This window comes from Tenacibaculum sp. TB-53, assembly GCF_059716285.2.
Genome location: NZ_CM202790.1, coordinates 288,358 through 346,028, shown reverse-complemented (window position 1 = coordinate 346,028; position 57,671 = coordinate 288,358). Strand labels below are relative to the sequence as shown.

53 protein-coding genes, 2 tRNA genes, 3 rRNA genes and 1 pseudogene (2 of these 59 only partly in view) are annotated in these 57,671 nt (G+C 33.3%); 22 read left to right on the top strand and 37 right to left on the bottom strand.

The window, feature by feature from the left end; translation table 11 throughout:
• From AC3VJB_RS01590 to AC3VJB_RS01570, 5 genes are all read right to left on the bottom strand, one after another.
• Nucleotides 1-68, bottom strand: partial view of a hypothetical protein gene (locus AC3VJB_RS01590; RefSeq protein WP_437824132.1) — the 5' end (the start) only. It extends 475 nt beyond the left edge of the window; 68 of the gene's 543 nt are visible here — the first part of the coding sequence; it begins with the start codon at nt 66-68; its stop codon lies off the left edge, out of view.
• A 165-nt stretch (nt 69-233) separates the two neighbouring features.
• Nucleotides 234-653: a hypothetical protein gene (locus AC3VJB_RS01585; RefSeq protein ID WP_047790461.1), complete on the bottom strand. Its 420-nt coding sequence runs from the start codon at nt 651-653 to the stop codon at nt 234-236.
• A gap of 37 nt (nt 654-690) precedes the next feature.
• On the bottom strand, nt 691-1,032 hold the full coding sequence (locus AC3VJB_RS01580) for a zinc-ribbon domain-containing protein (RefSeq protein WP_047790462.1): 342 nt from the start codon (nt 1,030-1,032) through the stop codon (nt 691-693).
• 108 nt (nt 1,033-1,140) lie between these two features.
• Nucleotides 1,141-1,785: a response regulator gene (locus AC3VJB_RS01575; protein WP_047790463.1), complete on the bottom strand. Its 645-nt coding sequence runs from the start codon at nt 1,783-1,785 to the stop codon at nt 1,141-1,143.
• Nucleotides 1,786-1,788: 3 nt separating this feature from the next.
• Nucleotides 1,789-3,669, bottom strand: coding sequence for an ATP-binding protein (locus tag AC3VJB_RS01570; RefSeq protein ID WP_159494577.1), 1,881 nt, complete (start codon nt 3,667-3,669; stop codon nt 1,789-1,791).
• A gap of 201 nt (nt 3,670-3,870) precedes the next feature.
• Here AC3VJB_RS01570 and AC3VJB_RS01565 point away from each other — a divergent pair, with 201 nt between their 5' ends.
• The 5 genes from AC3VJB_RS01565 (at nt 3,871) to AC3VJB_RS01545 (ending at nt 6,579) form a co-directional block, all read left to right on the top strand.
• A complete protein-coding gene (locus tag AC3VJB_RS01565; protein ID WP_167714128.1) occupies nt 3,871-4,104 on the top strand; it encodes a thioredoxin family protein in 234 nt (77 codons plus the stop codon).
• 68 nt (nt 4,105-4,172) lie between these two features.
• Nucleotides 4,173-4,436: a DUF2024 family protein gene (locus tag AC3VJB_RS01560; RefSeq protein WP_047790466.1), complete on the top strand. Its 264-nt coding sequence runs from the start codon at nt 4,173-4,175 to the stop codon at nt 4,434-4,436.
• A complete protein-coding gene (locus tag AC3VJB_RS01555; RefSeq protein WP_047790467.1) occupies nt 4,436-5,038 on the top strand; it encodes a MarR family winged helix-turn-helix transcriptional regulator in 603 nt (200 codons plus the stop codon). The genes AC3VJB_RS01560 and AC3VJB_RS01555 overlap by 1 nt, the downstream gene beginning before the upstream one ends.
• 88 nt (nt 5,039-5,126) lie before the next feature.
• Nucleotides 5,127-5,852, top strand: coding sequence for an AAA family ATPase (locus AC3VJB_RS01550; RefSeq protein WP_437824125.1), 726 nt, complete (start codon nt 5,127-5,129; stop codon nt 5,850-5,852).
• On the top strand, nt 5,845-6,579 hold the full coding sequence (locus tag AC3VJB_RS01545; protein WP_437824123.1) for a YggS family pyridoxal phosphate-dependent enzyme: 735 nt from the start codon (nt 5,845-5,847) through the stop codon (nt 6,577-6,579). The genes AC3VJB_RS01550 and AC3VJB_RS01545 overlap by 8 nt, the downstream gene beginning before the upstream one ends.
• Here the strand turns inward: AC3VJB_RS01545 and AC3VJB_RS01540 are convergent.
• The 4 genes from AC3VJB_RS01540 to AC3VJB_RS01525 are packed head-to-tail and all read right to left on the bottom strand — an operon-like array spanning nt 6,576 to nt 9,496.
• Nucleotides 6,576-8,207, bottom strand: coding sequence for an ABC transporter substrate-binding protein (locus tag AC3VJB_RS01540; protein WP_497666662.1), 1,632 nt, complete (start codon nt 8,205-8,207; stop codon nt 6,576-6,578). The genes AC3VJB_RS01545 and AC3VJB_RS01540 overlap by 4 nt on opposite strands.
• Nucleotides 8,164-8,676, bottom strand: coding sequence for a DUF4442 domain-containing protein (locus AC3VJB_RS01535; RefSeq protein ID WP_047790469.1), 513 nt, complete (start codon nt 8,674-8,676; stop codon nt 8,164-8,166). The genes AC3VJB_RS01540 and AC3VJB_RS01535 overlap by 44 nt, the downstream gene beginning before the upstream one ends.
• 2 nt (nt 8,677-8,678) lie before the next feature.
• Nucleotides 8,679-8,999 (bottom strand): antibiotic biosynthesis monooxygenase family protein, encoded by a 321-nt coding sequence (locus AC3VJB_RS01530; RefSeq protein ID WP_497651934.1) that lies wholly within the window; start codon nt 8,997-8,999, stop codon nt 8,679-8,681.
• Nucleotides 8,996-9,496, bottom strand: a complete 501-nt coding sequence (locus tag AC3VJB_RS01525; protein ID WP_497666661.1) for a GNAT family N-acetyltransferase — start codon at nt 9,494-9,496, stop codon at nt 8,996-8,998. The genes AC3VJB_RS01530 and AC3VJB_RS01525 overlap by 4 nt, the downstream gene beginning before the upstream one ends.
• A 127-nt stretch (nt 9,497-9,623) precedes the next feature.
• Between AC3VJB_RS01525 and mtaB the strand changes: the two genes are divergently transcribed.
• The 5 genes from mtaB to AC3VJB_RS01500 all read left to right on the top strand — a co-directional run bounded on the left by mtaB (nt 9,624) and on the right by AC3VJB_RS01500 (nt 14,133).
• Nucleotides 9,624-10,958 carry a tRNA (N(6)-L-threonylcarbamoyladenosine(37)-C(2))-methylthiotransferase MtaB gene (gene mtaB / locus AC3VJB_RS01520; protein WP_253680620.1) on the top strand — a complete coding sequence of 445 codons (1,335 nt, stop codon included), beginning with the start codon at nt 9,624-9,626 and terminating at the stop codon, nt 10,956-10,958.
• 165 nt (nt 10,959-11,123) lie between these two features.
• The gene (locus AC3VJB_RS01515) at nt 11,124-11,741 is read left to right on the top strand and encodes a DUF6438 domain-containing protein (RefSeq protein ID WP_497666660.1); all 618 of its coding nucleotides are present in this window, start codon (nt 11,124-11,126) and stop codon (nt 11,739-11,741) included.
• Nucleotides 11,741-12,406 (top strand): alpha/beta hydrolase, encoded by a 666-nt coding sequence (locus AC3VJB_RS01510; RefSeq protein ID WP_437824111.1) that lies wholly within the window; start codon nt 11,741-11,743, stop codon nt 12,404-12,406. Before AC3VJB_RS01515 ends, AC3VJB_RS01510 begins: the two co-directional genes overlap by 1 nt.
• Nucleotides 12,407-12,442: 36 nt before the next feature.
• On the top strand, nt 12,443-13,345 hold the full coding sequence (locus AC3VJB_RS01505; protein ID WP_253680626.1) for a lytic transglycosylase domain-containing protein: 903 nt from the start codon (nt 12,443-12,445) through the stop codon (nt 13,343-13,345).
• A 212-nt stretch (nt 13,346-13,557) separates the two neighbouring features.
• Nucleotides 13,558-14,133 (top strand): helix-turn-helix domain-containing protein, encoded by a 576-nt coding sequence (locus tag AC3VJB_RS01500; protein WP_047790475.1) that lies wholly within the window; start codon nt 13,558-13,560, stop codon nt 14,131-14,133.
• 35 nt (nt 14,134-14,168) lie between these two features.
• Here the strand turns inward: AC3VJB_RS01500 and AC3VJB_RS01495 are convergent, their stop codons facing one another.
• The 11 genes from AC3VJB_RS01495 to nadC all read right to left on the bottom strand — a co-directional run bounded on the left by AC3VJB_RS01495 (nt 14,169) and on the right by nadC (nt 29,376).
• Nucleotides 14,169-15,983 carry a hemopexin repeat-containing protein gene (locus AC3VJB_RS01495; RefSeq protein WP_437824109.1) on the bottom strand — a complete coding sequence of 605 codons (1,815 nt, stop codon included), beginning with the start codon at nt 15,981-15,983 and terminating at the stop codon, nt 14,169-14,171.
• A gap of 142 nt (nt 15,984-16,125) precedes the next feature.
• Complete coding sequence (locus AC3VJB_RS01490) at nt 16,126-16,791, bottom strand: phosphonatase-like hydrolase (protein WP_281980677.1); 666 nt, start codon at nt 16,789-16,791, stop codon at nt 16,126-16,128.
• 8 nt (nt 16,792-16,799) lie between these two features.
• Nucleotides 16,800-17,951, bottom strand: coding sequence for a TIGR03364 family FAD-dependent oxidoreductase (locus tag AC3VJB_RS01485; RefSeq protein ID WP_437824107.1), 1,152 nt, complete (start codon nt 17,949-17,951; stop codon nt 16,800-16,802).
• Nucleotides 17,941-19,203: a DUF5690 family protein gene (locus tag AC3VJB_RS01480; protein WP_239180721.1), complete on the bottom strand. Its 1,263-nt coding sequence runs from the start codon at nt 19,201-19,203 to the stop codon at nt 17,941-17,943. The genes AC3VJB_RS01485 and AC3VJB_RS01480 overlap by 11 nt, the downstream gene beginning before the upstream one ends.
• A 75-nt stretch (nt 19,204-19,278) precedes the next feature.
• Nucleotides 19,279-22,134 carry a TonB-dependent receptor gene (locus AC3VJB_RS01475; RefSeq protein ID WP_497666659.1) on the bottom strand — a complete coding sequence of 952 codons (2,856 nt, stop codon included), beginning with the start codon at nt 22,132-22,134 and terminating at the stop codon, nt 19,279-19,281.
• 314 nt (nt 22,135-22,448) lie between these two features.
• Nucleotides 22,449-23,141 carry a GTP cyclohydrolase I FolE gene (gene folE / locus AC3VJB_RS01470; protein ID WP_047790480.1) on the bottom strand — a complete coding sequence of 231 codons (693 nt, stop codon included), beginning with the start codon at nt 23,139-23,141 and terminating at the stop codon, nt 22,449-22,451.
• A gap of 47 nt (nt 23,142-23,188) precedes the next feature.
• Entirely contained in the window at nt 23,189-24,553 is a 1,365-nt protein-coding gene (gene hisS / locus AC3VJB_RS01465) for a histidine--tRNA ligase (RefSeq protein WP_497666658.1), read from the bottom strand.
• Between the two features lie 171 nt (nt 24,554-24,724).
• On the bottom strand, nt 24,725-25,660 hold the full coding sequence (locus AC3VJB_RS01460; RefSeq protein WP_497666657.1) for a YihY/virulence factor BrkB family protein: 936 nt from the start codon (nt 25,658-25,660) through the stop codon (nt 24,725-24,727).
• 99 nt (nt 25,661-25,759) lie between these two features.
• Nucleotides 25,760-26,329: a pentapeptide repeat-containing protein gene (locus tag AC3VJB_RS01455; protein ID WP_497666656.1), complete on the bottom strand. Its 570-nt coding sequence runs from the start codon at nt 26,327-26,329 to the stop codon at nt 25,760-25,762.
• Nucleotides 26,330-28,432: a M3 family metallopeptidase gene (locus AC3VJB_RS01450; RefSeq protein WP_497666655.1), complete on the bottom strand. Its 2,103-nt coding sequence runs from the start codon at nt 28,430-28,432 to the stop codon at nt 26,330-26,332.
• Between the two features lie 83 nt (nt 28,433-28,515).
• Nucleotides 28,516-29,376, bottom strand: coding sequence for a carboxylating nicotinate-nucleotide diphosphorylase (gene nadC, locus AC3VJB_RS01445; protein WP_073184794.1), 861 nt, complete (start codon nt 29,374-29,376; stop codon nt 28,516-28,518).
• 625 nt (nt 29,377-30,001) lie between these two features.
• Between nadC and AC3VJB_RS01440 the strand changes: the two genes are divergently transcribed.
• The 6 genes from AC3VJB_RS01440 (at nt 30,002) to AC3VJB_RS01415 (ending at nt 35,637) form a co-directional block, all read left to right on the top strand.
• On the top strand, nt 30,002-30,229 hold the full coding sequence (locus AC3VJB_RS01440; RefSeq protein WP_047790487.1) for a hypothetical protein: 228 nt from the start codon (nt 30,002-30,004) through the stop codon (nt 30,227-30,229).
• Nucleotides 30,230-30,299: 70 nt separating this feature from the next.
• On the top strand, nt 30,300-31,820 hold the full coding sequence (locus tag AC3VJB_RS01435; RefSeq protein ID WP_073184792.1) for a TlpA family protein disulfide reductase: 1,521 nt from the start codon (nt 30,300-30,302) through the stop codon (nt 31,818-31,820).
• A 380-nt stretch (nt 31,821-32,200) separates the two neighbouring features.
• Nucleotides 32,201-32,788, top strand: a complete 588-nt coding sequence (locus AC3VJB_RS01430; protein ID WP_125343691.1) for a 2OG-Fe(II) oxygenase — start codon at nt 32,201-32,203, stop codon at nt 32,786-32,788.
• Between the two features lie 118 nt (nt 32,789-32,906).
• Entirely contained in the window at nt 32,907-33,293 is a 387-nt protein-coding gene (locus AC3VJB_RS01425; protein ID WP_047790490.1) for a hypothetical protein, read from the top strand.
• A gap of 115 nt (nt 33,294-33,408) precedes the next feature.
• On the top strand, nt 33,409-34,608 hold the full coding sequence (locus AC3VJB_RS01420; protein ID WP_047790491.1) for a PD-(D/E)XK nuclease family protein: 1,200 nt from the start codon (nt 33,409-33,411) through the stop codon (nt 34,606-34,608).
• 129 nt (nt 34,609-34,737) lie between these two features.
• Nucleotides 34,738-35,637 (top strand): hypothetical protein, encoded by a 900-nt coding sequence (locus tag AC3VJB_RS01415; protein WP_047790492.1) that lies wholly within the window; start codon nt 34,738-34,740, stop codon nt 35,635-35,637.
• A 40-nt stretch (nt 35,638-35,677) separates the two neighbouring features.
• Here AC3VJB_RS01415 and AC3VJB_RS01410 read toward each other — a convergent pair.
• The 10 genes and pseudogenes from AC3VJB_RS01410 to AC3VJB_RS01365 form a co-directional block, all read right to left on the bottom strand.
• A pseudogene (locus AC3VJB_RS01410) lies at nt 35,678-35,782 on the bottom strand (IS110 family transposase); the annotation flags it as partial.
• Nucleotides 35,783-35,835: 53 nt separating this feature from the next.
• Entirely contained in the window at nt 35,836-36,393 is a 558-nt protein-coding gene (locus AC3VJB_RS01405; protein WP_240627209.1) for a GNAT family N-acetyltransferase, read from the bottom strand.
• A 6-nt stretch (nt 36,394-36,399) separates the two neighbouring features.
• Nucleotides 36,400-37,230, bottom strand: a complete 831-nt coding sequence (locus AC3VJB_RS01400) for a prohibitin family protein (protein WP_047790493.1) — start codon at nt 37,228-37,230, stop codon at nt 36,400-36,402.
• A gap of 36 nt (nt 37,231-37,266) precedes the next feature.
• Nucleotides 37,267-38,169 (bottom strand): cation diffusion facilitator family transporter, encoded by a 903-nt coding sequence (locus tag AC3VJB_RS01395; protein WP_167714149.1) that lies wholly within the window; start codon nt 38,167-38,169, stop codon nt 37,267-37,269.
• A gap of 87 nt (nt 38,170-38,256) precedes the next feature.
• Nucleotides 38,257-39,450: an efflux RND transporter periplasmic adaptor subunit gene (locus AC3VJB_RS01390; protein ID WP_497666654.1), complete on the bottom strand. Its 1,194-nt coding sequence runs from the start codon at nt 39,448-39,450 to the stop codon at nt 38,257-38,259.
• Nucleotides 39,451-39,460: 10 nt separating this feature from the next.
• Entirely contained in the window at nt 39,461-43,771 is a 4,311-nt protein-coding gene (locus tag AC3VJB_RS01385) for a CusA/CzcA family heavy metal efflux RND transporter (RefSeq protein ID WP_497666653.1), read from the bottom strand.
• 121 nt (nt 43,772-43,892) lie between these two features.
• The gene (locus AC3VJB_RS01380; protein WP_159494602.1) at nt 43,893-44,231 is read right to left on the bottom strand and encodes a hypothetical protein; all 339 of its coding nucleotides are present in this window, start codon (nt 44,229-44,231) and stop codon (nt 43,893-43,895) included.
• 33 nt (nt 44,232-44,264) lie between these two features.
• A complete protein-coding gene (locus tag AC3VJB_RS01375; protein ID WP_047790498.1) occupies nt 44,265-44,663 on the bottom strand; it encodes an acyl-CoA thioesterase in 399 nt (132 codons plus the stop codon).
• Between the two features lie 6 nt (nt 44,664-44,669).
• Nucleotides 44,670-44,849: a CPXCG motif-containing cysteine-rich protein gene (locus AC3VJB_RS01370; RefSeq protein ID WP_167714310.1), complete on the bottom strand. Its 180-nt coding sequence runs from the start codon at nt 44,847-44,849 to the stop codon at nt 44,670-44,672.
• Nucleotides 44,849-46,867: a VWA domain-containing protein gene (locus AC3VJB_RS01365; RefSeq protein ID WP_497666652.1), complete on the bottom strand. Its 2,019-nt coding sequence runs from the start codon at nt 46,865-46,867 to the stop codon at nt 44,849-44,851. The genes AC3VJB_RS01370 and AC3VJB_RS01365 overlap by 1 nt, the downstream gene beginning before the upstream one ends.
• A gap of 129 nt (nt 46,868-46,996) precedes the next feature.
• Between AC3VJB_RS01365 and AC3VJB_RS01360 the strand changes: the two genes are divergently transcribed.
• Nucleotides 46,997-47,335 (top strand): hypothetical protein, encoded by a 339-nt coding sequence (locus tag AC3VJB_RS01360; RefSeq protein WP_464836411.1) that lies wholly within the window; start codon nt 46,997-46,999, stop codon nt 47,333-47,335.
• Here AC3VJB_RS01360 and AC3VJB_RS01355 read toward each other — a convergent pair.
• Nucleotides 47,325-47,738 (bottom strand): group III truncated hemoglobin, encoded by a 414-nt coding sequence (locus tag AC3VJB_RS01355; protein WP_497666651.1) that lies wholly within the window; start codon nt 47,736-47,738, stop codon nt 47,325-47,327. The two genes, AC3VJB_RS01360 and AC3VJB_RS01355, sit on opposite strands and share 11 nt — an antisense overlap.
• A 71-nt stretch (nt 47,739-47,809) precedes the next feature.
• Here AC3VJB_RS01355 and AC3VJB_RS01350 point away from each other — a divergent pair, with 71 nt between their 5' ends.
• The 4 genes from AC3VJB_RS01350 to AC3VJB_RS01335 all read left to right on the top strand — a co-directional run bounded on the left by AC3VJB_RS01350 (nt 47,810) and on the right by AC3VJB_RS01335 (nt 50,694).
• Entirely contained in the window at nt 47,810-48,406 is a 597-nt protein-coding gene (locus AC3VJB_RS01350; RefSeq protein ID WP_159494605.1) for a Crp/Fnr family transcriptional regulator, read from the top strand.
• 294 nt (nt 48,407-48,700) lie between these two features.
• Complete coding sequence (locus AC3VJB_RS01345; protein WP_159494606.1) at nt 48,701-49,219, top strand: hypothetical protein; 519 nt, start codon at nt 48,701-48,703, stop codon at nt 49,217-49,219.
• The gene (locus tag AC3VJB_RS01340; protein ID WP_159494607.1) at nt 49,210-49,725 is read left to right on the top strand and encodes a hypothetical protein; all 516 of its coding nucleotides are present in this window, start codon (nt 49,210-49,212) and stop codon (nt 49,723-49,725) included. Before AC3VJB_RS01345 ends, AC3VJB_RS01340 begins: the two co-directional genes overlap by 10 nt.
• Before the next feature lie 207 nt (nt 49,726-49,932).
• A complete protein-coding gene (locus AC3VJB_RS01335; protein ID WP_159494610.1) occupies nt 49,933-50,694 on the top strand; it encodes a hypothetical protein in 762 nt (253 codons plus the stop codon).
• 124 nt (nt 50,695-50,818) lie between these two features.
• On the opposite strand, the gene AC3VJB_RS01330 is transcribed toward AC3VJB_RS01335, so the two are convergent.
• Nucleotides 50,819-51,793 carry a hypothetical protein gene (locus AC3VJB_RS01330; RefSeq protein WP_497666650.1) on the bottom strand — a complete coding sequence of 325 codons (975 nt, stop codon included), beginning with the start codon at nt 51,791-51,793 and terminating at the stop codon, nt 50,819-50,821.
• Nucleotides 51,794-52,093: 300 nt separating this feature from the next.
• Here AC3VJB_RS01330 and AC3VJB_RS01325 point away from each other — a divergent pair, with 300 nt between their 5' ends.
• Nucleotides 52,094-52,612, top strand: coding sequence for a ClbS/DfsB family four-helix bundle protein (locus AC3VJB_RS01325; protein ID WP_497666649.1), 519 nt, complete (start codon nt 52,094-52,096; stop codon nt 52,610-52,612).
• A gap of 130 nt (nt 52,613-52,742) precedes the next feature.
• Here AC3VJB_RS01325 and rrf read toward each other — a convergent pair.
• From rrf to AC3VJB_RS01300, 5 genes are all read right to left on the bottom strand, one after another.
• A 5S ribosomal RNA gene (gene rrf / locus AC3VJB_RS01320) occupies nt 52,743-52,851 on the bottom strand.
• Nucleotides 52,852-52,951: 100 nt separating this feature from the next.
• Nucleotides 52,952-55,824, bottom strand: a 23S ribosomal RNA gene (locus AC3VJB_RS01315).
• A 236-nt stretch (nt 55,825-56,060) separates the two neighbouring features.
• Nucleotides 56,061-56,134 (bottom strand) — tRNA-Ala (locus tag AC3VJB_RS01310).
• A gap of 84 nt (nt 56,135-56,218) precedes the next feature.
• Nucleotides 56,219-56,292, bottom strand: a tRNA-Ile gene (locus tag AC3VJB_RS01305).
• Nucleotides 56,293-56,425: 133 nt separating this feature from the next.
• Nucleotides 56,426-57,671 (bottom strand): 16S ribosomal RNA (locus AC3VJB_RS01300) (it continues 276 nt past the right edge of the window).
• Together the 16S, 23S and 5S rRNA genes with 2 tRNA genes alongside form the textbook arrangement of a ribosomal RNA operon.

Sequence of the window (57,671 nt, the reverse complement as noted above, 5' to 3'; positions counted from 1 at the left end):
TCTTTCTCACACCCTGTTAATAAGATACATACTACAATAATTCCTAGAATATTTTTTATATTTTTCATTTCAACTACCTTTTATTGTTCTAAAAAATAATTTCAGTTTTATACAAAAACATTGCAAACAAGGCTTTTTTTTGATTTTTTGATAGAAACCCCACACCCCTACCTTATTTAAGCCTTCGTTTACAATGTTATATTTTATGTTTTCTCTTTCTTTATTTTGTTAGTTTATATGAAAATGAATGAAGCTACAATCATCCATATTCCAACAACGATTCCTAATAATCCTAATTTTCCTTGTTTCGGTGCAATCTTCCCTCTCAATATTTCTGCTTTTTCTCTAGCTTCTGGATTTTTTGATAGTAATAATTTGTTTATCATTCCGTATCCTAACATAAAACCTAATCCTGCTTCTACAATGCTTCCTGCTAAAAAGGTTCCCCACCATATTGGTGCTGTAGTTAACCAACCTAAGTTTAAAATAGCTGAAATAATTCCCCAAATTCCCCAAATACAGAAAATAAGACCAATCCATCCTTGGTAAGGCTCTATTTTTTCTAATAATTCTTTAGCATTAGGCTTTTTTGATAAAATTAAAGATGGTACCGCTACAATACTTAAAAATACTAATGAGATTCCGTAAATCATGTTTGATTAAAATTTAAATGGTTTATATTGATTTTTATTATTTATGTATTAAAAGTGCTGAAGAAAATATAAACAGCATTAAAAAAGTTACGATGATAAGCCCCGAAAACATCCACCAAGGAGTTTTACTTGTTTGCTTATATTCTTTCGCCTTTCGTTGTAAGTCTGGTGGCATTTGGCTTTTACTCATTTCCAGTTTACAATGACCACAAATACTATATGTTTTTTTGTATAAAGGAATAACAGGAATCCAAAATACATGTACATACAATCTATTTACTTGAATAAATAAACGTTCTGGTGTATTGCAATAACTACAACTATGATTGTTTACTGGCTGTATACTTATTTTGGCTTCTCGCCATCCAAAAATGACCATAACTTTATTACTTAATAATTATGGTACAAAGATGCGTTAGATGTGATTCTTAAAATAGACTGAAACTAGTGAAAGTTACTACCCTGTTTTCAGGGGGTGGTAAAATTACTACTCTACTAAGCCCAGTTTTATTGCGTATTTTGTTAATCCTGCAAGGTTTTTTACGTTAAGCTTAGATATTAAGTTTTTTCTATAACTCTCAATAGTATGCTTACTTAAAAAGAGTTTATCTGCAATTTCTTGTGTAGTATATTCTTCTGCAATTAATTTAAGTACATCTTTCTCTCTAGCTGTTAACATTATTGACGTTTCCTTTTTTTTATTAAAAACATTTTCCATGTAAGCTTCTCGTACAGATTGTGAGAAGTATTTTTCACCACCAAGAATAGTTTGTACTGCTTTTAGTAGTTCAGATTGAGTTGCATTTTTAGATAAATATCCGTCTACATTATTTTTAATTAATGTATCTATCATTCCTGCATCTGTATGCATACTAACGATTAACGTTTTGATGTCTGAACGTTCTTTTTTTATATAATCGTTTAACGTAATACCATCTATATCTGGCATAGAAATATCACTAATAACAATATCTATATGTTGATTCGGATTTGTTTTTATGTACTTTATTACATTTTCACCATTATTTGCTGTAAGCAAGATATTGTACACATCTTCATTTTTAAAAATATTTACCAACCCATCTAAAAACATTTTATGGTCGTCAACTAAAATAATATTGTAAGTCATCATATATTAATTTAAAGGTACATTAATATCTATCACTGTTCCTCTACTTGGAAAAGAGTTAATTAAAATATTTCCCTTAACTGTTTTTAATCTGTCTTTTAAATTCTGAAACCCTAATCCATATTTTACTTTTTCTTGATCAAATCCAACACCATCATCTTCAAAAAGTAGTTGTATCGTGTTATTAAACAGAGAAAGCTGAATATCTATTTGTGTTGCCTTCGCATGTTTTAATGCATTGGTTAATAATTCTTGAATTATTTTATAAAGCTCTACTTTTAAATTCTCATTTATTTTATCTACCTCTTCCGTTGGATGGATTTGTAACGTTATTTGTTCTTTAGATAGCGCTTTTACATTATTTATATATTCTGTTATTATTGTTGTAAAAGCAGAATCTTTAAACTTTTTAGGCATTAAGTTATGAGATAACTCTCTTACCTGATTATAGGTTTCATCTACTTGCTTAATTATGCTTTCTTCCTCTAATTTACTCTTGTTTGATAGTTGTAACTTTATGGTTGCTAAATTTCCTCCAATACTATCGTGTAGCTCTCTGGCAATACGTTTTCTTTCATTATTCTGCCCTTCTAATGATGCTTTTACTAACTTTAATTCTTGGTCTTTAAGTAACGTAGTTATTTTTTGTTGGTTTACTTCTTCTAAAGTCTTATTAAGTTTACTTTGTGTTTGAAGCTTTTGATAGTACACATATAATAAAGCAAGTACAGGTATTAATACTATAAGAAAGGCTATTAGTATGTATGCTTTCATTGTTTTTTGTCGCTCAATCTCTTGCTTTTGCTCCAGTGTTTTATACTGTACTTCAAGCTCATTTACTTGCTGTTTATTTTGACTTACTAAAATTTCATTATTAACACGATTTAATTGCGTCATTAAAGCATGTGCATTTTTATAATCTCCTGTTGAAGCATAGGCGTTTTGAAGTCCTAAAATAGCTCTTCTTTCTATCTCTAAATTTGCCCATTGTATGGAGTTTATATATACTGTAGAAAGTATTTTTTTAGCATTTTCATAGTCTTTTTCTTTTAAATAAAGAATACCTAATGTATTTCCTGTCTTAGCATACAATGTAAAAAAACCTTTAGATAACGACTCATTAAAAACATAATAACAAACATCTAGAGCTTCTGTTATTTTACCTTCTTCTTTCAATACTTTTCCTAGCCACAAATCAGTTTCTAAAGCTTCTTTCACAAACCCCTCGGCCACGTAGTGTAATCTAGCTTTATTATAATTTTCTCTTGCTTTCTCATACTCTCTTTGAGTATAATAAATAAACCCTAGTTCATAAAAAGCATCGTGTTTTAATTTTTCGTTTGGAGCATTTTCAATGCATTCTTCTATAATTGCCTTTCCTTCCTCTTCTTTTCCTCTAACATACTTTACAGCTCCTAATCCTATTCTATTTTTAACAAATAATTCATCATCCGGTTTATTATTTGAGTGCTCTATTCCTTTAAAATACCATTTCAAAGCTTCATCAAAAAGTCCCTTTTCTAACTTTCCTTCAGCCACTATACTAGAAACCTTTGATAAATGATTTTCTTTATCTATCAATTTATTCTTAGTTGTTTCCGTGTACAGTTTATTTCCATAGTATATAATGGAATCTAAATTTCCTTTTTCTCGATGAAACTCTATAAGATCAAATGTCGCATCATATTTAGCTTTGAAGTCTTTTGCCTTATTTATTTTTGAAAAAAGAGAATCATTAGGTATTGTGGGGTTTACACCAAAAGCCTTAAATCCTTGTACTCCCACCGACTGCGACATTCCTTCTAAAGCAAAAAACAAAAGAACTGTGATTATAACTTGTTTTGCAAATAACAACCTCATTTCTTTTTTTAAGTAACCTGTTCTCATCTCAATTATTAAATCTTTTCTATAAACAATAAGAACCGCTAAAATTACATAACATTTTTATTTCTTAATTAACTATTAACAACTTTATTATATACTCTTCATTTCCAAAACAGAAGCAGTTTTTATAAAAAAAACAAAAATTATTTTTTATAGTTAGGAAACCTAACTATATTTGTATCAAAATTTAAAATCAATATAATTATGAGTAAATCTATTTTTTATCACGCAGGTTGCCCTGTTTGTGTAAGCGCAGAACAAGACATTATTAACTTAATTGGTTCTGATAATGTTGAAGTAGTTCATTTTGGAGAAGACAAAAGTCGAATTTTAGAAGCAGAAAATGCTGGTGTAAAATCTGTCCCTGCTTTGGTAACTCCTACTGGTAATGTTCTCCATATTAATTTTGGAGCATCAATGGAAGAAGTAAAAGGATAATTTTTTTGCTCTATAAAGTTAGGATTCCTAATTTTGTAGAGCTTTTAATATTATAAATATATAATAAAATGAAAGCAGCTGTTTGGGATACCTACGTAACTAAAAAAGATAATACAATAATGCATTTTGATATTATTGTGCCTTCTAGCAATAAAGACACTAACATAATTTTCAACTATGGTAAGGAATATTTAAAAACTAAAGGATTAGAAAACCTTGAACTATCTTCAAAAGAATGTGTATTTTGCCATATTGAAATACTCAAACCCGAATGGGAAGATGCTATACATAAAAAAGGGTATTTTATATACGAAATGGAAAACTGTAATTAATGAAATCTCCTTTTGACTTAAACCAGCAAAACACTAAAATTGAAAGTAAAATAGTTGTAGCTTTAGAACGAATTTCTGAAGCTTTTAGAGTACTTCTTTGGAGCGAAAGCAAGGAGAATTCTTTAAGCCCTATCCAAATTCAACTTCTAATCTTTTTACTGTTTCACTCAGAAGAAAAATGTAAAGTGAGTTATTTAGCTGAAGAGTTTAACATGACTAAAGCTACTGTTAGTGATAGTATTAGGGTTTTATTAAAAAAAGAATTAGTTCAAAAGTTTCATAACCCTAACGATACTAGAAGTTATATTATTGGTCTAACTGAACAAGGAAAACAAATAGCTGAGAAATCAGCTAACTTCACTTTCAATATTGAAAAACCTTTGAGTTCATTACCTGAAGATCAAAAAAAAGACATACTAACAGGACTCTTAAAAGTAATATACCAGCTTAATAAAGCAGGAGTTATAACTATTCAAAGAATGTGCTATACTTGCTCTTATTACCAACATGAAAACAATGAACATTTTTGTAACCTTTTACAATCTAAACTAGCTTCTAAAGAGTTAAGAATTGATTGCCCTGAACACGAATTTAAGAGTTAATAATTTAAAGCATCAACTTTATTTTTTTGGGTATACTAAAAAATTAATTTATTACATACAACCTTTTATTTTTGACAAAAAAACACAAATGGCTATACATAACTTGATTCTTCAATCGAAAGAAACAACTATAGAACTAGATAAAATTCATCTTAGCGATGAAAACAAAAATACACTACATCAACTATTAAAAGAATTTAAACACGTTGCTGTTTTAGATAAATACAAACTGCCTGTTGATAATAAAATTTTATTATTCGGACATACTGGTTGTGGTAAAACTACCACCGCTAAGGCTATTGCCAAAAAGCTTGATAAAAAAATTATCATACTTAATTTGGGGAGCATTGTTTCTTCAAAACTAGGAGAAACAGCTAAAAACATTTCCGAAGTTTTTAAAAAAGCAACTCGAGAAAGTGCTGTTTTGTTTTTAGATGAATTTGACTACATAGGCAAAGCTCGTGATTATGACAGCAAAGATTCTAGCGAGATGAAACGATTGGTAAATACTATTATTCAACTTGTAGATCAACTTCCAAATGACGTTTTATTAATTGCTGCCACAAATCACTCTAGTGTTATTGACACTGCTCTTTTAAGACGTTTTCAATTAAAACTAAAATTCGAAGCACCTAGTGAATCGGATTTAGATAACTATTATGAGACTTTGCTGCAACAATTCCCGGAAGAGTTTAGAGAAATAAATCGTATATATGATATATCGTATGCAGAAGCTAAAGACATTACTCTTCGAGCTGTAAAAAATAAAATTATTGAAAAAGAAGAACTAAACAATCAATTAGTAAATGGATAATATTCAAAATAACCTCAACATTATTCATCAAAGAATACAATTTGCTTGTAAGAAAGCTAATAGAAACCCAGAAGATGTTCGTTTATTGTTAGCTACAAAAACAGTAGATACTGATAAAATAAATTTTGCTTTAGAACAAGGTGAAACTCTTGTAGGTGAAAATAAAGTACAAGAATTAAAACAAAAATGTAATGCAATAAAACAACTGCAACCTGAAGTACATTTTATCGGTCATTTACAAAGTAACAAGATTAAAGAAGTTATAAAATGGGCTAGTTGTATTGAATCTATAGATCGCTTATCTGTCGCTCAAAAATTGCATCAACGCTTAACTTTTGAGGAAAAAGAAATTGATGTATACATACAAGTAAACACCTCTTTTGAAGAAAGTAAGTTTGGAGCCAAACCAGAAGAAACTATTGAATTAGTAAAAAAGATATCTGAATTCAAAAATATTCATATCAAAGGATTAATGACCATTGGTTTGCTAAGCTCGGAATCAGATGAAGTTCGAAAATGTTTCCAACTTTTAAAGCAACTTCAAGAAGAAATCAAAGCACTACAAATTCCTAATGTAGAAATGAATGAACTCTCTATGGGAATGAGTGGTGATTTAGAAATTGCTATAGAAGAGGGCGCTACTATTGTACGTGTTGGAACAGCTATTTTTGGAGAACGAATATACCCTGACAGCTATTACTGGAACGAAACAAAAAGTAACACTTAGTTTTTCTGTACTCTTTTTAGGTTTAACAAATCAATCGGATTAATTCCTAAACCGGTAACATTATTTTGTGTAAAGCGAATTACCTCATCGTAATATAACGGTACAATTGGTGCTTCAGCAATAATAATACTATCCATTTTTTGGTATAACTTATAACGTCTTTTTATAGCTACTTCTTTGATAGATTGTTCATACAAAGTATCAAAAAAGTCATTTTTAAAATGTGTATAGTTAGGCCCATTAGGAGTAAAATTTTTGCTGTAAAATAGCGACACATAGTTTTCCGCATCAGGGTAATCAGCAATCCAACTTGCTCTAAAAATAGGCAACTTTCCATTTGCTTTTCCTTGACGCAAGGTTGAAGGCGGAATCACATCTACTTTGGTAGCTACTCCTATTTTTTGTAATTCACGTTGAATAAACTCACACAAATCTAAATAATTGCTGTTCGTTGTAATGGCTATTTGTGGATTCTCATCTCCTGTCTCTTCTTTGTATTGTGCTACTAACCTCTTCGCTTCTTCAGGTTTGTATGAATATCCTTGTTGGTTATTGAATGAAGGCAATCCTTTCGGGATGAATCCACTTGTAGCAGGACTCCCAATTCCGTTTCTTAAGAACTTAATCATCTTCTCCCTATCAAAACCATAATTGATGGCTTGTCGTATCAATTTTGATTTTGTTGGATGTTTCTCTTCTCCATCTAAGTAAATTCCTAAATATTCTGTGTTTAAATACGCTCCTGTTTGCATATTGATTGTAGAAGCATATTTCTCTTTTAAAGTTCCATCAGTGTTTAGAATATCATCTTTATACGAAGCATCTAAACTCTTCATAAAGTCGATATTTCCTTGAATAAACTGTAAAAACTCACTTTGTTTGTCTGGTAAAAAAGTAACAGCAACCGACTCTAAATACGGAAGTTGTTTTCCATTTTCATCCTTTTCAAAATAGAATGGATTTTTTCTCAATACCAACTTAGTATTTTCAACCCAAAGTTTAAAATGAAAAGGTCCTGTTCCAATCGGATTTGCTCTAAACTCATTCCCAAAATAATCAATAGCTTCTTTTGGTACAACCGAGCAATATTTCATAGCCAGCAGCCCTAAAAAAGGTGGAAAAGGTTGCTTTAAATTGATGGTAAAGACAGAATCGTTCTCTGCTTTGAATTTTTCTACATTTTGTAGTACCCAACCTCCTGGAGACGCTACATTCTTATCAAGTAATCTATTAAAAGAATATTCAAAGTCTTGGGCTATTACATTTCTCGTAGAATCTTTTCCAAATAACTCATGCTTATGAAATAACACGTCATTTCTTAACTCAAACTGATACGTTTTTCCATCTTCAGAAACTGTCCAGTTTTTTGCTATCGAAGGTTGTACTTGTAAACTATCATCCAATTCTACCAATCCATTATATAGTTGGTTGACTCCCCAAATATTTCGCTGATCTTTTGCAAAAGCAGGATCTAATGAAGTAATATTTGAGTGCTCATTATAACGAAAAACCTGATTGTTTGTATATTTTGATTTCTTTTTAGTACAAGAAAAAAGAAACAATAAGGCTATTAATACAACTAATTTATTTCTTTTTACGTTTATTTTTATAGTAGGTTTTATCTGCAATGTATATGGTTTTAGAAACTTCTGCAAAAACAACAGTTTTATCTTGATTCGTTATTTTAATATCTTTTATTAAATTGATTTCCTGTTCATTTTTAACCTGCTTTTTTATTTGTTTTATTTCATCTTCAGAAAAAATAAAATCTACATAAGCGTCTTGCTTTACAGGTCTTTTAAATAATATTGTTGCAGCTTTATCCCAAACTACATAAGTATCTCCAAGAATATTTATTAACTGAATCATAAAAATAGGATCGGTTGCAGAAAATAAACTCCCTCCAAAAATAGATCCTACGTAATTCTTATTCTTATAAGTAATAGGAATTTTTACTTGCGCTTTTAACAAATCTTCAGAAACATAATTTATTTTCCCAGTAGATCTTCTATACATGGGAGAAATATTGAATCCATACTTAAAAATAGTACTTTGTTTAAAAAACCTTTTTAAAAAATTAGAAATTGTTGCGTACATACCTATCCTTTTTCAAAACCATACTCTCGTTCTACTTTACATATACGTAGTTGATATTTTTTATACCACCTTTCTCTTCCTTTATTTCTAGCTTCAGTATGCTCTACATTATTTTTCCATTTTACAATAGCATCCAAACTTTCCCAATAAGAAACCGTAATGCCTACATTGCTCCTTGTCGACTCAACACCTAAATACCCATCTTGTTCTTTAGCTAAATTGTCCATTTTTTCAGCCATTTCATAATATCCTTCTGTATCATCTGAAAGAGTTGTCGTGAAAATTACTGCGTAATACGGAAGTTTTAAATTACCTACTATCATAAAATTAGTTCATATTTAGTTTCTGGTAGACCAATATCGTCACTTATAAATTTCTCTACCGCAACAAAGTTGAATCGTTCTAATATTTTAGCGGAAGCAACATTTTTATCCACCACACACCCTATAAGTTTTTTCATTCCTATGGATTTACAGTACTGTATTAATCCTTCACAAAGTTCAGTTGCAAAACCATTTCCCCAGTATCGTTCTATAAACCGATATCCTATTTCATCATTTCCTTCTTCATCTTTTACCAAAGCAACCGTACCTACAAATTCATTGTCTGACTTACGTTCTATGGCATATATCCAAAAATCATTTTCTTTATTAGTGTATCGTGCTATAAGCTGTTCTAAATCCTCTTTACTTTCTTCTAAATCTTTAGGTTCCCCAGTGGCGTATTGCAATACTTTCGGATTGCTTTCTAGCTCATAAAAAGGTTCTATATCAACAACTTGAAGCTTTCGAATAAGTAATCTTTTCGTTTCAAAAATCATGAATATTATCGTACTTTTGCAAACCCAAAACTGCTTTAAGCAGTCGTAGATTAAATAAACTATACGAACTTCTAAAAAATTAAAGACTTGTACAAGGCTTTTGTTTTTTATTTAGGATAGAGAAAAGATGAATGTAGATAAGAAAGTAGCTTTTTACACCTTAGGTTGTAAATTAAATTTTTCAGAAACCTCAACTATTGCCAGAAACTTTGTTAATGAAGGATTTGAACGTGTCGAGTTTGAAGAGGAAGCAGATATATATGTGATTAATACTTGTTCGGTAACAGATAATGCTGATAAACGCTTTAAGAGTATTGTAAAATCTGCTTTAAAGAAAAATGAAGAAGCTTTTGTTATTGGTGTAGGATGTTATGCACAATTAAAGCCAGAAGAATTAGCTGCAGTTGATGGGGTAGATTTGGTACTGGGTGCTACGGAAAAGTTTAATGTAACTAGCTATATTAACGACTTAACCAAAAATGACATTGGTGAAGTACATTCTTGTGAGATTGAAGATGCCGATTTTTATGTAGGTTCTTATTCTATTGGAGATCGTACTCGTGCTTTTTTAAAAGTGCAAGATGGTTGTGACTACAAATGTACTTACTGTACGATACCGCTAGCTCGTGGAATTTCTCGAAGTGATACGTTAGAAAATGTATTGAAAAATGCCAAAGAAATTTCAGAAAAAGGGATTAAAGAAATCGTTTTAACAGGAGTAAATATTGGTGACTACGGAAAAGGTGAATTCGGTAACAAAAAGCACGAACATACCTTTTTAGAGTTGGTACAAGCTCTTGATAAAGTAGAAGGAATTAACCGTTTACGAATCTCTTCCATTGAACCTAACTTATTAAAAGATGAAACAATTGATTTTGTTTCCAACTCAAATACGTTTGTTCCTCATTTTCACATTCCTCTACAATCAGGAAGTGACACACTTTTAAAGAAAATGAAGCGTCGCTATTTACGTAAAGTATATACTGATAGAGTTGCAAAAATTAAGGAAGTAATGCCTAACGCTTGTATTGGTGTAGATGTTATTGTTGGGTTCCCTGGTGAAACAGATGAATTGTTTTTAGAAACCTATAACTATTTAGCTGATTTAGATATTTCTTACTTACACGTTTTCACGTATTCTGAAAGACCAAATACTGAAGCTAACGAAATGGATGGTGTGGTTCCAAAGAAAACACGTGCAAAACGAAGTAAAATGCTGCGTGGATTATCTGTTAAAAAACGTAGAGCTTTTTATGAAAGTCAGTTAGGTAACACCTTAACAGTTTTATTTGAAAGTGAGAACAAAGAAGGGTATATCCATGGATTTACCGAAAACTATGTAAAAGTTAAAGCTCCTTGGAATCCTGAATTAGTAAATACATTACACACAGTTACGTTAACAAAAATTGATGAAGATGGTTTAGTTCGTTTTGATTTTGCAGATACTGAAGTTATTGCTTAACTTGTCAACTAGTTCACTCAATCAAAAAAACTACCTATGAAGTATTTATTATACTCTTTTTTAGCCTTAGGAATCTCTTGTGGTATTCCTAAAAAAGGTTCTGAAACCAAATTAACAGAGCCAACTGAAAAAGTAATAATTGCTAAATAAGAAGCTACTAAACCTATGGCTTCTCAAAATCAACTGATTGTTGTTCTTAAAAACGCTAAAAGTATTGATGATGTAAAATCACTTATAAAAAATAGCGGTTTAACTTGGAGTAAAATGGCTTATGAAACAGATGCTTCAAAAATAGGTATTGTTGAAGTTCCAGAAGGGAAACGTGATTTTTGGATTGATAAATTACAAGAAAGTGGTGAGTTCAGATTGATTGATGCCAACACCGATGAAAAATTAACTAACATTATTTCCGAAGAAAAAAACAATCTTTTAAGAATTACTAAAACTCAATGTTTTGGTGACTGTCCAGTATATACTGTTTCCATTGATAAAGAAGGAAACGTTGTTTACAACGGAGTAGAATATGTACTTGTAAAAGGTATTCAGAAATTTACGCTTTCTGAAAAACAACTACAGGAGTTAAACGAAAAACTTACTAAAAAGGATTTTAAAAATTTTAAAGACGCTTATAACAATCCTAGAATACCTGATTTATCTAGCACTTACATAGTTCATGATGGAAAACAAATTTTAATTCGTTTATGGAAAGATATTCCTGATGAACTTATTGATATACATGAATATATAGATGGTATTTTATTAGACAAAAAGTTTATTGAATAATGCCTAAAACTCACTTATATTTTGTTCCTGGTTTAGCTGCCAATACCAAAATATTTGAGCGTATTTCTTTACCAGAAGAACATTTTGAATTACACTTTTTAGATTGGATGCTTCCAACATCTATCGATGAAAGTATTGAAGAATATGCCGAACGATTATGTGCTAAAATCCAACATAAAAACCCTATCTTAATTGGGGTCTCTTTTGGGGGAATTATCGTACAAGAGATGAGTAAAATTATTGATTGTAAAAAAATAATTATAATTTCTAGCGTTAAAAACAATAAAGAGTTTCCCAAACGTTTTAAATTAGTACAAGTAACAAAAGCCTATAAACTTTTCCCTTCTAAAGTTATTTCAAATATTGAAAGTTATGAACGCTACTTTTTTAATGATTATTTAAAAAAACGAGCTGAGCTATATAAAATATATTTATCCATAAGAGATAAAAAGTATTTGCAATGGGCTATATACAACGTATTACATTGGGAACAAGAAAAATCAATTCCTGGAATAATACATATTCATGGAAAAAAAGACGAGGTTTTTCCTATAAAGTATATCAAAAACGCAATTGAAGTTGAAAATGGTACACATGTGATGATACTGACAAAGGCAAAAACTATTTCTGAAATATTAAAAAAGGAATGTTTTTTGATGGATTAATACCATTACACAACTTGACAAAAACTAAAAGAACAAATGAACAAATCAATCCGTTTCTTATCTATCTTAACTATAGTATTTGTTGGAATTTTATTCACCAATACTATAAGTAAATCAAACGAACCTACCATTAAAAATGTGGCAGAAAGCTATGAGGTTAAAGCTTTAAAACTACCTAACGATTTAAATTTAGCTGGAGAACGAGTTCCTATTGAAAAACCTGACATTAGAGAACGAATGGATCGCGAGCTATTGGTAAACACCTATTGGCAGTCTAACGGATTGTTATTAATAAAGCGTGCTAATAAATACTTCCCTATTTTAGAACCTCTACTAGAAAAATATGGCTTACCTGACGATTTTAAATTTTTAGCCTTGGCTGAAAGTGGATTCATTGATGAAACATCACATGTAGGAGCTGCTGGTATGTGGCATTTTATGAAACAAACAGGAAGAGAATATGGATTAGAAATTAATAGTAATGTTGATGAACGTTACCATATTGAAAAATCTACTAAAGTAGCTGCTGAATATTTAAAAAAATCAAAAGAGCGTTTCGGTTCTTGGACACTTGCGGCAGCAGCTTACAATGCAGGCAACTACGGTATTTCAAAAAGATTAGATGCTCAAGGTGTAACCAGTTATTATGATGCTTTATTGCCTGATGAGACTGAACGTTATGTGTTTAGAATTTTAGCCTTGAAAGAAATTATTTCTAACCCTAAGGAATACGGTTTTGTTTTTGACCAAGAAGATTTATATACCCTACCTGAAACCTATACTGTTAAAGTAGATACTGCTATTAGTAATATCGCTTTATTTGCTAAAAAATTCGGAACTACCTACAAAGAGCTTAAGCTACATAACTCTTGGTTACGTGAAAACAAATTAAACAACCGTAGTAGAAAACTATACGAAATTAAAATCCCTGTTAAATAGTGAGAAAAGTACTTCCTTTTATATATTTATTCATAGGTATATTTATTTTAATTAATACATTTTCCATCTCTTTTCAAAAAAGAGAAGTGTATCGACTTTTATTCAGCTTTACAACCGAAAACCAATATATTTTTCTACTCTTTAGAGTATTATTTGCTTCTTGGTTTATAGTGGATGGCGTTAAAAAATTAAGAAAAAATCAGTAAATATTTATGGATAATTTTTTAATCGGAATAGGAAAACGAATTAAAGAAATTAGAAAAAAGCAACATATTACTATCAATACTTTAGCAACCAATGCACAAGTAAGTAATGGTCTAATTTCAAGAATAGAAAACGGAAGAACCATTCCATCTTTACCTGTTTTATTAGAAATTATAAGTGCTTTAGAAATAGATGCCAGTACTTTTTTTGAAGGAGTTGAGAAAAAAACTGGTTCAAAATATATTCATATTAAAAAAGAGGAACAGCAATTAATAGAAAAAGAAGTAGAAGCTGAAGGATTTACGTATTATCAAATTTTTGGTAAAAGTTTAAATGCCGTTGGTTTTGAAGCTGTTTTATTAACTGTATCTCCCAATTCTAAAAGAGAAAAGGTAATTACTGATGCCTGGGAGTTTAAATACATTATGAGTGGTGAATGCACCTATCTTATCGATAATGTTGAAGTTACAGTTAAAGAAGGTGACTCTTTGTATTTTGACGGAAGGCTTCCTCATGTACCTGTTAATCGTACTCAAACACCTTGTACCATGTTGGTACTATATTTTTATTCAGAAAATAATTAAGTAGGGTGCTCACACACCCTACTTATTTTAATCTTTTAGTTTTTTAATCCAGGCCAAGTGCTATTGTTAACCTCTTTAGGATAACCTGATACTGCACTATCTGTTGATTTGTTATACTTAATGTATGTATTATCATCAAGGAAAAAATAACAATAAGTTAAGTCCCAATCTACAGCTGCTGTAATCTTTGTTGCGTAATCTCCTAACCCCGGCCAGCTTCCATTGGTAATAGCTACAGGGTACCCAGAATCTACAGAGTCATTTGTTATACTATATCTTATATAAGTTCCATCGTTTAAAAAGAAATAAGCTCTACTATTATTCCTTTTAAAAGCTGCCACAATTTTATTCTTATATGGTTCCAAACCAGGCCAATTTCCATTTGTTATATTTGCTGGATATCCTGAATCTACAGAGTCATTATTCATATCGTAACGTAAATACCTTCCATCTTTTAAGAAGAAATATCCTTTATGATTATGCCATTTAAAAGCTGCACTAATTAAATCTTTATACGCCCCTAACCCTGGCCAAGTACTGTTATTTACCTCTTTTGGGTAACCATCATCAGACTTATCTAACAGTTTGTCATAACGTATGTAACTATTGTCACTTCTAAAAAAATAAGCTCTATTGTCTGCAAAATCATTCCAATCTAATCCTGCTATTATTTGAGAATTATTATAAGCCACAGAACCTGTTTGTCCGTCAAGTAACAGGGTGTAGTTAATACTTCCATCAGAATTGTTAGCATCGGTAAAATACCCTTGTGAAGCAGGTACCGTTGCTACGTATGCATTGTTTTTATAAACATCAACATTGTTAGATGCGTTAGAACTCCAATAAACTGTATTGGTATTTTGCATCATTACCTTCCTAGTACCCACACTCCCTACTAAAGAAGTACTATTTAATTGCCATTCTTTTTGAATGGGGATATTTAAGTGAGTTAAGATAGAAGGAACGATTGCTGTTTGTGCAACATGACCGTAAATTCCGCCAAAATCTTGATTTGGTACATTTGAAACATATGAGTTGAATTCAGCGTTTCCTTCTTTGTTCATTCCTACAAAAATTGTTTTTTCTTGCGTTGTTTGTCCTCCATGGTTAAATCCACCAAAACCTCTTCCGTGATCTGTTACTACTAATATTAACCAATCTTCGTTCGTTCTTTTTTCTACCTCAGCTACAATTCTACCGAACTGTTCGTCTGCTTTGGTAATAGCATTATTATAAGCACTACCAAAACCTAACGAATGCCCTACACCATCTACATCATCAAGATGCACAAAAACCACGTCTGAATTTTCATTATTAATTGCATGAATGGCTCCTGTGACCGTATTTTCATCTCCTCCACTTTTTGAGTGGTAATCAATATAGTTCAGTTGCTCTCTAAAAAAATCATGAATAGGTCCCCAAGTAACAACACTAGCAGTTTTTAGCCCTGAATTTGATTCTTTAATTAATTGAAAAACACTTTTCGCTTTCGAAATATGAGAAGTATTGTTGTCTGTAACTCCGTGTTTGTTTACCCAAACACCTGTTAAAATAGTTGACCACCCCGGTCCACTACTTGTTTTTTGTTCAGAAGAAGTATTATCGATACCTCCTGCATACCCTTTTACAATACTCAGCTTATCTAAATTTGGAGTGGAAGTTCCTGCAATTTTCTCAAATTGGATTCCATCAAAGCCTACAACAAGTACCTTTTTCTTTAAAGAAGATTTTCTTTGTCGTTCTAGTTTTCCTTTTTTTTTGGATACCTCATCCAAGTTGTTCTCTTGACAGCTCGACAATGCGAACAATAAAATTAAAGCGCTTAGCTTTACTAAATAATTGGTTTTCATTTTAAAAAGTTTACTAATAGTTAATTTACTAATCAAAAATACACTATTAGTAAACTTTTAAAAGACAGTTTTCGAGTCTTAATACAAAGATAAATTAGCTAACATTAAAGATATATTTAGCAAACATATCATTTACATTTTATTAAACTAACTCACTTAAAGACAACAAAATATAATCTGGATTTTGGACTTCTAATTGTTCTTTTGTTTGCGCTCCTGATAAAACACCGATGGTTACACCACAATTTGCATTTTTACCTTCCTCAATATCGATGGCTGAATCTCCTGCTTTTAAAACAAAACTAGCATCAGTTATATTAAATGTTTCCATTGCTTTTTGTATCATTTCTGGATGAGGACGTCCATTTTCTACATCAGAGGCTGTTAATAACATATCGTAATGTATATTCTTGTCCCATGCTAATTTTTCTAACAACTTTTCTGCTACTTGTCTGTTATAACCCGTATTTAAAACTACTATTATTCCTTTTTGTCTTAAATTAAGCAATACATTCTCTACGCCTTTTATAGGCTTTACTTCTAAGTTTTCATAAGCTTCATCCAGCATTTTTTTGAATTCTTCAAATATTGCTTCAGACTCCCCCAGTTTATTCGGCTTGAATTCAACTAAAACATCTTTTATTGCTTGATGTTTTTCTTTTCCTGCTCCAATTTTTAAAACGGTATTTAAATCAACTGCTACTCCGTGTGTATTTAATGCTTTATGTAAGGTTTTATACACTACATTTTGCTCATCTACTGTTGTTCCTGCCATATCAAAAACAACCATTTTAATATTTTCTAACATCTATTTACTTAAAATAATTTATTAATACTTTCTTTTGAAAAGCCTGCGCTACCTGTCATTCCTTTCCCTCCAATTCCTGTTACAATGTGTATATTTTCTCCTACCGAATGTTCAAAAAGATCTTTGGTTTTACATTGGCTATAAAATCCTGCCCAACGATGCTGAATTTCGTACGTTGGTAAATCGATAATTTTTTTAGCTTCTTGAATCATGAAGTTATCTATATCTTCATTCAAGTCAAATCCAAGATCATCTATATTTTTTGCCGTTGCATATTCGTGTGAATCACCCAAAATAACAGAACCATCTGTTGCTTGCTTAAATAAAATATGTACTCCGTATTTTTTCTCAAACGAATTCGGGTCTTCATTAGCTTTTATTGTATTCCACGAAGCACATTCTTCAAAAGCTTCGTACCTTCTAATAGTCAATCCTGTTAAAATAGATCCGTCTAGTTGGTAATTCTTTTGTCGTTTTGTTTGCATCATTTGTAGCTTCGATACAATTAAATCACTTTCATTATATATTGACGGATACAGTGTTTTAAAATCACTTCCGTTGCAGATGATTACTTTTGACGCCAATACTTCTTCGGAATTTGATGTTAACACTGATACACCACTGGTAACATTGTTTGTAGCCATCACCTTAGTATTATAGTGTATTGTTACATTCAATTCTTTTTTCATGAACTCATGTAAACGAAGAATCATAACTCTAGGCTCCACAGTTACTTCTTCAGGAAAAAATAACCCTGCTTGACAATAATCACTACGCAAGCCAGCATATTTATCTAAACATTGTTCTTTGGTTAACAGCTGTGACGTATAGCTATTATTCTTATTAATTTGATGCAATTCTTCTATTAACTGAACTTCTTCTTCGTTTGAAGCAATATATACGGTTCCGTTTTGACGTATGGAAACATCAAACTGTTCTTGAATGCTTTTATAAATAGCTAAACTTTCTCTTCCATAGTTTTGCCATTTTTGATTCATTCCTGAAGGCACTACTTGTCCGAAATTACGAACGGTAGCTCCTTGTGGTTTGTTATCTTTTTCTAAAATAGCTACTGACAACCCTTTCTTTGCAGCATGATAGGCATGAAAAGTTCCTAAAACTCCCCCTCCAACAACAATAAGGTCATATTTATGATTCATATACTAATTGATTTATTTTTTGTTCTTTGTTTTTTTTAGCTTTAAAAAAGTAAAAGCTATATAGTGTTATAAATATTCCTATAAATGCTAAAATGTAAAGTGCGTATGTAAAAAAGCTTAGCCATGAAATATCTCCTTTTCCGAAGTTTTTATATAAAAGAATTAATATACTTCCTAAGTAACCAAAAGCATCAGCTATATAGATTAAGAACCCAACATTTCCGTTTATTTTAAAAGTAGCTATCATGCGGTCGAAAAATATTCCGTTAAAAGGCACATAGCAACTATACAATCCTAAACCAGAAATAATCATCCACGTTAATGCTGAAATTTCATTGTACTGAAATAAATAAGTACTAATAATCACTGCTAAGCACGATACAAACAACACATAATGATAGTAAACAAATGCTTTGTAGTTTTTGCTAATACTTCCTATTACCCCTAAAATAATGAGTACAATAATGGCTATAGGAATTTCTGAAATACTATAAATTGAAGCATCTTTGTACTCTAAAGAGTCCCAGATTTCTCGTGCAAAGTTGTCTCTAAAATCTCTCAATGCTGTGAGTAACATAAAAAAGAAAACAATGAGTATTAAAGGGCCTGAAAATTCTTTGAATAACTTTTTTCTTCCTGCTGAATCTAATGGTTTACGTACTACTTTAAGTCGTGTATCTTCTGCTGTTGGTTTGGGTAACTTCTCTAATAACCAAGCAAAAAATATCAACGGAATTATAAAAAACAGTCCCGTTATAAAAGGCATCCAATGTTCGTTAAATCCAAAACTATCCAACACTATTTTCCCGACTGATTTTACAGCTCCTGAAGAAACTATAAAACTTGAGGACAAGATTACTCCTAATAGTTCTGTGGCTTTTCTTCCTTCTAAATAAGAAAACACAATTCCCCAAACCATGCCTAAGGGCAATCCATTTAAAAACAGGAATAAGATATTGTAGGGTGCGGGAGTTATAGCAAAACCTAATAAGCTTACTTCTGCAAATAGAATAAAGCTAACTAAAGCGAGCATCCTTTTACCTGATTTCATTTCGGAAATGACTTTTATCCCTATAAACTTTGATAATGTATACCCTACTACTTGGGCTATTATCAAGAGAATTTTATAATCAATTCCCCAAAAACTTTCATCGGCAAAAGTGGCTACTGTAAATGGCTTTCGAAAAGCGTACATACAAAAGTACGTACCGAAAGCTGCTATAGAGGCTCTTGCTATAAATCTTATATTCATACTAACATTTTTAATAATGCAAGCCCTCATAAAAATGAGAGCCCGCATTGCATTTATAAACAGAAAACAAGTTCATTACAGATTATACTTTACACCGATGCTTCCTTTTATACCGTAGAATTCTACTTGCTTAGGACGGTCTTCAGTTTTTCCATAATGATAAATTAGGGCATTGTTTAATATGTTATTTACATCTGTAAAAATGGTCCAGTTTTTACCTATTTGATATGAGGCTGAAAAATCTAGTGTGTTGTATTTTCCATAGTAAATATCATCAATGTCTCTTTCTCCAAACCCAATTGCATAGCTTCCTTTGTGGTTATAGGCTAATCGTGTATTGAATCCTCCTTTTTCAAAGAATAACTGTGCATTAAATAAGGTATTGGCTTGGTATGCAATAGATACTTTTCTTCCACTTGGTTTTGTCATTTCAGAATCCATAAATGTTGCATTTAACTGAGTTCCGAAGTATTGTAAGAATCCTGGTAAGAAATCAAATCGTTTGTTAATTCCTAATTCTATACCACCAATCCAAGCGTCTGCTCCATTTACAGGTGTACTAAACTCTACTCCTGTATTTCCGTTGTAAGTACCTTGATATGTATCGTTGAATACAGGATCTGTAATTGATTTATAGAAAATACCTGCATTTATTACTCCTACATTTTTAAAGTAGTACTCTCCTAATAAGTCAAAGTTCCATGAGAATGTAGGGTTTAAGTTTGGATTCCCTCCTTTAAACTCGTTATCAAATGAGATGAAGGTACCTCCTGGAGCAATATCTCCAAAGTTTGGCCTTGAAAAACTTCTTGTTGCTGCAAAACGAATGTTTAAATCAGTTTTTGGAGAGTATTTTACATGTAACATTGGTAATACTGCCCAATAGTCTTTTACATTTCTTACAGCATTTAATTGGCTTTGATCAGCATCCCAAACATATCCATTTACCTCTGTTTCTGTTTTGGTAGCTCGTAAACCTCCCAATACCGTGAATTGATCTGATAATTTTAAGGTTCCCATTCCATAGAATGATAAATGAGTTTCATCTACATTAAAGTTTCTTCCTAAACCTCCACCGTTCTCTAAAATTTCTGAATCTCCTTCTAAAACAGTTAGGTTGTTTTTATTGTTTTTCCAGAAGTTTACCATTCCTTGTTCTGATAATACTGGCCCAAAAGTAGATTGAATATTAGACCCCATTTCGTTTAAAAAATCAGCTCTTCCTGGTTGCTCTATGATATTTTGAGAATACTCTGACAAGTTAGGTTTTGTTCCTGCGTTTGCTTCATCCCAACCATAATACACGTCCTCAAACTTAGCTCTACGATCCTTATCTCTATACTTTGTACCTACTTTTATTTTAAAGTTGTTATTAAAAGTATGCTCATAGTTTAAAGACGCTACAATATTATCACGCTCTTTAATTGATATTTTATACAACTCTAAATCTGCAAACGACATTTGAGATGCATCCATTTTAAATGAAGGATCGCTAAAGAAACCAAATAAAGCATCTGTATCGTTATAGTCTAACAATCCACCATCTGCTTTCCAATAAGCTCTATCGTCTCCAGCTCCACCATCTGCTTCCGGTCTATTCTGTAAATATTCAGGTTTCATTCCTACTCCATCTTGCTTAAACTTCACTACATAGTAGCTCTTATCTTGCTCTGTTGGAATTCCTCCGTATCTAAACTCATTATTATAATTAGCTATACTCCAATCAAACTTACCATTACCTGTAATATGTCGCCCTCCAATTTCACCACCAATCATTTCAGTAATTAATTCATTGTAGATATTTTGTAACTCAACCCTTGCTGTGTTTGTTCCTGAATCAAACTTATCAAAACGTACTCTGTGCTTGTAGTGTGTTTCGGTATCTGACAATGTTCCGTACACTCCCCTAAAGTGCATTTTATGCTCTGGTGTAAAATTATACTCCATCGCTCCATTTAACCCTTTGGTTATTCTTACACCGTTGTAATCTCTTAACTCCATTCTAAACACACCTTCATCACCTTTTCTTCTCGCTTCAAAATTGTCCGTTCCCCAGTTTCTATTCCAATATGAACCGTTTACAATAAATCCAAACTTTCCATCTTTACTTCTATTTCCATACGTTAATGAAGCATTGTAAATAGGCTCTCCAGATTTTTCATTATAACCACCACCAACATTTACGTTTAAAACTCTTTTTGCTGGTGCTGTTTGTGTAATAAAGTTTACTCCTCCACCAATACCATCAGCTTCCATATCTGGTGTGTATGCTTTTGCTGCTTGTACATATGAGATTAACTCTGATGGGAAAAAATCGAAAGCCGTTGCTCTTGAAGTTGTTTCTTCTTCTGCGGTAGGAATACGGTTTCCGTTAATTGTTGTAGAAGCCCAGAATGGCGGCAATCCACGAACTGATACAAAACGTCCTTCTCCTTGATCTCTTTCAATAGATAATCCTTGAATACGTTGTACCGTTTCCGCTGCATTTCTGTCTGGTAATTTCCCTATTCCATCTGCTGCAATCACATTCATAATACTCATTGATTTCTTTTGAATACTCAATGCTCTTGCTTCACTGTTTCTTCTTCCTGAAGAGGTAATAATTACTTCTTCTAAATTTTGGTTAGATGGTACTAACGTAATTACACCTACATTTTTCTTTACATTCGTGTTAATTGAAACTCTTTTTGTTTCAAAACCTATGTAAGATATCTCTAAGGTAACTTCCCCCTTTTTGACATTAGACAACACAAAATTTCCATCAAAATCTGTGTTAACGCCTTTTGTTGTTCCCGACAACATAACACTAGCACCAGGCAAAGGATAATTTCCATCATTTACTATTCCAACAATAGTAGCCCCCTGACCTAAAGCTGCACTACATGTAAAAAGAACAAATAGTGAACTTAGTAAAAGTTTAAAATTATTCATTGGTTTATTATTTACAATTATTAAAATTAATATTGCAAATCACTACATTATTTTACTATTTGTAAACTTTTAAACATTAAGAAAACTTTTACGAATTGCTATTATAGCGTAACAGAATTGTTAACACCAAAGGTTTTAGTTTTAACTAAACGTAAATAACACTGTATTTCAACTAGTTAAAAACTAATTTAGGTATAGATAAAAACAAAAAACTCTCAACCTTAGTTGAGAGTTCTCTTGTTATACTTTTTTACTAGAAGTAAAAAAAGCTCATTCTAAAGAATGAGCTTTGTAATTTATTTACAACTTATTTTCTATTGAAAATCAGTGTTTAATTTTATGTAATCTAAGAATTCACGCTTGGTTTCTTTGTTTTTAAATGCTCCACCAAACTCAGCAGTTACTGTACTGCTTTCAATATCTTTAATTCCTCGTGAGTTAACGCATAAATGTTTAGCATCTATAACACAAGCAACATCTTGCGTTCCTAATGCTTCTTGCATAGCTTGTACTACTTGCATTGTTAAACGCTCTTGTACTTGCGGACGCTTAGCGTAATACTCTACAATACGATTCATCTTAGATAAACCGATTACTTTACCATTTGAAATATACGCCACATGTGCTCTACCAATAATTGGTAATAAATGATGCTCACATGTTGAATATACAATAATGTTTTTTTCAACTAACATTTCACCATACTTGTATGTATTGTCAAATGTTGATGCCTTTGGTTTGTTTTTTGGGTTTAAACCCATAAACAACTCATTTACGAAAGCTTTTGCAACTCTTTTAGGGGTACCTTGCATGCTATCGTCTGTTAAGTCCATTCCTAGAGTTTCAAGAATTTCTTTAACACTTTCTTGAATTCTTTCTATTTTTTCGTCGTCAGAAATATCGAAAGCATCTGCACGTAAAGGTGTTTTAGCCGACGTAGCAATGTGGTTCTCTCCTATTTCGTCAATTCTATCGTCATTCATTTTGTTGTTGTTCACTTCAAACATTTCTATCTAAAATTAGTAGGGCGCAAATTTACAACATTGTTGGTAATTTACTGCACTTTATTTATCAATTCGTCTAAAGAACAAGTAGTTTGCTCTCCTGTAGACATATTTTTAACAACAAGCGTACCGTTTTCAACAGTTGTAACTACAAACTCTATTTCTCTATTTGTAGCATACTTCCATTGCTTTTTTTGCTGGTTGTTACTGCTTGCCACATCTGGATACATTTCTGACTTAATATTGTTCTGTCTTAATGCTTTTATGGCTTTTATTTTATCTAAACTCTCGTTTTCGTCAAAGTTTAAGAACAATACTTTAGGTTTTGGTAATTCTACTGCTTCAAACAGTCCTAATTCTTCCATCACCAAGTAAATTCTATCCAACCCGAAAGATATTCCTACTCCAGAAACATCTTTTAAACCGAAAATACCTGTCAGATCGTCATAACGACCTCCACCACCAATAGAACCCATTTTTACACCTTCAGGTGCTGCTACTTCATAAATAGCTCCTGTGTAATAGTTCAATCCTCTAGCTAAGGTTACATCTAATTCTAAGCTTGCTGAATCTAGCCCAATACTTTCTACATTATCAACCACAGTTCTTAAATCAGCTACACCTTGTAATCCTTCTTCCGATTCTTGTAACATAGCCTCTAAAGAAGCTAACTTATCTTGATTACTTCCTGAAAAATTAAATAACGGATCAACTTTTTCTATCGCTTCTACAGAAATTCCTTTCTCCAACATCTCCTTAACCACACCGTCTTTTCCTATTTTATCTAACTTATCTAAAGCCACTGTAAAATCAATCAACTTGTCTGATGCTCCAATTACCTCAGCTATTCCAGATAAGATTTTTCGGTTATTGATTTTGATAGTCGTACCATTTAACCCTAACTTACTAAAAACGGTATCATATAATTGCACAAACTCAACTTCTTGCCATAGTGAAGTACTTCCTACCACATCGGCATCACATTGATAAAACTCGCGGAAACGTCCTTTTTGAGGTCTATCAGCTCTCCAAACTGGTTGAATTTGGTAGCGCTTAAACGGAAACGTAATTTCGTTTTGGTGTTGTACTACGTAACGTGCAAACGGTACTGTTAAGTCGTAACGTAAGGCTTTTTCAGAAATTTTCGACGTAACTTTTTGACTGTCTTTATCTGCCAATAAGTTTTCATCTACTTTCTTTAAATAATCACCAGAATTCAAGATTTTAAAAATCAATCGATCCCCTTCTTCTCCATATTTTCCCATTAATGTAGAAGAGTTTTCAAAACTTGGCGTTTCAATAGGTTGAAATCCGAAATTTTCAAACGAATGTTTAATCGTATTAAAAATATAGTTTCTCTTTGCTACTTCCGTTGATGAAAAATCTCTTGTTCCTTTTGGGATTCCTGGTTTCATTTTATTAGTTTTTAGTCGTTAGTCCTTAGCTGTTTGCCCTAAGTTGTACTAAGCATTAACGTATAATTATGATTTTTTCAATTAGGAGTTAATTGACAATTCGTAATTAAAAATTCGTAATTTGTTTTGCGTTTTAGCCTGCAAATATCCGAAAAAATATGAAGAAAAATGTTATTTAGCTCTCGCTTTATTTTTGCGTTTTAAACGATAAATTGTAGCGTTTAACTCAAAACCTAAGAGTAGAATAATGGCGTTTAACCACACAAAAAGCATTAAAATTAACAGCGTACCAATTGAACCATATAGTTGGTTATATTGCGCAAACTTTACTACATAAATTCCAAATAAATAAAAAGTAAACATAGATACTACGGTAGTTAAAATAGCTCCTGGTGAAAAGAATTTCACTTCTTTTCCTTGTTTGGTTCCGTATCTAAAAAGTAGGGATACAATGGTAAAAATCATCACTAAAAACAAGAAACCTCTTCCGTAGTAAAACAAATCTAAATCTCCTGTGTTTAGCCATCCAAACTTATGGATTCTTGTTAACGCTACTTGATAAAAAATAATCAGCGTTACGGTAACTATTAAGAAAAAAGACATGAGTAATGACACCCCTAAAGAAACAACATAAGCTCTAAAAACGCTTCTCATTTCTTTTACATGATAAGAATATTCAAACCCACCAAATATGGCATTTACACCATTTGTCATTAAAAAAATAGACGCTAAAAAACCGAATGATAACAATCCTCCGTACTGATTGTTAATAATATCTTTTATCACAAAATCTACCGCTTCAAAGGTTTTTGGTGGTAACGCCTCTTGCATTAAAGAGAGTAGTCCGTCTTGGAATCCATCAATTGGGATGTATGGGATAAGCGTTAAAATGAATAATAAGAATGGAAAGATTGCCATAAAGAAACTAAAAGCAATACCTCCTGCCCTTGTTGTTAATGCTCCTTTTACAATACCTATAACATACATTTCGAGTACATCATACAAAGACATTCCTTCTAACCCCGGAATTTTAATTTTCTTTCCAAAGGCTACGAGCCAGTTAATTACTGGAATTTTCTCAAGGTTTTCTTCTATCTGTTTAGTCATTTTTGTTAGCTGCTGGCTTTTGGCTCTATGCTATTAGCTTTTAATTTTTCGTTTTTCACTTTCAACTTTGCATCTTTCAAACTTTTTCACTTTCAAATTTTACTCCACCACAATATCATACTTATACAATAACCCTATTATGTTTTCATTGGAAAATTTTGCTTTTTTAACCCTATTATTTTCAGGGTCGATTGCAAAATTAGTGGCAGTTGTAAGATCTGCTTTTTCTAAATTCGTCTGATCAAAAATTGCTCCTTTTAAATCACAATCTTTAAAGAGCCCCCTACTTAAGTCAGCTTCAACAAAATCTACTTCTTGCAAATTACAACTTATAAATTTTGTAGTAGGAATTTTTAATTGGTAAAAAGAAGATAAGTTTAGTTGGCAGTTATGAAAGCTCATTTCTAGCAAAAAGTTGTTGCATTCATTAAACTTTACCCCAACCATTTTACAATTTTCAAAAGTGCAATCTTTAAAAAAAGTGTGGTTTACCACTGTATTGCTAAAATTACAGTTGATAAACTCACACTCTAAAAATTCAATATTTGAAGCATGTACGTTCTCGAAATTGCAATTCTCGAACGTACAGCTGTCATATTCTCCTTTGTTGATTTTTGTTAGTGTAAAATCAACTTTTGTAAATGTTTCGTTGTCAAAGAAATCATTCATTTATTGTAATCCTCTCGCTTTTAACATTGGTTCAGCTTGTGGATCTCTTCCTGCAAAAACTTTATACATTTCTGCATAGTCCATCGTGTTTCCTTTCGACAAGATTTGTTCTCTAAACTTCTGACCATTTTCTCTGGTTAACAATCCGTTGTTTTTAAACCAATCGTAGGCATCATGACTTAACATTTCTGTCCATAAATACGAGTAGTATCCTGCAGCGTATCCTCCACTAAAAATATGTGCGAAATAGGTTGAACGGTATCTTGGTGGCACCTCATCAATCTTTAACTTCATTTTAGCTAATGCCTCTTCTTCAAATTTAGCTACATCTTCAATGTTTGTATCTGCTGATATGGTGTGCCATTGCATATCTAAATTAGAAGATGCTAAGTTTTCAATAATTGAATATCCTTGATTGAACGTTCCTGCATTCTTAATTTTTTGTAATAACGCATCTGGAATTACTTCTCCTGTTTTATAATGTAATGCGTAGTTATTTAATACCTCTGGATGAGTTGCCCAGTTTTCATTGAACTGCGATGGAAATTCTACAAAGTCTCTTGCAGTACTTGTTCCTGAAATTGATGCATATTTTTGATTTCCGAATAAACCGTGTAACGCATGTCCGAACTCATGGAAGGTAGTTTCTACATTATCAAAACTGATTAATGCTGGTTCTCCTTCTGCTGGTTTTGGGTAATTACAAACGTTGTAAATTACTGGTTTTTGACCTCTTAATTTCGATTGCTTTACAAAAGCTCCCATCCACGCGCCACCGCGCTTACTATCTCTTGCAAAGAAGTCTCCGTAGAACAATCCTAACTTGCTTCCGTCTTCTTCAAAGATTTCATACACTACTACATCTGGATGATAGGTAGGAATATCGGTACGCTTTTTAAAGGTGATTCCGTATAATTTTGTAGCCGCATAAAACACACCTTTTTCTAATACGTTGGTTAACTCAAAATATGGTTTTACCTCATCTTCGTTTAAGTTGTATTTAGACTTACGTACTTTTTCTGCAAAATGATTCCAGTCGTATGGAGCTAAAGTAAAGTCGTTTCCTTCTTTATTGATTTCTGCTTGAATTTCTTTCGTTTCAGCAGCTACTTTTGATAACGACCCCGGAATTAATCCGTTGAACATTTCAAATACTTTATCTGGTGTAGATGCCATTGTTCCTTGTAAACTCCAGCTTGCAAAGTTGTCAAAACCTAAGATTTGTGCTTTTTTAGCACGTAACGAAGCCATTTTCTTTACTAAATCGCTTGTGTTATACTCACCTGCATCAGTTCTGTGAATTGATTTTTCAAACAATTCTTTACGAACTTCTCTATTTTCTAAAGCTTGTAATAAAGGTTGTTGTGTGGTATTAATCAGTTGGATTTCGTATTTACCATCTTTCTCTAAACCTTTAATTGTTTCTTCTGAAAGTCCTTTTAACTGTTCTTTATCGGTAACCGTTAAACCTCCTTTTTTACTCGCGTCTAGTAACTTTTTTCCGAAGTCGTTAGATAAACTTGCTAATTCTGCATTGATTTCTTTTAACTCGTTTTTCTTTTCTTCAGATAAGTTAGCTCCTGCTTTTACAAACTTTTTATACTGTTCTTTAACCAAGTGTTTAGATTCAGCATCCAATTCTAGATTCTCTAAATTATCGTGTACCGCTTTTATTTTTTCAAACAACTTAGTGTTTAATAAAATTTCATCGTTGTGTTTAGAAAACTTAGGTGCTAATTCTTTTTGATTGTCTTTAATTGTATCGTTTGTATGTGCTCCTGCTAAAGCATAAAAAACAGCCGTAGCATTATCTAACGTTTTGCTACTTTCTTCAAGTGCAACAATTGTATTTTCAAATGTTGGCGCTTCTGTATTTGCTATAATTTTAGCTATTTCTTCATTTTGAACTTCCATACCTTTTAAAATTGCAGGCATAAAATGTTCGTTCTTTATTTTAGTAAAATCTGGTGCTCCAAAGTCTAAAGAACTTTTTACTAATAATGGATTTTCTACCATGTTTGAAGTGGTTTCTTTTTTAGTTTGCTCTGTTTTACACGACATCGCTACTACTAGCGTTGCTATGAGTAATAGTTGTTTTTTCATTGGTTTGTTTTTTAGTATTTAAACAAAGTGAACGTAATTACCTGTTAAGATTACTTCGTTTCACTCGTAATGACGATTCTTAATTAATCAACAGCTTTTAAGCTTAAATCCATATTGTATACCGAATGTGTTAAGGCTCCAGACGAAATAAAATCAACCCCACACTCTGCGTATTCTCTAATGGTTTTTTCATTGATTCCTCCAGAAGATTCTGTTAAACATTGCTCTCCTATCATAGCTACCGCCTTACGGGTATCTTCATAGTTAAAGTTGTCTATCAAAATTCTGTACACACCTTCGTTTTGTAAAATCTCTTCGATTTCTTCTAGGCTACGTGCTTCTACAATTATTTTAATATCCAATCCTTTTTCTGCTAAGTACTTTTTGGTTTTGGTAATTGCTTGTGTAATTCCGCCAGCAAAATCGATGTGATTGTCTTTAATCATTACCATATCGTATAAAGCAAATCGGTGGTTTTCTCCGCCTCCTATTTTTACCGCCCATTTTTCCAAAGCACGAATTCCTGGTGTTGTTTTACGGGTATCTAACACCTTGGTTTTGGTTCCTTCTAACAAATTGGCAAAAAACTTAGTTTTGGTTGCAATAGCACTCATACGTTGCATTGCGTTTAGTACCAAACGTTCTGCCATTAAAATAGACTGTGACTTTCCTGATACATAAAAAACAATATCTCCGTACTTTACGGGTGAACCATCATTAATCAACGTTTCAACTTTTAAATCGGCATCTACATAGTTAAACACCATTTTAGCAAATTCTACTCCCGCTATTATACCTTCGTCTTTTACTAATAGTTTTGCTTTTCCTGTTGCATCGGCAGGGATGCATGATAATGATGTATGGTCTCCATCTCCTATATCTTCTCTAATAGCATTTGCTATAATTAAATCTAACTCTTTATTAAATTGTTCTTGTGAAATCATAGTATTGAATTGTTGAGGTAAAAATACAATTATTTTTAGTTCTCTGTTTTGAGTTTACTGCTTATTGTTGTGTAATTTTTACCGTTTCTTTACTAACAAAATTCTAAACCTGTTACAGGTTGTTTTTCACTTTCTACTACTTTGTGTGTATGGTATGTGTTTGGTTTATTTTTAGCGTATTATCTTACACTTTTTACATCGTACATTTTGATGAAATTTTGTTAATTCGAGTGAATTTTACTATTGAAATGAGTAATATTTGTATCGAGAAAAAGAGTTATAACGCTTAAATTAGTTCTCGATACTACTTTTGTTTTTTTATAATTTTAAAACATACAGTAACGTCTGTAAATTGAGCCGCCCTTTCCAACAACACGCTAAAAAACTAACAATCAAGCATTAAAAACAAACACATAAGGAAAAACCTTACTTTTTTTACGGTTTTTTTTAAAAAAAAAATATTTTTATAAGATACCTTTGAAAAGATTTTTCCTTTACGGATTCCACTCTTTTAAAAAACACAATTGATTTTAAACTTTTAATTATAATATTATTTCGCGAAGGATAGACACAAAGGTGAGTGTCTTTAATAGTTCACCCAAAAAATAATTTATAAAATTTTATTATGCTAAACAAAATTGTTAATCTAAATGGAGTTACAATACTTAACAGGAAAGAACTTCACAGTATTGCTGGTTCAACTTGTAGAATTGCAGTAAGAAATGAAGATGGTTCTTTTAGACATTGGTCTGCAAAAGTTTATTCGGTAGAAGAAGCCCAATCTGCTTATCAACTTCAGCAAGAGTATAACGATGGTAGCTATGCTTCTGGGTATTGTTGTGCCTCTTGCTAAAAAGAACACAGTTTAAACTAATTTAAAGGAAAGGTTAAAAAAACCTTTCCTTTAATAATTAAAATTAAAAATGACGCTGATAAAACCTATTTCACTTGTGCTTTTTACTTTATTATTCTTCTCTTGTACCAGTAAAAAAAATAATGAAACTCCTAAACCTTTAAATGAATTAATTGTTTGCATAGAAAACTATTCTAATAATCAAATTGCATTAAGAAAAGAATCTAGTTATCAAAACATTGATAAAAGTCTCTATACATCAAAAAAGAAGATAGATACTATTAATATAAAATTAAATAAAGGTGAATTTATTTATTTAAGTCATAAAAAAATTGTTCCCGATACTCTCTTTTTAGGTAAAGGTGACAGCATAAAGATTAAAGCTTATGAAGACAGAATAGAATATATTGTTAACTCCTACAACCAAAATAACAAACGATTTAAAGAAGTTTCACAAAAATTAAAGCAAGATAGCATCTATCAAAGCTTCAAAAAACAAATAGATTCCTTAACTAATATCTTTTATTCTATAAACCACAATAAAAGGCCGATGATTGGTAATAATGATTATCAAAAATTTGTTAGCTATCCTGTAAAAGTAAACAGAGGTATATATCCTTCTAAACATGAAGAAGAAAAAATTCTTTTTAAACTATTGAACAAACTTTACTTGTATAAAATTGATTTTTTTAAAAAACAAGAGCTACCTAATGATTTAAAAGAGCATTTAAGATATAAGTCTTTAATAGAATATAACAATAAATTAAAATTATTCTATCGTTATTTCAAATCAAAAGCTGCTAAAGGCAAACTCAATTCAACCATTTTTATAAACGACAGCCTTCTTTTAAACCCCTATTCCAAAACATTAATGCTTTCTTTCTTAAGAAAGAATGTAATTAAATCTAAACCTACCTATACTCGCTCAAGACAATACATTAACTATGTAGAGGCTTTTGATAATGCTCCTTTATATTTTAATGACTCACTTACAAAATATGCTCGGTTTTTAAGTATTGAAGCTATGATTAATTTTGGAGAATCTTTTAATGTTACTAGATCAAAATTTAATGAATTTAAAAACAAATACCAAGATGACAGATTAAATACTATTCTGGAAGACAAGTATTTACTTGATATTGATATATTTGAAAATATTAAGAATGATGTAAAACTTATAAATCATAATCAAGAAATAAGTTCTTTGAATGATTTAATAAAAAACAACAACGGTAATTACATATTTATCGATTTTTGGGCTAGTTGGTGTTTCCCATGTAGGGAATCTATGCCGGACTATCAAAAGGTGATACATAAATTTTCAAAAGAAAAAATCACTTTCCTTTACCTTTCTATTGACAAAAATAAAGACAGCTGGTTGAGCGCTGTAAAAACTGAAAATATGGAAAGTTATCAGCATAGTTATATGGTGCTAAATCAAGAGAGTGCAAACTTTTTAAAATCAATTAAATTGGTTAATATTCCAAGATATATACTTCTTGATAAACAAGGAAAAATCCTTCATGAAAATGCTCCTGGTCCTAAAGGTGATGAATTAACTGTTTTTTTGAATAAATACCTAAGTAAGTAATATTAAACCTAAACATATAAAAGTAAAAACCGAACATTTTAGTTCGGTTTTTTTAATAACTAAATATCAAAACCTTGCATGCATTATTCTTAAGGAAAAGAACTATACCCTTTAAATTAGTTCTCAATAGTTCTACTGAGCGAAGTCGATGTATGATTTTCGTCCCTCAAAATCACTCGAACTGACAGTTTTCCATATTTCTGTCTCTAAAAGCATCAACTGGTTGGACACTCTTGATTTATTTTCTTGCTTTTACGACTGTTTTTTACTCCTTCTTGTTTGTTTTTTATATTTTGCTATCTAAATACTAACTGAATTTTAAAACGTACGTGTTGTAAAGATTAAGAAATCTTCTTTCACCTTATAACTACTCTTATATCATGGCTATAAACTATCCTTTTGGTCTTCCGTTAAAACATAATTTTGCTGAGTTTGTACACTACAACGGTTTATTTCTTCCGCATGAAACTGATAGAATTTTGAATTTATGGAATGAGAATCAAAAAATTAAGGCTACACTTAGCGGATCTGACACTTATGATGATGAACTTAGAAAAAGCGATGTAATGTTTATTGAAAATACGCCTGAAACTGAATGGATTTACAACCGATTGGCGGGTTTGGCTATTCAGTGTAATAACGAACGGTATTGGTTTGATTTGTTGGGCTTTCATAACAATTTGCAATTGGCTAGCTATACTGAGGGTGACTTTTTTGATTGGCATTTGGATTTTGGTGCGGGTGAAATTTCTGATAGAAAACTGAGTATTTCCATGCAATTATCTGACCCTGATGAGTATGAGGGCGGTGATTTACAGTTTATGCTGAATCAAAAAATTGTAAGTGCTCCTAGAGAGAAAGGTACCATCATTGTTTTTCCTTCTTTTATGATGCATCGCGTAACTCCTATTACCAAAGGGGTTCGTAAATCTATTGTGGGTTGGGTTGCGGGGCCTCCGTATAGATAGTGATTAGTTTTTAGTTTTTAATGCTTAGTTATTAGTTGTTAAGAGTTCGTGATTTATTTCTATATAAAGTTCTTATGGTGTTACGGCAGTTGCCTTTGATAAAAAGGTCTATGCCGTAGTGTTAGCGGAGTATGCCGTGATATCAGCGACCTATGCCGCGGTGTCTTCGGAGCACGCCGTGATATCAGCGACCCGTGCCGTGGTGTCAACGGAGCACGCCGTGATATTAGCGACCCGTGCCGTAGTGTCTGCGGAGCACGCCGTGATATTAGCGACCCGTGCCGTGGTGTCAACGGAGCATGCCGTGATATCAGCGACCCATGCCGCGATGTCTTCGGAGCATGCCGTGATATCAGCGACCCGTGCCGTGGTGTCTTCGGAGCACGCCGTGATATTAGCGACCCATGCCGTGGTGTCAGCGACCCATGCTGGAGACTATTCAATAAAGTGTGTCAACTTGGTTAAAGTTCCTCCTATTATTCAAGAGGGAAGACAACCCTATTAGACTTCGTTTGCAATCCCGATAAAAAAGTTGCGCATATCCTACCATAAAAAGAATATATAACTAACTTTGTTATGTATGTAAACTAGTTGGGTGTAAGCTAAAAAAACAGATAATAATGAACAATTTAGAACTCTTAGAATTTAGTAAAATATTAAATCGTTATTATCTAATTGAATCTGAAAAATTACCATATCAAATTAATTTAATTGATGAATTAAAATCAAACGAAAATTCTCATAGTAGAATTTTTCTAAAGTTTATTAGTTATAAATCTGAAAACCAATATCCTTTTTTACAGTCATTCTTAAATTATTTAGGAGGTAATTATGCAAAAATTAAAGTTGTTGAACCAAAATTTTCGGTAGAAAAAGATAGAATAGATGTCTTGATATTAGATGATCTAGGAAGATATGCAATAATAATTGAAAATAAAATAAATGGAGCTATTGACCAAAATGAACAAATCGAAAGATATGTTAACAAAGTCAAAGGAAAATCATACGGAATCGAACAAATATATGTTTTATATTTAACAGAAAAAGGAGGAAGTCCAAGTGAAAAAAGTAAAAGTTTACCTAAAAAATTAAAAAAAGAACTGGATAGTAGATATTTAGAAATAAATTTCAAAGAACATATTTTAAACTGGTTAGAGAATTATGCTTTACCTTTTTGTAGAGTAAAAGATAAATTACTAATAAGTGCCTTAGAACAATATATTGATTATCTAAAAGGATTATTTAATAATAGAGAAATTGAAAAAGAATTGAATTTAGAAATGAAAGAAATAATAAAAGAAAAACTCAAATTAAACATAAATAATCTAAAGAAAATTGAGAAAACAAACAAAGAACTTAAAGATATAAACCGATTAAGTAATTATTTATTAGAGATAAAAAATGAATCTTTTATTGATTTATTTAAAGAATGGAAAAATAAATTAAGTCAAAAAGAAGGAGAAATAACAACTAATATTACTTTTGGAAATACAGTAAATGAAAATTCAATTCCTAGATTTTTAGTTCTCGGATATAAATTAATAATTAATGAAAAAGAGTGTATTTGTGGAATTGGAATGGACGACTTAAATTCCTTGCCTTATTTTGGTTTAACTTGTAGAAGTATAGGTAAAGAACTTAAAGAAAAATCTATTACCGAAACAATACAAAAAGAATTTGGAGAATTTAAATCATCTCCTAGGTGGTATTATTATAAAACAACTTCTCTTGATAAAATCTTTACTGAATTCATTGAGTTTTATAATAAAATTGAGAAATTAATAGATAAGCCTACACCCAACAAAGACGTGTATAATTAATGACTAGTTCTCGCCTACTTACGAAAACCTTCGACGGATTTTCTATTCGGTTTTTATTTGCTAAATTACGTGCAAAACCACGCAACAAACCATATACAAACACGTTAGGGCAAATTTGAGAAAAACCTAGTGACTTTAATCATATGTCGTCAAATAAAAGAAAAGATTTACATCGTATCTGATTCAAAAGTTACGGATAAAAATGCTGTACGAAATAATCCACTTACTGGAAATCTGAAATCATTAATCTTGAATCCATATTTGAGTTTAAGTTTTGCAGGAAACATACACTATGCTGAAAAAATACTTGAATTATTCTACTCGAATAGAATCGCAAACTTACAGCAATTAGTACTTCAGTGTTTAAAAGCAAATATCGAATCAAACAATGAAACTGATTTTATAATTGCTTCGCTTGAAAATGGAAATCGGATAGTAATCAAGATTTCGGACAAAACTGCTCAACAAAATCAACAAAATGCTTGGATAGGAAATCAATTGGCTTTTAATAAGTTTCAAGAATATTATCATACTTCAGATTCAGATAAAAAAGAATCTTCTAAAATTAATAAAGCGTTTAAATCTGTAATTGAAAACGAAGGAATTGAGGATGTTGCTGATTTTTGCTTATCAATAGAAACGGTTTACCAAGAAAGCATAAAAAAACATTGCTTCATTTACGAAATGAGTGCTGAAGTATCTTTTCGACCTGGAACAATAACAATTTCAAAAGGCAAACAAAGTCAAATTATCCCATTTGGTGGACCTGAAAAAGGTGCATTTCTTGCTTTATATATGAGGTCATTTAACCTTCTTAAGCCAGCAATTGCAATACACTTTCCAGAAGGAAAATTTGGAGTTCTGTTTTGTCCAGCTATTAACTTAAATAAAGCAGAGATAATTAAAGAGGCTGATGGAGAAAAATTTATGGATATAATATTTGAAAAATATGGAATAAATTTAGAAGGACTTGTTGCAGAAAATGGAAATAGATTAACGATGAAAATGAATAAAAAAAACTTGCCCTAACAAAGAACTGAGGTAAAAAACAAGTAAATTTTATACTTTTTTAAACCAACGTACTTTTATAATTTGCGTCATAAGGCAAACCACTTTTTACTATTGCAAAAGCCTGTTTTAGTAGCTTATTACACACCGCTATTAAAGCAAGTTTTTACCTAAAAAATAATAGATAGAAATATCACTAATAACTTAGTATAATTTAGTTCACCCATCGTTCTTTAATTTGCTATACACCTCTAAGTCTGTAAAAACATTTCCTGTTAGTAGCTCTCCATCTCTTTCAACTCCTTCCAATTTAAAGCCTAACCGCTTAGGTATGTTTTTACTAGGCGTATTTCCTACAGCACATTTTATTTGAATTCTATTCATTTGTAATTTCGTAAAGGCAAAATTGCATAACTCATTTACTGATTTTGTCATAATACCTTTACCTTGTTCCTTTTCAGAAAGCCAATAACCTATTTCTGTTTTTTTATTAAGAATGTCTGTATCTTTTAGACCAATCAGCCCTATAAACTCGTCTTGTTTTCTAATTGTAAAAGTATATTCTAACTTTTCTTCAGGAACATTAACGACCGAGTTTACAAAGCTTTCGGTATCCTTTAATTCTTTCGTGTAGGCTACAAATGGCAGCCATTTACCTAAGTAGGTTCTTTCTTTATTAATTATTCTGAAAATATCAGCGGCATCATGCAACTCAAGCTCTTTTAACTCTATACCAGAACCTACTTTTAAAATCCTTTTTTCTTTTTTATAAATCACAAAAAACTACTGATTCCCTAAAATAATTGGCATTCCACTTTTACCAGAACCAATAATAACAACTTTGCTGTTAGTAGAATTAGCTAACCTGTTTGTAGCTTCAATACCTTTATCTTGTAAAATTTTATCTGTTAACGATGCACTTAAAATTCTATTGGCGTCAGCTTTACCTTTTGCTTCAATAATTTGCTTTTCTGCTTCTTTTTGAGCTGTTACTAATCTAAACTCATATTCTAAAGACTCTTGCTCTTGTTTTAATTTTCGTTCAATTGCTTCTTTAATAGTTGATGGCAAGGTTACATCTCTAACTAAAATTTCATTTAACTGAACATACTGTTTTTCTAATATTTTTTTTGTCTCTATAAATATTTCGTCTTGAATAGCATCTCTTTTACTAGAATATAACTGCTCTGGTGTATAACGCCCAACTACACTACGCGCTGCTGAACGAATTGCTGGCTGAATTACACGTTGTAAATAATTTTCACCTAGTGTTTGATGTAAGTTTCCTAAATCTTTATAAACTGGTTGGTACCAAGCGGATGCATCTATTTGAATTTCTAATCCATTAGACGATAATACTTTCATTTTTTCAAAAAGCTCTTGCTGTCTTACCTCATATACATGTACTTTATTCCAAGGAGCAACTACATGAAAACCTTCTCCTAATGGTGGCTCATCTGTTACAACTCCTCCTCCAAACGTTTTATACAATACTCCTGCCTCTCCTGAATTTATTGTTACCGTAGATTTTGCTATAAAAATTATCAAAACTATGGCTACAGGAATTAGCAATCCAAATTTCGGAAACTTTAACTCTACTTGATTTCTTGTCATTTTTTATATGTTTTATACTCAAATGTACAATTAAATTTATGAACCACAGTTTTCATAATCGCATTCTTGTGATGTAAATTCAAGTTCAAGAGTAATATGTTCTAAATGAAAATCATCATGCAAAACCTGTTTAATTTCTTGTTTTATTTCATGGCTTTTTTCCCAAGACATTTCTTTTTCTTCTAGTACTAAATGGGCTGTAAACACGTTGTATTCCCCATCCATAGTCCATAAATGACAATCATGAATGCTCTTTACACCTTTCATAGAAACTATTCTTTGTTGAATTTCTTCTACAGAAATATTTTCAGGAGTTCCTTGTAATATAACTCTAAGACTCTCTTTTATGTTTTTATACACATTATACAGTACAAAACCAGCAATAGCGATAGATAAAACAGGATCTAATACTGGTACATCCCAAAACTGCATTACAATACTTGCAATCAATACTACTCCCCAGCCTAACACATCTTCTAATAAATGTAATGAAACTACTCGTTCGTTAATTGAAGTTCCTTTTTTTAATTTTAATACAGCTGCTCCATTAACTATAATTCCTAAAACAGCTAACCACATCATGCCTTTGGCATCTGCGCTTTCTGGATTGATAATTCGAGGAATTGCTTCTTTAATAATAAACACTGAACCTATTACTAATACTATCGAATTGATAATAGCACCTAAAAGAGAAAATCGTTTATACCCGTAAGAATACTTCTTGTTTGCCTTTTTTGTCGATTTTTTTTGAAAATACCAAGATAGCCCTAAACTTAAGCTATCGCCTAAATCATGCAGTGCATCTGACATAATAGCCAAACTATTGGTATAAAAGCCTCCAATAAATTCAATAATTGTAAAAGCGAGATTAAGAAAAAAAGCTACAGCTATATTCCCTGTAGAGTTTCCATGTGAATGATGGTGATGGTTGTGTCCCATGTTTTTATAAATTGACTTTAAATGTATAAAAAAGATGCATTACAACTAAACAAGCGATTATGGATTAAATAATCGCTTGTTGTTTTGTTAATGGGCATGACCTTCCATTCCGCCTGCCATTTGTAATAGTTTTCCTTTTAAAAAGTGTGCTCCTTTAGTTACAATAGTTACGTTGTAATTATCTTCTTGAATTGTTTTTATTGCTACAAATCCATTATCCGAACCTCCAAAAGTTACCTCAACAGGTATAAATTCATCTGCTGACTTTTTAACAAAAACAAAGTTCTCTCCTTCATTTTCTATGACTGCTTCTTCAGGAATTGCATACACTTCCTCTCCTCCTAACAAAATCTGAGCATTGATAAACATTCCTGCTTTTAATCGATTTTGCTCGTCTTCAAAATGTCCATGTACATTTACCGTTTTCGTTTGATCGTTTACTTTCTGACTAATCAATTTTATATACCCTCTATAAACTATATCTATTCCAGATGGTTGAAATTCGAACTCATCTCCCTTCTTTATTTTAGTTATGTCTGTTCCAAAAACATTTAACTCCGCATGCATATGATCATTATCTATTATTTCCATCATCTCCGAGTTAGCTGCTAAAAACATTCCTTTGTTTAAATTATTCTCCACAACATAACCAGAAATCGGAGCCTTTACATACACATATTGTTGGATCCCATTAGCTGCAACTGTAGTAGGTGATAATCCTGCCATTTTTAATTGTGCTACATAGCTATTCGCTAAACTTTTTGCAGATCGATAACTTCCTTCTGCTATTTGAAATGATTTTTTTGAGGTAATATCATTTTCTAACAACATTTTCTTTCTTTCATAATCTGCCTTAGCTACTTTTAACTTATTTATCGCTTCAAGATACGCATACTGTAGCTCTATAAAGTTAGGATGCTGTAATACTGCTACTGTTTGTCCTTTTTTCACCTTATCACCAGGCAACAAATCTGTTTTATAAACAAACGCTTCTAAAGGCGCATATATAGTGGCTTTGCTTTGTGGTGGCACCTCTATCGTTCCTGTTACTGCTACTTTTTCTCTAATCTTTCTTTTTTCGATTGTAGCTGTCTCTATTTTAGCTGTCACGATTTGTTGTTGAGTTAAATGAATTCCATTTTCATTATGATCTTCATCGTTCGTTACATTTTGTGTTGTTTTTTCTGCTGTTGCATGATCGTGGTCTGAATGATCTTCTTTTATTGAGTTACAACTAACAACAATAATGATAGTTACTAATACTATTACTAATTTTTTCATGTCTATATTTTTATTCTTTTATATAAAACTCGTAGGCTATTACTGTTTGGTTAAAATTATTAACCAGTGATAAATAGTTTTGCATTACCTGAAAATAAGCGGTAAAACTCTGATTATATTGGTAGGCATCAATCTCTCCTACTTTATAAGCTAGTGCTAGCTTTTTTATAAACTTTTGCGCTTGTGTAACTGTTGAGTGAATACTTACCAACTCTTCATTTAAATACGTAAGCTGTTCTTGTAAGCTTTTATAATTATTCTGAATTACCATAGCTCTATTATTATTTTCATAAGCTATTTCTTCTTGTATAATTTTTTGCTCTTTTATTTTTGCATTATTAGACCAAAAAGAAAGTGGAATATTTACTCCTACATTAAAACCTGTATAGCTGTTCTCATTTCCTGTTTTTCTATTAATTACACCAGCTGTTAATGCTGGAAAATAAGTTGATTTTGCTACAGATACACCTTTAGCCGCTACCTTATTTTGTTGCTCTAAACTTTTGATAAAGTCTTTTGACAACGAATCTTTTTGAATTAAAAAGTCCTTTTTTTGAGGTAGTTTTTCAAGCGGTTGTATCAAATAATCAATTTGTAATAATTGCTTTAATTCATTTTCTACTTGAATGAAATCTTTGTATACTTTATTCTTTTGTGACTGTACTCCTAACGATTGTAAAGAGGTTAAATCGTTTTCTAATCCTCCTATTTCTCCAGATGCATGCAACTTATCAGCTATTTCTTTTATTTGATTGGTACTAAGCTGTTGCTCTTCCATTAGCGATAACAATCCATATAAGTAATTCCACTGTTGGTATAAACTTCTAGCCTTTCTTACTGTTTCTTTCTTTGTTATATTATTATTAATCGTTGCTAAATTATTTTTCTCTTTAGCCAACTTCTTTTTTTGAATATGCGTTAAAATAGAACCGAAACTCTGATTAACAGACCATTCTTTTTCCGCTATGCCATTGGCTACACCAACATCTTGGTATTGAACTGTTGTTGGATTCAATTCAATCGCTTTACCAATTCCAGCTTTCGATTTTTCAATTGCTAACGTTGATTTTTTCATCAATACTGATTTTTGCAACGCCAATTCAATAACTTGTTGTTCTGTTAACTTTTGGGGCACTTCTTGTGCTTGAACTCCAAAAACTCCAATTGCAAATACTACTACAGTTACTATACTCTTTTTCATTTTTAAGTTGACTTTCTTTTCAAAAAGCATATACAACACAGGTAAAATAAGTAAGGTTAATAAAGTTGCAGACACCAATCCTCCAATTACTACGGTAGCTAAAGGCTTTTGTACCTCTGCTCCTGCTGAGGATGATAATGCCATAGGTAAAAACCCTAATGAAGCTACAGCTGCGGTCATAATAACAGGACGCAAACGCACCGAAGTTCCTCTTTTCACAATTTCAGTAAGGTCTGATACTCCAATGGCCTTTAAACGATTAAACTCAGCAATTAAAACGATTCCATTTAACACCGCTACACCAAATAAGGCTATAAAACCTACTCCTGCTGAAATTGAAAAAGGCATCCCTCGTAACCACAACGCGAAAATTCCACCAATAGCAGACATCGGTATGGCAGTAAATATCAATACACTTTGTTTAATAGATTTAAATGTAAAATACAATAACAAAAAGATGAGTAATAACGCTACTGGCACTGCAACGCCTAATCTGGCACGAGCCTCTTCTAAATTTTTAAAAGTTCCTCCATACGTAATATAATATCCCGGATCGAATGTTATTTTATCTGAAACTTTGCTTTTTAATTCGTTTACAATACTAGCTACATCACGTCCTCTTACATTAAAACCAACTGTTATTCTACGCTTAGCATCATCTCTTTGAATTTGGTTAGGCCCTGTTTTAAAATCTACTGATGCTACAGCTGTTAACGGAATTTGTGCCCCGGTTGCAGTTGTAATGTATAGTTTACGAATATCTTCTATACTAGCTCTTCTGTTTTTTGCTAAACGCACTACCAAATCGTAACGCTTTTCACCTTCATACACTGATCCTGCACTTTGACCTGCAAAAGCTGCATTAACAGTCGTATTTACATCTTCAATGTTGAGTCCATAATAGGCTAACTGACTTCTGTTATACTCAATTACAATTTGCTGTAATCCCGTCATTTTTTCAACATACACATCTTCTGCTCCTGCTACATCTGGAATAATTCTACTTAACTGATTGGCATATTTTACCAATCTGTCTAAATCTTCTCCATAAATCTTAAGTACAACATCTTGTCTAGCACCTGTCATCAACTCATTAAATCGCATTTGAATAGGCTGTTGAAATCCAAAAGAAACACCTAGCATGTTTTCATCCAACAATTGTTGCATCTTTTCTGTCAGTTCATTCTTGGTGCTAGCTTTTGTCCATTCCTCTTTTTCTTTTAAAATAATAATGATGTCTGAAGCCTCTATTGGCATAGGGTCTGTAGGAATTTCAGAAGAACCTATTCTACTAACTATTTGCTCTATTTCGTCTGGAAACTCCTTTATTAACAGCGCTGATGCTTGGTTGGAAACATCAATAGTATACGACAGCGAACTTCCTGTTGATACAGTAGTTTGTACTGCCAAATCTCCTTCATCCAAAGAAGGAATAAACTCTGATCCCATTTTAGAAAAAGTGACTAAACTGAGTATAAAAATAGCTACTGAGCCTATTACTACTTTTATTTTATGAGTTAACACAAAGTTGAGTATTGGGGTGTATACATTTTGTATCGCTGTTATAATTTTATCTGAAATATTCTTCTTGTTATTGATTGTTTTCTTTAAAAACAACGAACTCATCATAGGTACATAAGTAAGCGATAGTAAAAAGGCTCCTAAAATTGCAAAACTTACGGTTAATGCCATTGGTTTAAACATTTTTCCTTCAATACCTACCAAGGCAAGAATTGGTAAGTACACAATAAGGATAATGATTTCTCCAAAAGCCGCACTTGTTCTTATTTTTGAAGCCGACTCATACACTTCATCATCCATTTGATTTTGGGTTAATTGCGTTCCTGATTTTTTTAACCCTAAGTGATGTAGTGTTGCTTCTACAATAATTACAGAACCGTCTACAATAATACCAAAGTCAATTGCTCCTAAACTCATTAAGTTTCCAGAAACGCCAAACACGTTCATTAAACTAATAGCAAACAGCATTGCTAACGGGATAACCGACGCTACAATTAACCCCGCTCGTAAGTTTCCTAACAGCAACACCAAAATAAAAATGACAATTAAAGCCCCTTCAATAAGGTTGGTTGATACCGTTTTTATGGCTTTATCTACTAATTTAGTTCTATCTAAAAAAGGTTTTATGGCAACTCCTTCTGGCAAACTTTTTTCTATTTGTGCTATTCTTTCTTTTACATTCTCAATCACTTTTGAAGAATTGGCTCCTTTTAACATCATAACAATAGCACCTACCACTTCTCCGTCAGTATTTCTTGTCATTGCGCCATATCGTACCGCATGCCCTAACTGAACTTTCCCTATATCTTTCATCAGTATAGGTGTTCCGTTTATATTGTTTTTTATGACAATATTCTGAATGTCTTCTGGAGTTTTTATCAACCCTTCACTTCTAATAAAATACGCTTTAGGATTTTTATCTATATATGCTCCCCCTGTATTTTGATTGTTTTTAGATAGTGCCTCAAAAACCTCATTTATACTAACATTTAACGATTGCAAGCGTTCTGGCTCAATAGCTACTTCATATTGCTTTAAAAAGCCTCCGAAGCTACTTACATCAGCCACCCCTTCAATTCCTAAGAGTTGGCGACGAACAATCCAATCTTGAATAGAGCGTAACTCCATTGCATCGTATTGTTTTTCGTATCCTTCTTTGGTATATAACGTATATTGATAAATTTCACCCAATCCTGTGGTCACTGGTGCCATTTCTGGTGTTCCTACTCCATCAGGAATTTGATTTTTGGCTTCTATCAACCGTTCACTAATTTGTTGACGCGCCCAATAAATATCGGTACTTTCTTTAAAAACGATTGTAACGACACTTAATCCAAATCGAGAGAAAGAACGAATTTCTTCGATATCTGGAATGTTTGACATGGTAATTTCTATAGGAAACGTCACTAAACGTTCTATATCTTGGGCTGATTGTGAAGGTGCTGATGTTATTATTTGCACCTGATTATTGGTAATATCTGGTACAGCATCAATAGGTAATTGTTTTAGAGAGTAAATTCCCCAGCCTATTAATGCCACAACCAATGCTCCAATAATCAATTTATTTTTAATTGAAAATTTGATAATGTTATCTAACATTTTGTATTGATTTAATTCTAGTGTAACATAATTTCTACCGGTTATTATTAAATAATCGGTACAACAGCTTGTAGTTCTTGTTTACACAAGAGCTACTACTGTTAGTAATAGTAAAATAGAATTAAGACTTAGGTGGCTGGAAAATAGCCGATAAGTATGAATTATAATAGGTGTTTCTATAGAAGTTAATACGGTTTCTTACTTCTAAGAAAATAGGAATATTATAACTATAGTCAGTCGGAATAAAATCTGCTGTAATTGTAATTACGTTACAATGATGGTGGTGTTCTTTGTTTTTTTCTTCTTCTGTATCATTTTCATGATGTTCATCTTGATGCAAAGTATTAAAACTTTCAACATGAACCTCAGTTTCGCTTTCAAAAACAATAGCATCTACATGTGCTTCTAAAGGAGGCACAATTAACAGTAAAGTTAATAATATGATGATGCTTTTTTTCACTAATCTAGTTTAGAGTTACAAAATTATAAAATTTTATGAACCTTCTTTATCCAATCTGTCTTTAACGTATTCAATTTTTGTTTTACCATGCGCAAAAGGGCTTCCTTCTTCATCCAAACTTACCATAACAATTTTATCAATTGCGATAATTGTTTTTCGAGTTATTTTGTTACGAACCTCACAGCTTAAGGTAATAGATGTTGTTCCAAACTTTACTACATCAATTCCTATTTCAACAATATCTCCTTGCTTTGCTGAACTAACAAAATTTATTTCAGACATAAACTTGGTTACTGTTTTGGGAATTTCTAATTGAATAATAGCATATAACGCTACTTCTTCATCAATCCATTGTAACAATCGTCCTCCGAAAAGTGTTCCGTTAGGGTTTAAATCTTCTGGTTTTACCCATTTACGTGTGTGAAATCTCATAGTTATTTATTGTTCTATATTTTTAGCTTCAAAAGCTATTAAATCGTTATTTACAAAGGTAAACGTTATTTGTATAGGATTGCAACATACCTCACAATCTTCTACATACGTTTCAGATGTACTGGCGTCCAGTAACATGGAAATTTCTTCCCAACAATGCGGACATTGAAAAAAGTGCTCATACATCATATTTTACCATAGTATTTTCTAACAAACCACTCTATTGACAATAAAACTATAATCAATAATAACAACCATTTCCAATCAACTAAACTTTGTTTTTGGGTAATAGACTTTTGAGTGGTATAAAAAGATGCATCTTCTTGTATCTTTTTTAATAATTCGTCAACTTTATCTACATAAGCAATTGCTCCGTCTGTTTTTAATGCCAATTGTTCCAGTTTTTTAAAATTAGCATTGGTAAACTGCTCTTCTATCTGATAGTCTTCAATTTTAAACCTACCTGAACTTCTTATATTTTGATTCTTTACAGTTACGGTATATGAATATTCTCCTGAGGCTAATCCTTCAACAGCAACTTGATATGAGTTGTTAAATAACGAAAAAGGAATACTTTTTTTAGCCTTTGATTCTAAATTAGTTACTGTTAACTCTAAAGATGCTCTGCTATCAAATTGGTAGTTTTTATCAACATAAAATGCACTTATAGTTATCGGTTCATTGGCTGCATACAAACGTTGCGCTTTTACCTCTAAACGTTTCCTCTTTTTAGTGGATGCTAAATACTGAACCAAATTTCCTACAAACGTATCAACACTTTCAAAGTTTTTCTCTTTTAAATAACTGGCAGCTCTCCATTTCCAAATACCTTCACCAAATAGCACTGCATACTTTTTATCATTCTCTTCAAAGGTTGACAATAACGGTTGCGTGGTTTCTACCCCTGCATACTTCTGATACAATAAGCTTTGAGATTCTTTTTTAAGCTGTACTTCTCCAAACTTGTCTTTTAGTGGTGGAAATTGACCAAAACCGATATCCTCTTGGTAAAAAGTTAGAAAATCTGCATTGTAAATAGCCGTGTATTCTTCTTTTTGATTGATGGCTCTTTTTTGAACTCCCAAACCTTGACTATTCAAAAAGTTCCAATCTGTTTTAGTTCCTGAAACCAGTAAAAAATTAGAGGATATTTTTTCTAAAGTACTTTTAAAATAACTGTTAGGTTGATACAAAACAAAAAACTGATACGCATCTAAATTTATATTCTTATCCAGTATCAAAGCAATATCTACTTTTCGTTGTTTATTGCTCTCTATCGCTTTTTTAAGCGCTCCTAAATCTGGGTGTAGGAAAGAACTTAATAGTAAAACCTTGGTTTGTTCATCTAAAACTTCAACTGAAAAGCTTTTATAATTGTTCTTTGTGTTTTTTTCATTCGCTATACTACTTATCGATGCTGTGTAATAGTGTACTCCTTTGGTAGCAGACACTAAATTGGCTGTAACAGTTTGTACAGGGTTTTCTGGTGAAAAACGTACTCTTTTTGAAAAAACTCTGTTCCCATTTTTTACAATTGAAAAAGTAGTGTTTACCGTTTCTTTTCCTTCATAATACAACAATGCTTCTACAGGAAACTTGTTCTTTACATAGCTGTACTTATTCACATTTAACTGCGAAATTTGAATGTCTTGATACTTAATGGTATCACCAATAACTACAGGAAATACTTTATGCTTTGTTGATGAAAACTCATAATCGTTTCCTTGTGTTTGGTTTCCATCGGTTATTAAAATGGTAGCTGCATTTTTATCTTTATTCAACTCATTAACAGCATCAATTGCTTTTGAAATATCTGTTTGAGTTTCAGCAAACGATAAACTATCCAACACCTTAATATCGTTCCCAAACGAAAAATACTGTACGTTAAATTTATCTTGAAGTTCTTCGTTGCTTTCTACTTTTGATATTACTTCTTGAACCTTTTTTTCTTCTTTAAAAAACTGAGTAGATAGTGAATTATCCACCAATACAGATAACACCGGTTGTATGTTCTCTGTTTCAAGAGTTGTTATCTTCGGATTGATCAATAACAATCCTATTAAAAAAAGACTTAGGGCTTTTAAGCTAAAAAGTAAGATATGTACTTTCGGAGTGCTATTTACCTTATAGAAATATTGAAAAAAAGCAATGGCTACGCTTATGAATACGGCTAATACAATGTAAATTATAGTTATTGACTCCACTCAGCTTATTTTAGTATGTGAAGATAAAAATATCTAACAAATAAAAACACCTTTTCTTCTTTTTCATTTATGACTTCAATCATAAAAAACTAATTATCAGTTACATAATTTTATCAAAACTATTATATTATGGTAACTACTAAAAACATAACCGCTGAAAAAACACTTCAAAAAACAAATAGCATGGGAATTACGGCTTACATCAATAAAAAAATTGCTGAAGGAGAACGAAATAGCATTGGTGTATCTATTATATTAATTACCGTAGGCTCTATGATTGCCTCCATAACAGCTGCTTTAGCCGTAAATGGTGACGTTAATTTATTTGCCCTAATTTTTGCTTGTGTAACCGCTATGGGGGCTAACGCTGCTGCCATAAGTCAACGCCCTTTTAAAATAATTGCATGGGCATTTATTATCAATATACTCGGTAATATTTCGTTGATCTTTTACCTACTTATGTCGTAGTTGTAGGCTTAGGCTTTGCTTCAAACATTCTAAAAAAGAGCATAGAAGCTATGTTTCGTGCTCTTTCTTTAGCTTCATGCGCTTTGGTTCCGTCAAAAAGTTCATCAACCGTTTCAAACCACAATTGCAACCAGCGTCCGAAGTGTTCCTGATAAATAGCATACTCAAACTCTCTATCTACATCCTTATGTGCTTTCATCGGATTTCCTTTAAACTTTCTAACAAAAAACAAATTTGTTTCCCAAAAATCGGTGAGTTTTTGTAAATGAGGTTCCCAGGTTTCTTCTGGGATTGTTTTTAAAAATATAGGCCCTATAAAATCATCCTTTCTAATTTTATCGTTATAAAAGGTTGATACTAACTTATACACATCTTCCCTATTTTCTATGTCTCTTTTATCCATTTACAAATCGTTGTTGAAATACGCTACAAAAGTATATCTTTATGCAATTGCAATTTATGACTTAAATCATAATGATTCCAGAAGAACTCTTATTAAAATATACCGCTGAAACCAAAAGTTTTCAAAAAGACGAAATCATTTTCTCTGAAAAACAAACCGCACACTACTACTACCAAATAGTAAGCGGAGTGGTTAAAATGAATAATTTTAATGATGACGGTAAAGAATTTATTCAAGGGGTATTTTATAAAAACCAAAGTTTTGGTGAACCGCCTTTATTTATTGATGTAAAATATCCTGCCAATGCGGTGGCTATTTCTGATAGTACGGTTCTAGCTTTATCTAAAAGCAACCTGTTTAAATTACTACAAGACAATCCTGAAATTCACCTAAAAATCACCCAGAGTTTAGCAAAACGTTTGTACTACAAAGCTATTATTGCTTCTGAAATATCGAGTCAAGAACCTGCTCACAGAGTACTCCGCTTTATAGATTATTTAAAAGACGATGTATATAAAGTTGAAGGAAAATATTCTTTTAAAGTAGCCTATACACGTCAGCAAATAGCAGATATTTTAGGTTTACGCGTAGAAACGGTTATTCGAGTCATAAAATCTTTAGAAAAAAAGGGAGACCTAAAAATTAGCAAACGAAAGGTATATCGTTAAAGCTTTCCTACAGAGACCATTCAATAAAGTGTGTTACAAATCATAAAATTAATAGGTTTATGGAATTCCGTAAGATTTTGTACACCCCTTGTAGTAAGTTCGCTGGAATTGTATAATTAGTTAATAAATAACAATTACTCGTTAATAACTTTGTTTTAAGTAACCTATTGATTATACTATATTTGATAGCGTATAAAAATTGCTAAATTTTATGTTATCCCATACTTTTTCCAGGATAAAACAACTAAAGTTTGACATATAACGAGTTAGCAAACATTAAGAAAAAAATAAACAATGACATTAGATAATCTACTTGAAACAATAATAAAATCAGATTATACCAATTGGAATGAGATTGGTTGCTGGGGATATGGAAGTGGCCCCTCTTATAAAAGTCAATTTACATTTTATGAAGCATTTGACGGAGATTCAAATATCTTAAAAGAAGATTCGCATAGTACTATTTCTGTTTATAAAGACGACCTGTCAATAACAATGGCTTATGGTTTAATGTCAAATGATGATTTTAAAGAAGAATGGGCTAACAAATTCCCTGACCCTAAAGCCTATTCTCAAATAGTTGATATCTTCTATAACAATTCCTTAGTTTTTCGAGAAACATATCTTGTTGTAGATGGCGGACGATGTAAGTTACCAATTCCAAGTTATGATGAAAACGGAGAACTTTATGTAGCACGAGGATATTACGATTTCATAAAATTCTTAGAAATGCTTTCATCTGGGACATCAAAAAACTTCGACTATTATTTCGGACAAACGGGAATTAAAATTATTGACAGAGAATGGAAATAACTAGCCTGATTGTTGGAATTGTTGGAGCTATTGCTTCTGCTTATGGCGCATATTTAGCTATAAATGAGGCTAAAAAAGCAAAAAAGTCTGCTGATAAAGCCGAAGAAATGAAAAATACTATCGCAACAGAGCAAAACAAAATTTCTCTTGGAAGACTATTCAATGAAACTAAAAATTGTATGCGAATTACAATTAAGTTAGCAACTTCGGCTACACCAGATAAAAAAACTAGAGGATTAAATTATCAAGATTCAATAGGAAAGATTAGAGAGTTTATTGATATTTTAAAGGAAAACTGCCATTACTTACCTGAACCAAAGATAAAACTAGTCGAAAAAGAATATCAGAATATCGAAACTCAACTTGTTGTATTAGCCAAAGAAAATAATCAACCAAAAAAATATGAGATTGGAGACGATATTCATAAATCTATGGGAGAGATATTAAAACACATTAAACCTGAATTAGACGTAAAAACGTTTGCTTACAAGGTATATAATACATAGCAAATAAGTACTAAACCATAATACTTGTGTTTATTTTAAAAGACCATCAAATTTTTAATTTGGCTTTTAAAAAGAGAAAATTAAAACCAAAATATAAAAATTCGGCTCTGTGCTAATCCGAAAAGTTAGTGTCTTTTTATAAGCTATCTTTCATACACAAACCGTTAGGTGTTATTTAAAAAACGTGCCATCCTGAGATATAAAAACATGATATTAAAAAGCGATTCAATATTAAGAAAAATTCCAAGTGAAATAGGAAAAAAACAATTATTGATAATTGATGGAATTAGATTGACCGTTGACGCTATAGATATTAATTTTCAAAATTTAAAAAGCCATCTTTTAAATTGTTACAAAACAGGCACAAAACAACTAAGTTCAGAAGAGGTTACAAAGTTGCTAATAATAAGTACTTCTATTATTGACTTTACAGACAAGTTTAGTAAACTACTATCTCAATTAGACTATTACCGAGGAAGAAACAACAATAAAAGAAAAGAAAAACTAAAAAAAATCACAGATATTAAAGAAATTGTGGATATTTCAAGGTGTCAGGAAATAATTTTGTTGAGAAATACAATTCAGCATATAAATGGAAATATTGACAAAATAGTATCAAAAAAAGATACAATATTTGGAACTTTGAGATGGGTTCATATACTTCAAAAAGAAGACTCTGATGAACACCAAGCAATTAGTGGAATTATAACTTTTGGAAAAACAGAAAACTACTACGCTGACTTCATAAATCCTTATAGCGTTTCTGAAGGTGTAATGATAGGTATTGATGAAATTGAATACTCACTGGGAGACAAAAAAATGAGTATAACTTGGCTTATTGTTTTGATTAAAGAAGTATGTAAAATACTAGAAAAGGAAATTAAGTCTTATGAGTTAAATACAACGAGTACAGCCAAAGGAGATAGGTTAATGATGATTGATTGGAAAAAAATAAAAAACACCATCTAATACCGTGTATAATTAATTGCTAGGTTCTTACCTAATTACGAAAGTCCTCGCGGATTTTCTATTCGGTTTTTATTTACTAAGTTAGTTGTTTAACCATGCAAAAAACCATGTACAAAACTGGTAGCTACAATTCGTTTACATAATTCTCTGCACGCTTTGTTGATTTATATATCTGTAAGGAAAACTTAGTGAAGCTCGCTAATATTACAGCATGGGTCTCTGATATTACGGCATGCTCCGTTGACACCACGGCACGGGTCGCTGATACCACGGCATGCTCCGTTAACATCACGGCATGGGTCGCTGATATCACGGCATGCTCCGTTAACACCACGGCACGGGTCGCTGATACTACGGCATCCTCCGTTGACATCAAGGCACGGGTCGCTGATACTACGGCATGCTCCGTTAACACCAAGGCATGGGTCGCTGATACTACGGCACGCTCCGTTAACACCAAGGCATGGGTCTCTGATATTACGGCATACTCCGTTAACACCACGGCACGGGTCGCTGATATCACGGCATACTCCGTTAACACCACGGCACGGGTCGCTGATATCACGGCATGCTCCGTTGACACCACGGCATGGGTCGCTGATACTACGGCGTGCTCCGTTGACACCACGGCATGGGTCGCTGATATCACGGCATGCTCCGTTGACACCACGGCATGTGTCGCTGATACTACGGCATGCTCCGTTAACACCACGGCATGGGTCGCTGATATCACGGCATGCTCCGTTAACACCAAGGCACGGGTCGCTGATATTACGGCACACTCCGTTAACATCACGGCATGGGTCGCTGATATCACGGCATACTCCGTTAACACCACGGCACGCTCCGTTAACACCAAGGCATGCTCCGTCAACACCACGGCACGGGTCGCTGATACTACGGCATGCTCCGTTAACATCACGGCATGGGTCGCTGATACTACGGCATGCTCCGTTAACACCACGGTATGGGTCGCTGATTGTTCCGTTGTGTTGAGAAAAGACCAGCGTGACGCGCTGACGGTTTCGTTACGTTGAGGAAAGCTCAGCAAAGCTCGCTGACCGTTTCGTTGCGTTGAGGAAAACTCAGCGAAGCTCACTTAGAGTATTCAATAAAGTGTGTGGGAGTATTCAATAAAGTGTGTCATAAATCATAAAATTGATAGATTTATAAAACTCCGTAATATTTTATATACATATTGTAGTAAGTTTATTGGAGTTACATAATTAATTAACAAATACCGATTACTCATTAATAACTTTACTTTAAATAACGTATTAGTTTTAATACATTTGAAAACGTATAAAAAAAGGTGGATGCAAAAACTGAAAAGTTAAGTATTAAACCATGTTATTCATATCCGAGTGCGTTATGCTTCATATGAACAAAAAACAAAGAAATGGCAGTTCCAAAAAATAAAGAAGAATTGATTTTTGAAATTGAGAATAACTATTCCAAACTGAAAAAGGACTTAGAAAGTATTCCAACGGAACTGACCAAAGAAAAAGAACTCGAAGGACATGCAAAAGAAACTAAAATGAGTGTGTCAGATTTGGTTGCTTATCTTGTTGGTTGGTCTGAACTCGTCCTGAAATGGAATCACCGAAAAGATAAAGGACAAATTGTGGAATTTCCAGAAACAGGATTTAAGTGGAATGAATTAGGGAAACTTGCTCAAAAATTTTATTCTGATTACGAAAATTTTGATTACAAAACACTTCTAACCGAATTGGACAGAAATGTAGGAAAAATATTAGAGCTAATTAAAACGAATGACAACGCGGATTTGTATGAAAAGTGGACTAAAGGAAAAATGATACAATTAAACACTTCATCACCATACAAAAACGCAAGAAGCAGAGTTCGAAAGTGGAAAAAACAGAATGAAGAAAAAATACGAACTCATAATAATACATAACTGCAATTAAAAATTACTTCTTTTATAATTATAAAAATAACGGGCAAAGGATTAAAAACTACGAGATACAGCAATCCTAAAAATAAGATCAAAAAAAACCTCAATCTTTTAAAGATTGAGGCTTGATAAAGAAAGGCAACGACCTACTCTCCCACCTGTGGCAGTACCATTGGCGCTAATGGGCTTAACTTCTCTGTTCGGAATGGTAAGAGGTGAGCCCCATTGCGATAATCACCTTAAATCGTTTCAGTATATTTCAACTGTAAAAGTTAACATATTAGTAAAATCATATCCTAAATTCATCAAAGAGTTTGCTCCCGGCCACTAGGACCGGGATACGTACATAAGCCTATGGGTTATTAGTACTACTCAGCTACATACATTACTGCACTTACACTTATAGCCTATCAACGTGGTGATCTTCCACGACCCTTTAAAGAAATCTCATCTTGTGGTGGGTTTCGCGCTTATATGCTTTCAGCGCTTATCCCTTCCCGACGTAGCTACTCTGCAGTGCCCCTGGCGAGACAACAGATACACTAGAGGTCAGTCCAACTCGGTCCTCTCGTACTAAAGTCAGATCCACTCAAATTTCTAACGCCCACAGCAGATAGAGACCGAACTGTCTCACGACGTTCTGAACCCAGCTCGCGTGCCACTTTAATGGGCGAACAGCCCAACCCTTGGGACCTTCTCCAGCCCCAGGATGTGACGAGCCGACATCGAGGTGCCAAACCCCCCCGTCGATGTGAGCTCTTGGGGGAGATCAGCCTGTTATCCCCGGAGTACCTTTTATCCTTTGAGCGATGGCCCTTCCATGCGGAACCACCGGATCACTATGCTCTACTTTCGTACCTGATCGACCTGTATGTCTCTCAGTCAAGCTCCCTTATGCCATTGCACTCTACGCACGGTTACCAAGCGTGCTGAGGGAACCTTTAGAAGCCTCCGTTACTCTTTTGGAGGCGACCACCCCAGTCAAACTACCCACCACGCACTGTTCTCATTGCTGAGTTAGGCTCTAGATAAGCAAAGGGTGGTATTTCAAGGATGACTCCACAACGCCTAGCGACGCCGCTTCAAAGTCTCCCACCTATCCTACACATTACTTATCCAAAGTCAATACGAAGCTATAGTAAAGGTTCACGGGGTCTTTTCGTCCCGCTGCGGGTAATCGGCATCTTCACCGATACTACAATTTCACCGAGCTCATGGCTGAGACAGTATCCAGATCGTTGCACCATTCGTGCAGGTCGGAACTTACCCGACAAGGAATTTCGCTACCTTAGGACCGTTATAGTTACGGCCGCCGTTTACTGGGGCTTCATTTGATTGCGTCGCCGAAGCTAACAACTCCACTTAACCTTCCAGCACCGGGCAGGTGTCAGGCCTTATACATCATCTTTCAATTTAGCAAAGCCCTGTGTTTTTGATAAACAGTCGCCTGGATCTTTTCACTGCGGCCAACATTGCTGTTGGCGACTCTTCTCCCGAAGTTACGAGTCTATTTTGCCTAGTTCCTTAGCCATGAATCTCTCGAGCACCTTAGAATTCTCATCCCAACTACCTGTGTCGGTTTACGGTACGGGTTCTTATAACCTGAAGCTTAGAGGTTTTTCTTGGAAGTTTTTAGGCACACTATCCACGCATCCGAAGACTTGTGGTACTATCACACTTCAGCTAAACCAGCGGATTTGCCTACCAGTCTAATACCTAAATGTTTCAACGAACTATTCCGTCAGTTCGCGGTGCTTTCAGTACTCCGTCACCCCATCGCAATTATAAGAAGTACAGGAATATTAACCTGTTGTCCATCGACTACTCCCTTCGGATTCGCCTTAGGTCCCGACTAACCCTCAGCTGATTAGCATCGCTGAGGAAACCTTAGTCTTTCGGTGAGGGGGTTTCTCGCCCCCTTTATCGTTACTTATGCCTACATTTTCTTTTCTATACGTTCCAGCATGCCTCACAGCACACCTTCAGCACATATAGAATGCTCCCCTACCACTTTTAAAAGTCCATAGCTTCGGTAATATGTTTATGCCCGATTATTATCCATGCTCGACCGCTCGACTAGTGAGCTGTTACGCACTCTTTAAATGAATGGCTGCTTCCAAGCCAACATCCTAGCTGTCTGGGCAGTCAAACCTCGTTTTTTCAACTTAACATATATTTGGGGACCTTAGCTGATGGTCTGGGTTCTTTCCCTCTCGGACATGGACCTTAGCACCCATGCCCTCACTGCTGAAAAACATTTTATAGCATTCGGAGTTTGTCAGGAATTGGTAGGCGGTGAAGCCCCCGCATCCAATCAGTAGCTCTACCTCTATAAAACTTTTATTCAACGCTGCACCTAAATGCATTTCGGGGAGTACGAGCTATTTCCGAGTTTGATTGGCCTTTCACCCCTACCCACAGGTCATCCAAAGACTTTTCAACGTCAACTGGTTCGGTCCTCCACTGTGTGTTACCACAGCTTCAACCTGCCCATGGGTAGATCACTCGGTTTCGCGTCTACTACTACTAACTATAACCGCCCTATTCAGACTCGCTTTCGCTTCGGCTCCAGACCTTAAATCTTTAACCTTGCTAGCAACAGTAACTCGTAGGCTCATTATGCAAAAGGCACGCCGTCACACAGTAAATGTGCTTCGACCGCTTGTAGGCGTACGGTTTCAGGTTCTCTTTCACTCCCTTACTTAGGGTTCTTTTCACCTTTCCCTCACGGTACTAGTTCACTATCGGTCTTTCAGGAGTATTTAGCCTTACCGGATGGTCCCGGTGGATTCATACAGGATTACACGTGTCCCGCACTACTCAGGGTACTGCTATATCCTCTTCGATTACCTGTACGAGACTATCACTCTCTGCGGTTCGTCTTTCCAAACGATTCCAGTTCTCTTAGATTCTAATGTCGCAGCCCTACAACCCCAATATTGCCGTAACAACATTGGTTTGGGCTAATCCGCGTTCGCTCGCCACTACTAACGGAATCACTTTTGTTTTCTCTTCCTATGGTTACTTAGATGTTTCAGTTCACCACGTTTGCTCACCCGAAGGTGTGACATGTCTTCAACATGACGGGTTGCCCCATTCGGAAATCTACGGATCATAAAATATGTGCTTCTCCCCGTAGCTTATCGCAGCTTATCGCGTCCTTCTTCGCCTCTGAAAGCCTAGGCATCCTCCATACGCCCTTATTTAGCTTATTGTACTTTTTGCTGTAGTATCTCTACTACAACGAGCTCTTTATAATTCTTGTTCTTATAAAAATATGTTGTTAGATGTTATCTAACTCTCTATCTTGATTCTTTACGATATCATTTTACCAATATGTCAATGAACGTTGTGGCGAGTCGCCACTGACAAGTAATTAAACTTGTTAGTTACAATCTGCCTGCAATACTCTCAGAAATAATAATTATTATTATCTCTGGGCATTGCCCAGTGGAGAATATCGGAGTCGAACCGATGACCTCTTGCGTGCAAGGCAAGCGCTCTAGCCAGCTGAGCTAATCCCCCAATTGCAAATTCAAAATTATGAATTCAGAATTATGAATTGTGAATCCCAACTTCTAGAATTTCCTGTACTTAGTCTTAAAATTGTAGTCTCGGGCAGACTCGAACTGCCGACCTCTACATTATCAGTGTAGCGCTCTAACCAGCTGAGCTACGAGACTGTCTTAGACAGCTTAGATATTAATATCAAACATCTAAAAATTATCTCCTTTTTAAGATCTTAGTCTATTTTTTTTTAAAATTAACAGCAAAGAGTAAAACTAACCTCTATTGTAACTCACCATCTTTCTCTAGAAAGGAGGTGTTCCAGCCGCACCTTCCGGTACGGCTACCTTGTTACGACTTAGCCCTAGTTACCAGTTTTACCCTAGGCAGCTCCTTGCGGTAACCGACTTCAGGCACCCCCAGCTTCCATGGCTTGACGGGCGGTGTGTACAAGGCCCGGGAACGTATTCACCGGATCATGGCTGATATCCGATTACTAGCGATTCCAGCTTCACGGAGTCGAGTTGCAGACTCCGATCCGAACTGTGATATGGTTTATAGATTCGCTCCAACTCGCGTTGTGGCTGCTCATTGTCCATACCATTGTAGCACGTGTGTAGCCCAGGACGTAAGGGCCGTGATGATTTGACGTCATCCCCACCTTCCTCACGGTTTGCACCGGCAGTCTCGCTAGAGTCCTCAGCTTTACCTGCTAGCAACTAACGATAAGGGTTGCGCTCGTTATAGGACTTAACCTGACACCTCACGGCACGAGCTGACGACAACCATGCAGCACCTTGTAAAGTGTCCGAAGAAAAAGGTATCTCTACCCCTGTCACTCTACATTTAAGCCCTGGTAAGGTTCCTCGCGTATCATCGAATTAAACCACATGCTCCACCGCTTGTGCGGGCCCCCGTCAATTCCTTTGAGTTTCAATCTTGCGATCGTACTCCCCAGGTGGGACACTTATCACTTTCGCTTAGTCACTGAGACAAATCCCAACAACTAGTGTCCATCGTTTACGGCGTGGACTACCAGGGTATCTAATCCTGTTCGCTCCCCACGCTTTCGTCCATGAGCGTCAGTATATACGTAGTAGACTGCCTTCGCAATCGGTATTCTAAGTAATATCTATGCATTTCACCGCTACACTACTTATTCTATCTACTTCCGTATAACTCAAGTCAACCAGTATCAAAGGCAGTTCCATAGTTAAGCTATGGGATTTCACCTCTGACTTAATTGACCGCCTGCGGACCCTTTAAACCCAATGATTCCGGATAACGCTTGCACCCTCCGTATTACCGCGGCTGCTGGCACGGAGTTAGCCGGTGCTTATTCTTACAGTACCGTCAAGGTCGTACACGTACGACTGTTTCTTCCTGTATAAAAGCAGTTTACAACCCATAGGGCAGTCTTCCTGCACGCGGCATGGCTGGTTCAGAGTTGCCTCCATTGACCAATATTCCTCACTGCTGCCTCCCGTAGGAGTCTGGTCCGTGTCTCAGTACCAGTGTGGGGGATAATCCTCTCAGACCCCCTACCTATCGTTGC

Excerpts from the sequence above, each read along its gene's own strand:
- AC3VJB_RS01585 (WP_047790461.1), bottom strand. The coding sequence starts at position 653 with ATGATTTACGGAATCTCATTAGTATTTTTAAGTATTGTAGCGGTACCA.
- AC3VJB_RS01580 (WP_047790462.1), bottom strand. The coding sequence starts at position 1,032 with ATGGTCATTTTTGGATGGCGAGAAGCCAAAATAAGTATACAGCCAGTA.
- AC3VJB_RS01575 (WP_047790463.1), bottom strand. The coding sequence starts at position 1,785 with ATGATGACTTACAATATTATTTTAGTTGACGACCATAAAATGTTTTTA.
- AC3VJB_RS01570 (WP_159494577.1), bottom strand. The coding sequence starts at position 3,669 with ATGAGAACAGGTTACTTAAAAAAAGAAATGAGGTTGTTATTTGCAAAA.
- AC3VJB_RS01565 (WP_167714128.1), top strand. The coding sequence starts at position 3,871 with ATGAGTAAATCTATTTTTTATCACGCAGGTTGCCCTGTTTGTGTAAGC.
- AC3VJB_RS01560 (WP_047790466.1), top strand. The coding sequence starts at position 4,173 with ATGAAAGCAGCTGTTTGGGATACCTACGTAACTAAAAAAGATAATACA.
- AC3VJB_RS01555 (WP_047790467.1), top strand. The coding sequence starts at position 4,436 with ATGAAATCTCCTTTTGACTTAAACCAGCAAAACACTAAAATTGAAAGT.
- AC3VJB_RS01550 (WP_437824125.1), top strand. The coding sequence starts at position 5,127 with ATGGCTATACATAACTTGATTCTTCAATCGAAAGAAACAACTATAGAA.
- AC3VJB_RS01545 (WP_437824123.1), top strand. The coding sequence starts at position 5,845 with ATGGATAATATTCAAAATAACCTCAACATTATTCATCAAAGAATACAA.
- AC3VJB_RS01535 (WP_047790469.1), bottom strand. The coding sequence starts at position 8,676 with ATGTACGCAACAATTTCTAATTTTTTAAAAAGGTTTTTTAAACAAAGT.
- AC3VJB_RS01530 (WP_497651934.1), bottom strand. The coding sequence starts at position 8,999 with ATGATAGTAGGTAATTTAAAACTTCCGTATTACGCAGTAATTTTCACG.
- AC3VJB_RS01525 (WP_497666661.1), bottom strand. The coding sequence starts at position 9,496 with ATGATTTTTGAAACGAAAAGATTACTTATTCGAAAGCTTCAAGTTGTT.
- mtaB (WP_253680620.1), top strand. The coding sequence starts at position 9,624 with ATGAATGTAGATAAGAAAGTAGCTTTTTACACCTTAGGTTGTAAATTA.
- AC3VJB_RS01515 (WP_497666660.1), top strand. The coding sequence starts at position 11,124 with ATGGCTTCTCAAAATCAACTGATTGTTGTTCTTAAAAACGCTAAAAGT.
- AC3VJB_RS01510 (WP_437824111.1), top strand. The coding sequence starts at position 11,741 with ATGCCTAAAACTCACTTATATTTTGTTCCTGGTTTAGCTGCCAATACC.
- AC3VJB_RS01505 (WP_253680626.1), top strand. The coding sequence starts at position 12,443 with ATGAACAAATCAATCCGTTTCTTATCTATCTTAACTATAGTATTTGTT.
- AC3VJB_RS01500 (WP_047790475.1), top strand. The coding sequence starts at position 13,558 with ATGGATAATTTTTTAATCGGAATAGGAAAACGAATTAAAGAAATTAGA.
- AC3VJB_RS01495 (WP_437824109.1), bottom strand. The coding sequence starts at position 15,983 with ATGAAAACCAATTATTTAGTAAAGCTAAGCGCTTTAATTTTATTGTTC.
- AC3VJB_RS01490 (WP_281980677.1), bottom strand. The coding sequence starts at position 16,791 with ATGTTAGAAAATATTAAAATGGTTGTTTTTGATATGGCAGGAACAACA.
- AC3VJB_RS01485 (WP_437824107.1), bottom strand. The coding sequence starts at position 17,951 with ATGAATCATAAATATGACCTTATTGTTGTTGGAGGGGGAGTTTTAGGA.
- AC3VJB_RS01480 (WP_239180721.1), bottom strand. The coding sequence starts at position 19,203 with ATGAATATAAGATTTATAGCAAGAGCCTCTATAGCAGCTTTCGGTACG.
- AC3VJB_RS01475 (WP_497666659.1), bottom strand. The coding sequence starts at position 22,134 with ATGAATAATTTTAAACTTTTACTAAGTTCACTATTTGTTCTTTTTACA.
- folE (WP_047790480.1), bottom strand. The coding sequence starts at position 23,141 with ATGTTTGAAGTGAACAACAACAAAATGAATGACGATAGAATTGACGAA.
- hisS (WP_497666658.1), bottom strand. The coding sequence starts at position 24,553 with ATGAAACCAGGAATCCCAAAAGGAACAAGAGATTTTTCATCAACGGAA.
- AC3VJB_RS01460 (WP_497666657.1), bottom strand. The coding sequence starts at position 25,660 with ATGACTAAACAGATAGAAGAAAACCTTGAGAAAATTCCAGTAATTAAC.
- AC3VJB_RS01455 (WP_497666656.1), bottom strand. The coding sequence starts at position 26,329 with ATGAATGATTTCTTTGACAACGAAACATTTACAAAAGTTGATTTTACA.
- AC3VJB_RS01450 (WP_497666655.1), bottom strand. The coding sequence starts at position 28,432 with ATGAAAAAACAACTATTACTCATAGCAACGCTAGTAGTAGCGATGTCG.
- nadC (WP_073184794.1), bottom strand. The coding sequence starts at position 29,376 with ATGATTTCACAAGAACAATTTAATAAAGAGTTAGATTTAATTATAGCA.
- AC3VJB_RS01440 (WP_047790487.1), top strand. The coding sequence starts at position 30,002 with ATGCTAAACAAAATTGTTAATCTAAATGGAGTTACAATACTTAACAGG.
- AC3VJB_RS01435 (WP_073184792.1), top strand. The coding sequence starts at position 30,300 with ATGACGCTGATAAAACCTATTTCACTTGTGCTTTTTACTTTATTATTC.
- AC3VJB_RS01430 (WP_125343691.1), top strand. The coding sequence starts at position 32,201 with ATGGCTATAAACTATCCTTTTGGTCTTCCGTTAAAACATAATTTTGCT.
- AC3VJB_RS01420 (WP_047790491.1), top strand. The coding sequence starts at position 33,409 with ATGAACAATTTAGAACTCTTAGAATTTAGTAAAATATTAAATCGTTAT.
- AC3VJB_RS01400 (WP_047790493.1), bottom strand. The coding sequence starts at position 37,230 with ATGACAAGAAATCAAGTAGAGTTAAAGTTTCCGAAATTTGGATTGCTA.
- AC3VJB_RS01395 (WP_167714149.1), bottom strand. The coding sequence starts at position 38,169 with ATGGGACACAACCATCACCATCATTCACATGGAAACTCTACAGGGAAT.
- AC3VJB_RS01390 (WP_497666654.1), bottom strand. The coding sequence starts at position 39,450 with ATGAAAAAATTAGTAATAGTATTAGTAACTATCATTATTGTTGTTAGT.
- AC3VJB_RS01385 (WP_497666653.1), bottom strand. The coding sequence starts at position 43,771 with ATGTTAGATAACATTATCAAATTTTCAATTAAAAATAAATTGATTATT.
- AC3VJB_RS01375 (WP_047790498.1), bottom strand. The coding sequence starts at position 44,663 with ATGAGATTTCACACACGTAAATGGGTAAAACCAGAAGATTTAAACCCT.
- AC3VJB_RS01370 (WP_167714310.1), bottom strand. The coding sequence starts at position 44,849 with ATGTATGAGCACTTTTTTCAATGTCCGCATTGTTGGGAAGAAATTTCC.
- AC3VJB_RS01360 (WP_464836411.1), top strand. The coding sequence starts at position 46,997 with ATGGTAACTACTAAAAACATAACCGCTGAAAAAACACTTCAAAAAACA.
- AC3VJB_RS01355 (WP_497666651.1), bottom strand. The coding sequence starts at position 47,738 with ATGGATAAAAGAGACATAGAAAATAGGGAAGATGTGTATAAGTTAGTA.
- AC3VJB_RS01350 (WP_159494605.1), top strand. The coding sequence starts at position 47,810 with ATGATTCCAGAAGAACTCTTATTAAAATATACCGCTGAAACCAAAAGT.
- AC3VJB_RS01345 (WP_159494606.1), top strand. The coding sequence starts at position 48,701 with ATGACATTAGATAATCTACTTGAAACAATAATAAAATCAGATTATACC.
- AC3VJB_RS01340 (WP_159494607.1), top strand. The coding sequence starts at position 49,210 with ATGGAAATAACTAGCCTGATTGTTGGAATTGTTGGAGCTATTGCTTCT.
- AC3VJB_RS01335 (WP_159494610.1), top strand. The coding sequence starts at position 49,933 with ATGATATTAAAAAGCGATTCAATATTAAGAAAAATTCCAAGTGAAATA.
- AC3VJB_RS01325 (WP_497666649.1), top strand. The coding sequence starts at position 52,094 with ATGGCAGTTCCAAAAAATAAAGAAGAATTGATTTTTGAAATTGAGAAT.